This is a genomic window from Actinomadura sp. NPDC023710 (assembly GCF_040639875.1).
Taxonomy (GTDB): Bacteria; Actinomycetota; Actinomycetes; order Streptosporangiales; family Streptosporangiaceae; genus Spirillospora; species Spirillospora citrea.
This window is the reverse complement of sequence record NZ_JBFAGB010000057.1, coordinates 1-43897: the sequence shown is the minus strand read 5'-3', so window position 1 is coordinate 43897 and position 43897 is coordinate 1. Positions and strand designations below refer to the sequence as shown.

The 43897-nt window shown below is 67.3% G+C and carries 32 protein-coding genes, 1 tRNA gene and 3 pseudogenes; 26 read left to right on the top strand and 10 right to left on the bottom strand.

Translation table 11 applies throughout. The annotated features are described in order from the left end of the window. Positions 1–382: 382 nt before the first annotated feature. The 7 genes and pseudogenes from AB0H37_RS40785 to AB0H37_RS40755 all read left to right on the top strand — a co-directional run bounded on the left by AB0H37_RS40785 (position 383) and on the right by AB0H37_RS40755 (position 5469). Positions 383–598, top strand: coding sequence for a hypothetical protein (locus AB0H37_RS40785; RefSeq protein ID WP_360618004.1), 216 nt, complete (start codon positions 383–385; stop codon positions 596–598). Between the two features lie 395 nt (positions 599–993). Then, positions 994–1407, top strand: a complete 414-nt coding sequence (locus tag AB0H37_RS40780) for a hypothetical protein (RefSeq protein WP_360618002.1) — start codon at positions 994–996, stop codon at positions 1405–1407. Next, a pseudogene (locus AB0H37_RS40775) lies at positions 1400–2446 on the top strand (carboxylesterase family protein); the annotation flags it as partial. The gene AB0H37_RS40780 and the pseudogene AB0H37_RS40775, both read left to right, overlap by 8 nt. A gap of 80 nt (positions 2447–2526) precedes the next feature. Continuing rightward, the gene (locus AB0H37_RS40770) at positions 2527–3015 is read left to right on the top strand and encodes a carboxylesterase family protein (protein WP_360618001.1); all 489 of its coding nucleotides are present in this window, start codon (positions 2527–2529) and stop codon (positions 3013–3015) included. A gap of 92 nt (positions 3016–3107) precedes the next feature. Further along, a complete protein-coding gene (locus AB0H37_RS40765; protein ID WP_360618000.1) occupies positions 3108–4220 on the top strand; it encodes a histidine kinase in 1113 nt (370 codons plus the stop codon). Further along, complete coding sequence (locus tag AB0H37_RS40760) at positions 4220–4870, top strand: response regulator transcription factor (protein WP_360617998.1); 651 nt, start codon at positions 4220–4222, stop codon at positions 4868–4870. Before AB0H37_RS40765 ends, AB0H37_RS40760 begins: the two co-directional genes overlap by 1 nt. Before the next feature lie 173 nt (positions 4871–5043). After that, the gene (locus AB0H37_RS40755) at positions 5044–5469 is read left to right on the top strand and encodes a TIGR03086 family metal-binding protein (RefSeq protein ID WP_360617997.1); all 426 of its coding nucleotides are present in this window, start codon (positions 5044–5046) and stop codon (positions 5467–5469) included. 143 nt (positions 5470–5612) lie between these two features. On the opposite strand, the gene AB0H37_RS40750 is transcribed toward AB0H37_RS40755, so the two are convergent. After that, positions 5613–5918 (bottom strand): putative quinol monooxygenase, encoded by a 306-nt coding sequence (locus AB0H37_RS40750; RefSeq protein ID WP_360617996.1) that lies wholly within the window; start codon positions 5916–5918, stop codon positions 5613–5615. A gap of 12 nt (positions 5919–5930) precedes the next feature. Continuing rightward, positions 5931–6971 carry an aldo/keto reductase gene (locus tag AB0H37_RS40745; protein ID WP_360617995.1) on the bottom strand — a complete coding sequence of 347 codons (1041 nt, stop codon included), beginning with the start codon at positions 6969–6971 and terminating at the stop codon, positions 5931–5933. Positions 6972–7115: 144 nt separating this feature from the next. Here AB0H37_RS40745 and AB0H37_RS40740 point away from each other — a divergent pair, with 144 nt between their 5' ends. The 4 genes from AB0H37_RS40740 to AB0H37_RS40725 all read left to right on the top strand — a co-directional run bounded on the left by AB0H37_RS40740 (position 7116) and on the right by AB0H37_RS40725 (position 10062). Further along, the gene (locus tag AB0H37_RS40740) at positions 7116–7943 is read left to right on the top strand and encodes a helix-turn-helix transcriptional regulator (protein WP_360617993.1); all 828 of its coding nucleotides are present in this window, start codon (positions 7116–7118) and stop codon (positions 7941–7943) included. 392 nt (positions 7944–8335) lie between these two features. Then, positions 8336–8602: a helix-turn-helix domain-containing protein gene (locus AB0H37_RS40735; protein WP_360617991.1), complete on the top strand. Its 267-nt coding sequence runs from the start codon at positions 8336–8338 to the stop codon at positions 8600–8602. 72 nt (positions 8603–8674) lie between these two features. Further along, positions 8675–9055, top strand: coding sequence for a hypothetical protein (locus tag AB0H37_RS40730; RefSeq protein WP_360617990.1), 381 nt, complete (start codon positions 8675–8677; stop codon positions 9053–9055). A gap of 848 nt (positions 9056–9903) precedes the next feature. Next, positions 9904–10062, top strand: a complete 159-nt coding sequence (locus tag AB0H37_RS40725; protein ID WP_360617989.1) for a hypothetical protein — start codon at positions 9904–9906, stop codon at positions 10060–10062. A gap of 188 nt (positions 10063–10250) precedes the next feature. Here AB0H37_RS40725 and AB0H37_RS40720 read toward each other — a convergent pair. From AB0H37_RS40720 to AB0H37_RS40705, 4 genes are all read right to left on the bottom strand, one after another. Next, positions 10251–10360 (bottom strand) — tRNA-Ser (locus AB0H37_RS40720). A gap of 949 nt (positions 10361–11309) precedes the next feature. Next, entirely contained in the window at positions 11310–18467 is a 7158-nt protein-coding gene (locus AB0H37_RS40715) for a polymorphic toxin-type HINT domain-containing protein (RefSeq protein ID WP_360617988.1), read from the bottom strand. A gap of 80 nt (positions 18468–18547) precedes the next feature. Beyond that, positions 18548–19594 (bottom strand): hypothetical protein, encoded by a 1047-nt coding sequence (locus AB0H37_RS40710; protein WP_360617987.1) that lies wholly within the window; start codon positions 19592–19594, stop codon positions 18548–18550. Positions 19595–19698: 104 nt separating this feature from the next. Continuing rightward, positions 19699–23586 (bottom strand): RICIN domain-containing protein, encoded by a 3888-nt coding sequence (locus AB0H37_RS40705; protein ID WP_360617986.1) that lies wholly within the window; start codon positions 23584–23586, stop codon positions 19699–19701. 887 nt (positions 23587–24473) lie between these two features. On the opposite strand from AB0H37_RS40705, the gene AB0H37_RS40700 reads away from it, so the two are divergent. The 4 genes from AB0H37_RS40700 to AB0H37_RS40685 all read left to right on the top strand — a co-directional run bounded on the left by AB0H37_RS40700 (position 24474) and on the right by AB0H37_RS40685 (position 29046). After that, positions 24474–24665, top strand: a complete 192-nt coding sequence (locus AB0H37_RS40700; RefSeq protein WP_360617984.1) for a hypothetical protein — start codon at positions 24474–24476, stop codon at positions 24663–24665. Further along, positions 24662–25243, top strand: a complete 582-nt coding sequence (locus AB0H37_RS40695; protein ID WP_360617982.1) for a sigma-70 family RNA polymerase sigma factor — start codon at positions 24662–24664, stop codon at positions 25241–25243. The genes AB0H37_RS40700 and AB0H37_RS40695 overlap by 4 nt, the downstream gene beginning before the upstream one ends. After that, positions 25243–26394 (top strand): HD domain-containing phosphohydrolase, encoded by a 1152-nt coding sequence (locus tag AB0H37_RS40690; protein ID WP_360617981.1) that lies wholly within the window; start codon positions 25243–25245, stop codon positions 26392–26394. Before AB0H37_RS40695 ends, AB0H37_RS40690 begins: the two co-directional genes overlap by 1 nt. A gap of 1311 nt (positions 26395–27705) precedes the next feature. Next, a complete protein-coding gene (locus tag AB0H37_RS40685; protein WP_360617979.1) occupies positions 27706–29046 on the top strand; it encodes a hypothetical protein in 1341 nt (446 codons plus the stop codon). Positions 29047–29190: 144 nt separating this feature from the next. Here AB0H37_RS40685 and AB0H37_RS40680 read toward each other — a convergent pair. Then, a pseudogene (locus AB0H37_RS40680) lies at positions 29191–29394 on the bottom strand (transposase); the annotation flags it as partial. An 897-nt stretch (positions 29395–30291) separates the two neighbouring features. Between AB0H37_RS40680 and AB0H37_RS40675 the strand changes: the two are divergent. The 5 genes and pseudogenes from AB0H37_RS40675 to AB0H37_RS40655 all read left to right on the top strand — a co-directional run. Beyond that, the gene (locus AB0H37_RS40675; RefSeq protein ID WP_360617977.1) at positions 30292–30435 is read left to right on the top strand and encodes a hypothetical protein; all 144 of its coding nucleotides are present in this window, start codon (positions 30292–30294) and stop codon (positions 30433–30435) included. Between the two features lie 1177 nt (positions 30436–31612). After that, positions 31613–32116, top strand: a complete 504-nt coding sequence (locus AB0H37_RS40670) for a peptidase inhibitor family I36 protein (RefSeq protein WP_360617975.1) — start codon at positions 31613–31615, stop codon at positions 32114–32116. Between the two features lie 29 nt (positions 32117–32145). Continuing rightward, positions 32146–33468: a hypothetical protein gene (locus AB0H37_RS40665; RefSeq protein WP_360617973.1), complete on the top strand. Its 1323-nt coding sequence runs from the start codon at positions 32146–32148 to the stop codon at positions 33466–33468. A gap of 106 nt (positions 33469–33574) precedes the next feature. Continuing rightward, positions 33575–34087, top strand: coding sequence for a hypothetical protein (locus AB0H37_RS40660; RefSeq protein ID WP_360617971.1), 513 nt, complete (start codon positions 33575–33577; stop codon positions 34085–34087). Between the two features lie 417 nt (positions 34088–34504). Continuing rightward, positions 34505–34951 (top strand): annotated as a pseudogene (locus AB0H37_RS40655) (transposase); the annotation flags it as partial. Between the two features lie 623 nt (positions 34952–35574). Here AB0H37_RS40655 and AB0H37_RS40650 read toward each other — a convergent pair. Then, complete coding sequence (locus AB0H37_RS40650) at positions 35575–36024, bottom strand: DNA/RNA non-specific endonuclease (protein ID WP_360617969.1); 450 nt, start codon at positions 36022–36024, stop codon at positions 35575–35577. An 869-nt stretch (positions 36025–36893) separates the two neighbouring features. On the opposite strand from AB0H37_RS40650, the gene AB0H37_RS40645 reads away from it, so the two are divergent. Genes AB0H37_RS40645 through AB0H37_RS40625 form a run of 5 tightly spaced genes read left to right on the top strand, consistent with a single transcriptional unit; the run spans position 36894 to position 41602 of the window. Beyond that, positions 36894–37559 carry an urease subunit gamma gene (locus AB0H37_RS40645; RefSeq protein WP_360617967.1) on the top strand — a complete coding sequence of 222 codons (666 nt, stop codon included), beginning with the start codon at positions 36894–36896 and terminating at the stop codon, positions 37557–37559. Further along, positions 37552–39360 (top strand): urease subunit alpha, encoded by a 1809-nt coding sequence (locus AB0H37_RS40640; protein WP_360617965.1) that lies wholly within the window; start codon positions 37552–37554, stop codon positions 39358–39360. The genes AB0H37_RS40645 and AB0H37_RS40640 overlap by 8 nt, the downstream gene beginning before the upstream one ends. Positions 39361–39384: 24 nt before the next feature. After that, entirely contained in the window at positions 39385–40059 is a 675-nt protein-coding gene (locus tag AB0H37_RS40635; RefSeq protein ID WP_360617963.1) for an urease accessory UreF family protein, read from the top strand. A 35-nt stretch (positions 40060–40094) separates the two neighbouring features. Further along, on the top strand, positions 40095–40781 hold the full coding sequence (gene ureG, locus AB0H37_RS40630) for an urease accessory protein UreG (protein ID WP_360617961.1): 687 nt from the start codon (positions 40095–40097) through the stop codon (positions 40779–40781). Next, positions 40778–41602 carry an urease accessory protein UreD gene (locus AB0H37_RS40625; protein WP_360617959.1) on the top strand — a complete coding sequence of 275 codons (825 nt, stop codon included), beginning with the start codon at positions 40778–40780 and terminating at the stop codon, positions 41600–41602. Before ureG ends, AB0H37_RS40625 begins: the two co-directional genes overlap by 4 nt. A gap of 380 nt (positions 41603–41982) precedes the next feature. Here the strand turns inward: AB0H37_RS40625 and AB0H37_RS40620 are convergent, their stop codons facing one another. After that, complete coding sequence (locus AB0H37_RS40620) at positions 41983–43092, bottom strand: DUF4331 domain-containing protein (RefSeq protein WP_360617957.1); 1110 nt, start codon at positions 43090–43092, stop codon at positions 41983–41985. Between the two features lie 70 nt (positions 43093–43162). Continuing rightward, a complete protein-coding gene (locus tag AB0H37_RS40615; RefSeq protein ID WP_360617955.1) occupies positions 43163–43291 on the bottom strand; it encodes a hypothetical protein in 129 nt (42 codons plus the stop codon). Between the two features lie 203 nt (positions 43292–43494). Here AB0H37_RS40615 and AB0H37_RS40610 point away from each other — a divergent pair. Next, on the top strand, positions 43495–43897 hold a 403-nt coding region (locus AB0H37_RS40610; RefSeq protein WP_360617953.1), incomplete at its 3' end, for a TetR/AcrR family transcriptional regulator.

Sequence of the window (43897 nt, the reverse complement as noted above, 5' to 3'; positions counted from 1 at the left end):
GTGCTGGTGAGGCTGTTCGACCCGGTGACCGCCTTGCCTGGGAGGGACGTCCAGTGGCGGTGGCGGATGCCGAGTTCGCGTAGCCGGCGCCGGCCGCGGGCCTGGTCGCGGTCGGCGCCGACCTGCCGGTACCCGTCGAGCGCCCTCTTTCAGGCGGGGGATCGCTTGGTCCTGGTCGCATCGAGCGCCGTACAGGGCGCCGAGGTCCTCCGCCGCTGAGGCCGTGTCCCATGGACTGGAGTGTCGTGCGGTGACTTCTGCCAGGCAGCCCGGGTCGCGGTGTGCGACACCCCGGCCGTGCGCTGCCGCGACGGTCAGAGCCCGGTGATCGGGGTGGGCGTCCGCCAGACGCTGCGCGGCGTCGGCGGCAGCCCCGGCCAGCATGTGGGAGCCTGCGGCCAGTGCGGTGCGCGCCAGCCAGGTGACCAAGGTGCCAGCGCAGGTACGCGATGATTTGACGATCGTCCTCAACGCCGCGGCCAAGGCGGCGAAGAAGCTGGCGTCCGACACACCACCCGACAAAGCGGTAGCCGGGTTGATGAGCGACAAGGTTTCGGCGGCGCGTAGAACAGTCACCGACTACCGAGGGCCGTGCTGACGACTACCAGCAGCGGGGAGGCTGTCACGGCCAGCCGACACCGGGCCCGACCGATCCTCGGCCGCGAACGTGTCCAACGAGGTGTGTTGTGTCCATGTGGACGCCTCGCTGAACGCCTCTTCGACCAGCTGATCAAGTCCCGGCTCGGGAGGCTCGGCGAACGCAGGGCGGAGACCTGCGAGCATCTCGGCCGGCGTCCCCGTCCGGGGGGGTAGGGCCGTAAGGAGCTGCGTGGCGGCGATCCATCACCCGGGAGGCGTAGCCGTACAGGCTCGACGGCGACGCGGTGTACCGCCTGATCGACCAGGCGGACAGCTCCGGCCGACCAAAGTCGGTATCGCGTTGCCTTCTTTTGGAGGCTGTGGGCACCCCGGGCATGGCGGGAGCCTGGGATCATGAGCGAATCGAAGGTTCCCCTTGCGGCGGGCTCGTACGCCGGTTCCCCGGCCGAGGAGCTCGCGGGGCGCAAGAGAGGTCACCGGATCGCCGCGGGAGTGGACCAGCGGGTCCTGTTCCCGCGGACCGGACGGCTGGAGCTCCATCCCGACCGCCTTGTGATCGGCGGCTGGCATGGTGGGTCCGATCTCGTGCTGCGGCCGGAGGAGGTGAGATCGGTGGCCAATGAGTACACCGACCTGTACGGACGGTTCGTCGGCGGGCTGCTGAACTCGGGCAGGCCGCTCATCATGGAAACGGTCACGGCCGGCGAGATCTACCTGATGGTGGATCACAAGACGTTCCTGGAGACCACCGCCAACCGCAAGTGGACCCGCCTGCTGAAGAGCTGGCTGGGGTCGAGCGATGGCTGAGCCGGGCATGCGACGAAGGTGGCGGACGGCCAAGCCGGTATGGGCCGTGACGGCCCTGATGACGCTCTCCTTGAGCGTCCCGGCGGTCGGCGCAGCGGTCACGACGGGCGGGGCCGACCTGGTGGTGCGCACCGATCTGGGTCCGGTGCGCGGAGTCGCGACAGGACGCACGGAGCTTTATCAGGGCATTCCCTACGCCCAGCCGCCGACCGGGTCCAGGCGCTGGCGCCCGCCGGTCCGTCCTCGTCCCTGGACGGCGGTACGCGACGCGAGCAAGCCCGGACCGGCATGCGCGCAGCTGGACGAGACCGGTGGCGTCGCGGCGCATTCCTCCGAGGACTGTCTCTACCTCAACGTCACCGGCCCCCGCCGGAACCGTTCTGAGCGCCGGCCGGTCGTGGTGTACCTGCACGGCGGAGCGTTCAGCTCGGGTTCGGGCAGCGACTTCGACGCCCGCCGCATGGCCGCCACTGGCGACGTTGTGGTGGTCACCGTCAACTCCCGGCTCGGCGTGTTCGGATTCTTCGGCCATCCCCGGATGGCCGGGTCGGGCACCTACGCTCTGGCCGACCAGCGGGCCGCGTTGCGCTGGGTACGGGCCAACGCGCAGGCGTTCGGCGGCGATCCGGGTAACGTCACGCTGATGGGAGAGTCCTCGGGCGGGGCCAGCGTCTGCGCCCAGCTGGTCTCGCCACCGGCGGCCGGGCTCTTCCACCGCGCGATCATCCAGAGTGGTTCCTGCCTGCAGAGCTGGCCCAAGAACATGATGGCTCCCGGGCTCGACGCCATCTCCTATTGGGCGCCCCGAAGGGCCGTGCAGGCTCGGGGCGCCTCCGCGGCGGCGGGGCTGGGCTGCGCGGGACCGGACGGACCGGCATGCCTGCGCCGGACGGAAACCGGGAAGCTCCTGGCGTTGAACGGCCAGTTCGTCATGCCGGCGTTCGGGACCCAGGCACTGCCCACCGACCCGGTCAAGGCACTGCGAACCGGCGCCTTCCATCGGGTACCGGTGATGCAGGGCAACACCCGGGACGAACACCGGCTGACCTTTTCGAGGCGGAGAAGCCCATCGATGACGCCCGTTACCGGGCTCTGCTGGCGACGTCCTTCGGAGAGCGTATGGCCCGTCGCGTCTACGTTAGGTATCCGCCCCGGGCGTACTCCGGCCAGTCGGGTTCCCCGGCCGCGCTGGCGTGGGCCGCGGTCGGCACCGATGTCGGTTGGGTGTGCCCGACCCTCGCCGCCGACCGGCTTCTGGCCCGGCACGTGCCCGTCTTCAGTTTCGAGTTCGCCGAGCCGAACGTCCCGGACTTCCTCGGCATCTTCCCCAAGGATTACCCGCCCGGCGCCTTTCACGGCTCGGAGCTCCCCTTGCTCTTCGACATCGAGGGCACGTCCGTGCAGCTCGACTCCGCACAGCGGAACCTGTCCGAATCGATGATCATTTATTGGGCCGCGTTCGCCGCCCAGGGCGATCCGAACAAGGCGGGGCTGCCCCGCTGGCCGAGGTTCCCTGCCACCCAGTCGCTGGACTCCGCGCGCGGCGGGATCTCCCAGACCGATCTGGCCGCCGGTCATCAATGCCGCTTCTGGGCGTCACGGACATGAGGATTCCACGATGGTCGGCACCGGAGGCGCGTCGAACCGAGCCGGATCGTGGCCCGGCCGCCAAAACGCCGACAGGGGCGACGCCGGCCCCCATGGTCGACGCCGTCGCCATCGCCGTCGCGGTGGTGATCGGCGCGCTGAACCTCTGGCCTCGTTACGCGCGGGGAGCGGACACGCTCGCGAACGCCGACCTGGCGGCCGGGCTCGCCTGCTGCTCGGCCTTGGTGATGCGCCGCCGCCGGCCGGTCGGGCTGGCACTGGTCGTCACGGCGGTCTCGGCCGTATCCCTGGCGGCCGGCGGCGCGGCGTTCGTGGCGACGCTGACGGTCGCCGTGCGGCGGCCCTGGCCCGTGGCGACGGGGATCGGCGCGCTCGGCCTGCTGACCGGCATGATCGCCGTGGCGCTGCATCCCCCTCCCGAGCTGCCCTACGCGGCGAGCGTCGCGATCATCGCCCTGCTGACCGCCGCGACGGTCGGCTGGGGGCAGGCGATCCGCGCGCGACGCCAGCTCCTGGCCTCCCTCGCCGAGCGGACCCGCCGCGCCGAGAGCGACCGGCACCTCCGGGAGGCCGAGGCCAGGCGGCTGGAACGGGTGCGGATCGCCCGCGAGATGCACGACGTGCTCGCCCATCGGATGTCCCTGCTCAGCGTGCACGCCGGCGCGCTGGAGTTCCGCCCGGACGCTCCGCCGGAGGAGATATCGCGCGCCGCCGGGGTGATCCGCAGCGGCGTCCACCAGATGCTCGTCGACCTGCGCGAAGTGATCGGGCTGCTGCGCGAGGACCCGGTCGACGGCGTGGACGCCCCGCCGCCCTCGCTCGCCGGCGTGGCCGGGCTCGTCGAGGAGTCGCGGCGCGCGGGCGCACAGGTCAGTTTGGACATGGACGTCGGGAACGTGGAGGCGGTGCCCACCCTGGTCGGGCGCACCGCCTACCGGGTCGTCCAGGAGGGATTGACGAACGCGCGCAAGCACGCGCCGGGCATGCCGGTCACCGTCACCGTGCGGGGCGAGGCCGAGCACGGGCTGGAGGTCCAGGTCCGCCAGCCGCTGCCCGGCCCCGATCGCGGGCGTCCGGCGATCCCGGGGACCGGCACCGGCCTGACCGGGCTTTCCGAGCGTGCCACACTGGCCGGCGGGCGGCTGGAGCATGGCCCGGTGGCGGGCGCCCACCTGCTGCGCGCGTGGCTGCCATGGGAGGCGTGATGCCGGAACCGATCAGGGTGTTGCTGGTCGACGACGAATGGCTGGTGCGGGCGGGCCTGGCCACCATGCTCGGCGGCGTCGAGGGGATCGAGATCGCCGGCGAGGCCGCCGACGGTGCCGCGGTGCCCGCGGCGGTGCGCGCCACCCGTGCCGACGTCGTCCTCATGGACATCCGGATGCCGGGGACCGACGGCCTGACGGCGACCCGCCTGCTGCGCGCCGCCGAGGGCGCCCCCGAGGTCATCGTCCTGACCACCTTCGACACCGACGAGCACGTTCTGCGCGCCCTGCGCGCGGGCGCCGGAGGGTTCCTGCTCAAGGACACCCCACCGGCCGAGATCGTGACGGCGATCCGCCGCGTGGCCGACGGCGAGCCCATGCTGTCCCCGTCGGTCACCCGCAAGCTCATCACCCATGTCACCGGCCGGGACCACCAGACCCGCACCGCCGCCCGCACCAGGCTCGCCTGCCTCACCGACAGCGAGCGCCGGGTGGCAGAGGCCGTCGGCCGCGGGCTGTCCAACGCCGAAGCCGCCGCCGAGCTGTACATGAGCGTCACCACCGTCAAGTCGTACGTGTCACGCATCATGCGCAAGCTCGACCTGAACAACCGCGTCCAGATCGCCCTGCTCGTCCACGACGCCGAGTGAGCGCCGCAGGCTCACCGCGCTCGGAGCACCGCCCCACCAGAAGGCGTCGACCCGTGCCCAGACGAACCCGCCACGGCTGCCGCTGAGCGGCCGGGCCGGTGCCACGAACCCAGCACCCGGCAGGTCGGGCTGTCTGTTGATCGGACGACCCCGGCCTCATGCGCATGGGTAGCATGCGGATCTTCGTGGGCGAACACACCGACACCGACCCCGGCGCCACCCACGAGGACGACTGGCTCGGCACCGACCCCCAAGCCGCCTGCACCCTCGCGGCCGACCTCAACCGCGCGGCCTGGCACCGGCCGAACGCGCTGGACACCACCGTGCGGCTGAGGTTCGGCGCCGTCCCCGGTCCGATGGCCGCGCTCATCCACCTCACCGAGGTGCTCGTCCACGGCACCGACCTGGCCCTCGCGACCGCCCAGACACACTTCATCGACGAGGAAGCCTGCCGCGAACTGCTCACGATCATGCAGGGCATGGACTTCGACTCCTTCCGCCGGCCCGGCATGTTCGCATCCGCCGTCGCTACTTCGGACGACGCCCCCGCCCACCGGCGGCTCATGGCCTTCCTCGGCCGCGACCTCGCCCACTTCTGACGCGTTGACCCAAGTACCGGCGGGCCGTCCGTCCGTACATCCCGCGAGTGAGCGAGATCGGGCCCCGGCTGAGCCCCGGGGGCGGGTAGCGAATCCGCACGGACGAGCCGCTGTCGGTAGTCCGGACCTTCAAAAGTGACGAGCTACGGACCGGATTCCTGTGACACCTCAACCAAGGTCCTGAGGGTCAGTGGCCTGGCAAGTATCCGGTCCAGAACTCTCTGGGCGTGACGCAAGTGAGGTGTGGTGAAGTGCGCGTCGAAGGACTGCCGATTTTCCCACCGTTCCACGATCACCATATGGGCGGGGTCGTTGGGGTCGGCATAGGGCTGGTAGGCGAGGCAGCCGGGTTCGTCCATTGTCGGCTCGATCAGGGCTTCCAGCGCCGTGCGGAGCCGATCATGCTGGCCCGGCGCGGCGAGGAACTCGGCGATGACGAAGAGGGACAAGGCCGTCCTCTCTCACACGTGGCGGGCGGGGCCGCTACCCGCGCCGGAGACCATGATCGCGGTGACGATCTCTTCGATGTCGGCAGGGGTCAGCTCCAACGAGGCCGCACCGATCCAACCGTCCACCTGGGCGGCTCTGCGCGCCCCCACGATCGCGCCGCTGATGCCGGGCCAGGCGAGCACCCAGGCGATGGCGACCTCGGCCACGGTGCGCCCGTGGCGTTCGGCGATTGGCCGCAGCGCCTCGGCGAACTGGAGGTTGGCGGCCAGGCCGGTGGTGAAGTCATGGTGGGCCCTCCGCCAGTCCTCGGCGGGCAGGCCGGCCACGCGCTCGGCGGAGAAGGCCCCGGTGAGCAGGCCGGACTGCAGCGGCGAGTAGACGATCACCCCGGTGCCGTGCGCGCGCGCCCAGGCGATCTCGGCGGCGGACGACCGGTTGATCGCCGAGAACGGCGGCTGGATGACATCGACGTGCGCGATCTGCTCGGCTGCCTCCAGCAGGTCGGGCGTGTGGTTGGACAGCCCGATCGCCCGGACCTTGCCTTCGGCCTTCAGGTCGGCCATGACCTGCCAGTACTCCTCCAGCGGCGTGGCGTTAGGCGACACCTCTCCAAAGCCGCCGCCGGCGTACTCCAGCGATTCGCCGGTGTCGGGGTAGTGCACCTGGTATAGGTCGATGTGGTCGACGCCCAGCCGCCGCAGCGAGTCTTCGAGCTCGCGTCGGACGCTGGCGGGCTTCATGATCCGCCGGGGCGCGGCCGACGGGTTGTTCGGGTCCCAGACCAGGCCGACCTTGGTGAAGATGTAGGGGCGGTCGGCCTGCGGCAGGCCGGCGATGGCCTTGCCGACCAGCTCCTCCGAGTGGCCCAGGCCGTACACCGCGGCGGTGTCGATCCAGTTGACGCCCGCATCCAGCGCGTGGCGGATCGCGGCGATCGACTCGGCGTCGTCGGTGGCGCCCCAGCTGAAGGACCAGCCCGAGCCCGCCACGGCCCACGAACCGAAGCCCAACCTGGTGATCTCCATGCCGGTACGGCCAAGCTTGACACTCATGAGTGATGCGCTCCCTGTGAATCGCAATGCCGGAACCGTTCCGGCGGAACCAACTCTCGGCGTCCCGCGCCAGGCCAGCCAGGGCTCTGCGCTGCCTAGGCATGCCACGACCAGGCACCGCACTCGAATCAGAAAGTGGAAAACATGACCTTCGACCGACGAGCCGAACTGGGTGAGTTCCTCCGATCCCGTCGCGCCCGGCTGCGTCCCGAAGAGTTCGGCCTGGCCTCCTACGGACGGCTGCGCCGCGTTCCTGGGCTGCGTCGCGAGGAACTGGCGCAGCTGGCCGGAGTCAGCGTCGATCATTACGTCCGCCTGGAACAGGGCCGGAGCGTGCAGTTCTCGGCGGAGGTCCTGGACGCGGTGGCCAAGGCCCTGCTCCTGGACCCGGCCGAACGGGAGTATCTTCACCGGCTGGCGCGACCCGTCCCGTCCGTCGGGAAACCCGTCGGCAGCCCGCCGTTGCGTCCCGGTATCCACAGCCTTCTCTCCGCGATCAGCGGCGCACCCGCCTACATCGTCGACCACAGGACCCACGTGTGGGCATGGAACCGACCGGCCGCGGCGTTGATCATCGATTGGGGCGAGCTTCCCGACGAGGAGCGAAACATGGCCAGGCTGGTGTTCCTCGACGACTGCGTGCGCGACCTGTACGTCGACTGGTGGGCGCGGGCTCGCGACGTGGTGGCCTTCCTCCGGCTGGACATTGCGCGCCCATCCGTCGTTCCCACGGCCCAGCCCCTGATCGAGGAGCTGTCAGCCACCAGCCCAGAGTTCCGCCAGATCTGGGCGGAGCACCACATCAAGGCCAAGCAACACGGTAGCTACCGGTACCGGCATCCTCTAGCAGGCGAGTTCGAACTGGCCTACGAGACCCTTCGGCTGCCCGGCCACCCCGACCTCGCCCTGGTCGTCCATACCGCGAAGGAGGGATCCCCCGCCGAGGAAGCACTCCGCATCCTCATGCGGTGATCGTCGCAGGCCACGCCGTATCTAGCGGTAGCCATGACGCCTTCGGGCCCGGGCGGACGTAGCGCATGGCGGTGCGGGGTTCGCTGTCGCGACTTGCCATCATGGGTTGGAGCGGGGCTGTCGGCCTGGAAGAGCCTCGATCGGCAGGAAAATCGCCCATCGCGTCTGCTTTCATCGCGAACATCGCGTAAGCCGATGTGTTGTGGCGGGCTTGTCAGGGCGACTCTGCCGACACGCTTCCCGTTCGTAATTGCTTGACCACGATCCGTGTAAAGTTGGGTCAAGGTCGTCCATCTCTTGCGAAGGGTGCTTTTAGTCCCTGACGTGGGGCCGCGGGGAGCGGGAGCGGGCGCGTGCTCGCGTCTCCTGCGGTCCGGTGGCGAGAGCGAGGTGTGACCTTGCAGGGTGAGCCGAGCGCTCAGCGGCATGATGCCGATCCAGAACACAGGTCCAGTCCCGATGTCCGGCTGTACACGCCCGCCGAGGCGGCGGCGATGTTGCAGGTGCGTGAGTCGTGGCTGCGGAAGAAGGCCAGCGCGCGGGCCATCCCGTGCACTTTCGTCGGCAAGCACCTGAGGTTCAGCGATCAGGACATCGCCGGGATCATCGCGGCCGGTGCCAAGCAGCCGGTCGTTCGCAGCCGGCGGGCTCGACGGTAGTTCCCGTTGATCACACGGCTGCTCCACCACAAGAGGAGGAATCATGGCTAGTGCGGAGAAGCGCGGCGGGACATGGCGCGTGAGGTATCAGCGGCCGGACGGCACGCGGGCCTCGGAGGGTGGCTTCGAGACCAAGCAGGCTGCCCTCCTCTGGGCAACGACCAGGAAGCACAGATACGGCGAGATAGGTGGAACGATCCACGCGATGGGGCGGCCTTACTGGCCGACTGGATCGAGTTGTGGTGGGGCGGGCAAGACATCGAGCCGACCACCGAGCTCAAGTATCGATACCTGATCGATCACCACATCCTGCCCGCGTTCGGCTCCCGGCCGGTGAACACCTTCACCAGCCCGGAGGAGATCGTGGCCTGGGAGAAGCGAATCCGGAGTCGAGGGGTTCTCGCATCGGACGGCCGCCGACGCCCGTTCCATGCTGGGCACGATCCTGGGTGACGCCAAGGATCGTGGTCTGCTGCCGGTCAACGTCGCTGAAAAGCGCAAGGGACGTGGACGTAAGCGTGCCCGGAGGGCACACGGCGCTCGGGGCCCGGAGAAGAAGTGGGCGACGCCGCTCCAGGTGCTGCTCCTCGCGGAGCGATGCGGCCTGCTCTCGGGGCGGGAGAACGACTTCATCTTGATCGTCCTGACCGCTTACACCGGGATGCGGTGGGGTGAGGCGATGGGGCTGCAGCGCCCGTACTGTCGACTCGACCACATCCAGGTCGATGGCAGCTACGGGAGTACTCCGGCAAGCTGGAGATGGCACCGCCCAAAGACGACTCCTACCGGGCCATCGACCTGCCGCCATTCCTCGCAGGCTTCGTCTCACGGCAGGCTCAAAGGGCCGGCCGCTGCGCCTGCGCCGGAGGACGCCAGGACTGCGAGGGCGCAGGTGAGTTCCTCTTCCTCGGATCCGACGCGGGCCATCATCGGCGCAGCAACTACGCCCGGCGGGTGTTCCAACCCGCAGCACAAGGACGCTTCCCAGGGCAGCGCCAAGGGCCCGGCCAACCGGTCCTGGTGGACGCCACCTCCTGGCCGGGAACACCGCTGCCTCCGTGGCCGGCGGCCCGAACAGGTCAACCGTTCCTTCCACCCCGAGGGCGCGGAATCAAGCCGATCCCACCCGAGACTCCGGTCGCGTCCTGGCTAACCACTGCTGGAAGGGCTCAGCCGCACGGTCTGCGGCATGGCCACAAGACCTGGATGGCTGAGGACGGCGTTCCGAAGTCCTGCAGGCCGATCGGCTGGGCCACATCGTTCCGGGGATCCGAGGCGTCTACACGCACGTCTCCGACACCATGCGCGACGACCTGAAGGCCAAGCTCCAACGGCGCTGGGAAACCGCCCTCGATGATCGAAAGGAGCTGGCACCAAGCTCGTCGCTGCCCATCCTGTCCGATCTTCTCGCCGCAAGGACGAAGAAGCAGGGAAGCGTGGTCTCTCTGAGAAGCGCCTGACCCCAGAGGCGCCTCATGGCGCGGTGGTCCGCCGAGCGGGCCACCGCGTCCCGCGTTACTCAGAGTGACCGACGAGGCGGTGAGTTGGTGAACACACTCGGGGGTGGGGCAAGATCGTGCCCCAGATTTGCCCCAGAGCAGCAAGAAGGCCCTGCCGCGAGTGTGCGGGAGGGCCTATGGCGTAGGGGTGGGCGATACTGGGTTCGAACCAGTGGCCTCTTCGGTGTGAAGCAAAGCAGGCAAGTCGATCTAGGTCGATCCGAGTCGAGCGGGGAGCCTCTCACCTGCATAAACGCCCTGACTACGTCGAGTTGAGTCGCGGGACGCCTGACTGCGGTGGCTCCCAAAACTGGCTCCTACGGCTCCCTGCTCACAGCCGCCGCCCAGAGTCTCAGCACGCTGCTCGCAATACAAGGCGGTCCTGAAGGGGCAGAAGTCTCCCCAGCGAAGGCACCTGGGGAGTGAGCCATCGGCCCGAGGCGCCGAAGCCACGGCCCCCGCCGGACGACTCCGCTCCGAAACCACCGCCAAGCATCGGCACGTCGTCCGCGGCTAAGGTCTCCACCGCCGCCAAGCACGGGGCGAACATCCCGGCCGCGATCCATAGCGCCCCCGCTCGGCGGCTCTGGAAGCCACCCGCCCCCGTCATCGCCTGAACGCCCGTACCTGGGTTGCGATTACGCAACGCGATCTCTCCATGTCTCAACATGCCTGAGTTGCATGCTTACCTGCCGATCGGCTTGGACGAGCCGTTGGCTAGCGGTACGGAGATCTGACCGGCGAAGCTACGCAGAATTCGGCAGCCGCCACCCTCGCCGCCACCCTCGCCGCCACCCACCTCCGCCGCCACCGACAGCGGCTCACTCGCCTGCGATCAGGAGTCGCCTATCGAGGGCGTCGATGCCACATGCGACTCAAGCCGACTGGCCCAATCATTTATTTTAACATCAAATTGAGCGACCGGAGGCCGTTCACCCGCCCACCATGATGCTAGATGCTCGAGTTCTTCCAGTAGATCTTCATAGCCTTCACACCATTCGGCGAGAGGTTCCAATGCGACATCGATTTTCCCTACATCGATCATCCATATATTAGCCCTCGAACTGGCGGCTATACCTCTGCCGGCGGCCTCCATCGCATGTAGAGAGAGACCCGTCCCCTCGAGGAGCCGAACAAGAATTTGTATCATTCCCATGCGTGCACTCAATTTTGTTCTTCCCCTCATCGATGCAGCTAAAGTAACTAGACTAGCCATCTTCGCGATATGCCGAATTGAGCCCATTTCTGGCCCAACGAAATAGGCCGTTGGTGGGTATATCATCGACCCCACCTTCCCGGAGAACGTCGCAGACGTGAGTCAGACAACTGTTTCTTGCCAAATCATACGGCCCCTGTTCCGTCCCTATCAAACTACGCTGAAACGCAATAGCCGCATCTCCGTTCGGAAGTCGGAACGTTAGCTGGACTGGGCTACTGCCGCCTGTCCAGTGACTGATGGGCGTCTGCATCTTATCGAAGCTCGGCATCAAGTTCGAATGAATGACGCTGCCCTCGGGACCCATAGTCTCAATCGTAAAGTGGAGCGGGTTACCCGGGAGGCTATGAACATGAACGACGGCTACTCCTTCGCAGTTATGGACGAGGAGAGGGGTTGTACCGGCTTCCACATAGTACGTGTGGTAGGTGTCGACGGTGAGGTTGCGGACACGCTGGTATTGGGTCCAGGCCTTGGTTGCGGTGAGTTGGACGTGGGTGCCAGCGCTGGTGCGGAGCCACATACCGGGCTTGAGTTTGCCTGCGTCGATCCATTTGCCGGCTGCGGGGACCCAGAAGGGGTGGTTGTCGGTCGCGATCAATGCGCCGGTTTTGCCGCCGTGGTTGCCGTCGGTGTCGACGGTGAGTTGGACAAGGTGCTTGGCTCCGCTGCGGGTAATGGTGCTGAGCACAGGCTGTGGGGCGGTCTTCCCGGTGCTCGGGTCGGTGGCGAGTACCATGTCGCCGACCTTGATTTTGTCGATCGGTTTGCTTGACCCGTCGCCCATGAGGACGTGGGCGGTCGGCACGAAGCTGTTACATGGAACTTTTGCTCCGCCTGCGACAGGGGCGTCGGCTGCTGCTTTTCCGGCTTTCTTGGCGGCGGCGGGTGCTGTCTTGGCCGCGCTGCCGCCGCGGCCTGGGGCGCCGCCCTTCGCCCTACCGGCGACCTTCTGGACGATCTTGGGGGCGACTCTTCTGAGGACGGGCGCCGCGGCTTTGGCCGCTAGCAGCCCACTTACCGCGAGGCCTGCGTCTATCGCTGCGCCGGTGAGGCCGGCTTTGAAGCCGCCCACGAGGGTTTGTTGGTCGGATGGTGTGTTCTGGTGGTAGGAGACCACGCCGTAGACCCATCCGCCGATTGCAGCGCAGCCGACGACGGCGGTGCCGCCGGTGGCGGCGGCGCAGAGGCCGCCTGCTGCGATGCCGGCGATGGTGGCCTGGTGTTTCTTCAGGAAGCCGCCGACCTTGCCGACCTTGCAGCTCCAGCCGCAGGGCTTCTTGACCGGTACCGGATTCGCACTCACGGTGCCGTTGCAGCCGACCCAGCAACCGCCGCCACTCGGTGCGCGCGGTGGCGCCAGGTAGACGCCGCCCCCTCCTCCTCTTCTGAAGGAGTTGCGGTGCTGGTTGGCATTGTCCCAGCGTTCGCGCGGTCCATCGTTGCCGTAGGCGCTGCCGGGTACTCGGAAGCCGCCGTCGCGGTACTGGCCAGTGGGGTCTGCGTGGTCGACGGGGTTGTTGCCGGCGTAGGAGTAGCCGTTGGCTGTGAGGGGGTCGCCGCCGCCGGTGACGGGGTCGGCGCTGAGGAAGCGGCCGGTGACCGGGTCGTACTCCCGTGCGCCCAGGTGGGTGAGGCCGGTGGTGGTGTCCTTGGTGCCGCCGACGTAGCCCTTGTCCATCAGGGTGGGCCACAGACCGATCGGGCTGCTGCGCTCGTTGCCGAAGGGCGCGAATCGGCGGACGCTCCAGTTGTCCTGGTCGACGGCATTGACTGTGGTGTCGGCACTGCCCTGGTAGTCGGGTACGACGAACTGGACGGTGGAGCTGGAGGTGCCCGTGCGGTAGGCGACGTTCTGGCCGGCGTGGCTGTAGTAGCGGACCGCGGTGATGGTTCCGCTTGGGGAGACCTTCACTTCCTGGCTGGGAAGGTAGAGGGTCTTGCCGTTGGTGTCCTTGCGGATCAGGCGGTTGCCTGCGGCGTCATAGATGTAACTGGCCAGCTCCTTGCCAGCGTCATCGGTGACCTTGGACAGGTTGCCTTCGGCGTCCCAGACCAGTTTCTGGCCGGGGCGTGTGATGGTGTTGCCGACCTGGTCGTAGGTGTACAGGTCAGTGGTTTCGGTGGTGCCGTCGGTTTCGCTGAGGGACTTCAGCGCGTGTGGGCTGTTGAGGCCGCTGTCGCCAAGGGGCGCGGGGTAGGTGGATGTGCGGGTCTTGTCGGCGGTGGGTCCGCCGGTGAAGGCGTGCTGGACTTCATTGGTGCGGTTGCCGACCTTGTCGCCGTAGTTGCCGGTGGCGTCGTACTGGTAGCTGGTCCAGTAAGGGGCGGGGCCGCCGATTGTGGTGGCGGTCGGCGCGACATTGCAGTCGGAGTTGGTGGTCGACCACGCCTCGGAGAGGCGCTGGGCGTAGTCGTAGGTGAAGCATTGGCGGTCAGGCGACTTGCCGGCGGCGTTGGTCAGGATCGACCTGATCGAGCCTGCATCGGTGTAGTCGTACTTGGTTTCCAGGTCGAAGGTGGCGGTCGAAGACTGGCGTTTGACGGTGGAGCGGGTCAGGCGGTTGGTGGCCGGATCTCGGTCGAAGGTCTGCCAGAGGAACTTGTCCGACACCGATGCCATGGCCAGCTGGGTGATGTCGCCGTGCCCGTCGTAGACGGTGTCGGCGACGTAGGTGGCCAAGCCGTGCGTCCATTCAGGCAGGCCGTCGTCGTTGTACTCGGTGGTGACGTCTTCGGCGGGCAGACCTGTGCTGCCTCCGACCGCAGGGTAGGAGGTGGTGAGCGGGGAGCCGTTGAAGTTGTAGGACTGCGTGGTGGTGTAGGTCCCGGCGAGCGCGCCTTCGGACGCCGGAATCGTGACGGTCGTCCCCTTGGCGTTGTAGAGCCCGTCGTAGCCGGTGATGGCGGTGACGTACTTGTCGTCCCCGATGTGGCGGGTGGAGGTAGCGGGCAGGCCCTTGGCGTAGGGGACGGTGTCGTAGGTCATGGAGGTCAGCGGCGTCGTGCCGTTCTTGACCTCCAGTGGACGGCCGAGGTTGTCGTAGCGGTAGCCGAGCGTGGTGCCGCGGCCGTCTTTGGCGGTGCTGACCTGGTCGAAGAAGTCGTAGGTGACGGTAGAGGCGCCCTTGTCGGGGCTGCTGCTGGTGACCGGGCGGCCCTGGACGTCGTAGGTGCTCTTCCAGAGGTTGCCTGCGGCGTCGCGGGACTCGGCCGGTCGTCCCGCACCGTCGTAGGCGACGGTGGTCGCCAGGTAGGTGCCGGTCAGGTTGGCGGTCTTGTACTGGCGCGTCTCCACCGTCCGGCTCAGAGCGTCAGTGAGTGTGGCCGAGGGCATCGCCCCTGAAGGCGGGATGACCGTGGTGCGCTCACCGTCGTACTGGTTGGTGGTGGCCCACTTCTTGGTGGAGAAGCTGTAGAGCGTGGTGGTGAGGACCCGTTCGGCGCCGTCGTAGGTGCTGAGCGTCTGGCTCGGGACCTGGTTGTCGTCGGCGGTGGTCAGGACGCCTGACGGGTTGCCGGTCAGTACGTAGGCGGCGTTGGTCTTGTAGACCAGGCCGCGGCTGTCGTACTTGGTGTCGGTGATCGTCCGTCCGCCGCCGGCCGCCTCGTTCTGTGACTGGCGGGGGCGCAACATGCCGTCGAGCAGGTCGACGGAGGTCTCATAGGTGACGGGGTTGGTCTTGGTGAGCGTCTTGGTGGTGACCGAGACCGGGTTGCCGTCGGCGGGGAAGGCGTAGGCGTAGGTGGTCGAGGGCCGGTCGGGATTGCTGTTGCGGGTGTTGTTGGGGAGCCAGGCCCGGACGAGGCGTCCCAACCCGTCGTACTGGCCCTCCCCGACCCGCCCGTTGGGGTCAGTGATCTTGGTGGGCATGCCGCGGGCGGGGTTGTACTCGATGGTCGTGGTGAATCCCGCAGGCGCCGCGCCGCCTACGCTGACGGGCGGCGTGGTGAGGGTGCTGGATTTCAGCCAGCCCTCGGCGGCGTCGGTGTAGGTCGATTTGGTGGTGCGGTCGTCGCCGGTGGTGGCGGGGTCTCCGACCTGGGTGGTCTGCAGGACGCGGCCGTAGCCGTCGTAGGTGGTGGTGCCGGCGGTCGTCATGGTGGAGCGGCCGCCCGAGACTCCGGTGACCTTCTCTGCGCTGGTGGCGTTGCCGACCGTTGGATAGGCGCCGTAACCCTTGCCGTCATAAATGATCTTCGCGTCGGAGATCATGTCGGCGGGGACCAGGTTGGGCTCGTGGCTGGCGTCGTTGTCGCAGTCGACCGCCACGGAAAGGGTGCGGACCGGCAGGGTCTGGATCGCGCCGGCGGGAGCGGTGCCGCTGGGGAAGACGGTGCGCGAGCACGTGTCGTCGGCGGAGGTGGTGATGTCGCCTTCGTTGTCGACGGCGACAGTGCGGCCGAGGCTGTCGTAGTCGTAGGTCGTCTGGGTGTTGAAGTCGGTGCCGTCGGCCTTGCGGGAGCGGCCCCGGGTCCACTGCGGCTGGACGCGTCCACCGTCGACGGTGATGTCGTCGTCGGAGTTGGTGTCGTGGAACGTGCGGCTGATGGTCTTGGTCCACTTGGGACGCGACACGCTCGCCTCGGTCTCGGCGGCGTCGGTGAAGGCGCCGTTGAAGGTACGCGTCTCCAGGACGGCCCCGGCCAGGGGGTCGAGATCGCTGATCCCGCCGAGCAGGTTCTTGGAGTCGGAGACCGTCACACTTTCGCGGGCATTGCCCTTGCCCTGGTAGTTGCCGTCCATCCCGCGGGCGTAGGTGGTCTCGGTGCGGGACTGCTGTTCACCGTTCTGGCCGTCGCCGGTGACGGTGCGGACCTTGGTGTAGCCGCGCCAATGCGACCAGGTGCGCCATTTGTCCTTGGTCATGCCGTCGTCCTCGGCGTACCGCCACGCGGCGTCGCCGAGATAGCCGTAGCTGGTGATCTGGGACCTGGACTGTCCGGTGTTGTCGGCCTCGATGATGTAGCCGACGACGTACTTGTGGTACCAGTCGTTGATCAGCTTGCCGTCGGGTTGTTCCCACTTCACCGGGAAGCATCGTTTGGTGTTGTGCTTGGGGTCGGGCATGTTGCCGGCCGAATAGACGCAGTCCCCGGCCGGAGTCGGGTCGGCATAGGGGTCGGAATAACCGACGCTCGTTGTGGCGCCGGTGCCGTTGTCGATGCCGACCAGGCGGGGCCGGTCGTATCCGGGAAGGGCGTCGACTCCGGTGCCGGATCGACCGGTGACCACGCGGTTGGTCATGAGTTGGCCGAACAGGGTGATGCGCGGAGCCTTGGTCTCGCCGCCGTCGTGGCCGGTCTGGTCAATGGTGTGCAGCCAGAGCGCGCCGTTCTGGTACGTCTGCCCCAGGTCCCAGATGTCGACCGTGGCATAGCCGGGGTCCTCGGTGCTGACCACCTGGTTGTTGCGAAGCTTCGTGGTGATCTTCGTCAGGCGTTTGCGGTTGAAGAAGGTCGGCGAGGTCTTGGCGTATCCGCAGGTGTCCCCGTCGTCGCAGATGCGGTCGTCGGGCAGGTCCGTCCGGTCGGACAGGGTGAAGCGGACGCGGCCGGTGGCCGGGGTGGCGTAACTGGAGCCCTTGCGCTGGCCATAGTCGATACGGCTCAGGTAGCCGCCGGAGTCGTATCTGGTGCCCCCGCTCGTCTGCTGGTAGCGGGTGTAATTGTTGGTCTCTTTACCGTAGTAGTAGGTGATGGTGTTGTTGTGCGGGTCGACAACGTGGTCGAGATTCCATCGCCAAGCCTGCTGGCACCAGGCGTCCTTGAAATTGCTGTCATAGCAGGGTTCGCTGGAGCCGTCGCCGAAGACCGGCACGGTCCACGCCGAGTCGGTCTCCTTTTCACCGCTCTTCCAGTCGTCAGGACGGTTGACTCCGAAGTAGTACTCCACCCCGTCCAGATCGGTCAGCTTCCAGTACTCGCCGTCGTTGTCACCGTTGGTTGCGCCCGTCAGCCGCTCGATGGTGGAGCCATCGTCGTTGCGGGGGCGCCACGTTTGGGCGGTGCTGTCGTACAGCAGTTCTGTGGACCGGCCGTTCAGGGAGAGGACGGCGTTCTGACGTCCCCAGCAGAGGTCGCCGGAGGCGTGGCCGGCATCGATGCAAGGCTTGTACTTGCGTTCGATGTATCCCGGCCAGTAGTCGAAACCGTCGCCGATCCAGGACGCCTGGGAGTTGTCGGCGGCGGTTTTGCCGTCTACCGCCCCGGAGTTGTAGCCGATGGTGACCTCGGGCATCAGCTCGCCGGGCACCGGCGGCAGCCGCATCGGATAGCTCCAGGAGAACTCGCCGGTATTACTGCCCGCGGTCCAGTTGGACGCCGGGGACAGGCTGGTGGCGCCCCAGTCGCCGGACGGTCCGGAAGGGCCGGCCTCCACGGCCAACACCGTCGCGGTCCCCGCGGTGCCCGTGGCGTTTTGCGCGGGCTCGGCAGCCACGGACACGTCTGCCGACAGTGTCGCCGTCTTGGTGTCGTTGACTGTGGGCAGCACGGTGCGCTGCTGGCACCGCGTCTGCTCCGGGGTGTTCAGTGCACACGCCGGCAGCTTCACCAAGCGCAGACGGGAGGCCCAGTCGCCTCCGTGGGCGTTCTTGAACTCCGTATAGCTCAGCCCGACTCTGACGTTGCCGGCCTGCGGCGCCGACAAGGACATGACCGCTTCGGCGCGGGTGGCCTTTGCGGTCTTGCGGTCGGCCATCTTCACCTGCACGCGCTCGGGAACCCCTGGAGCGGCAGATCGCTCCCCCCTGCGAGTCGGGGGCGCTCCCGCCCACACCGGCAACTTGCCCGCACGCACCCATACTCCGGCGGCTCTCCCGTCCTGGCCGCTCGCGCCCGGGCGCAGCTTGGACAGGACCGCGATGCCCTGGCCCGGCTTCGGCCACACCGGCGAGGGGGGCTTGCCCGAGATCGGTGTTCCGGCAGTGCCGGGCGGCTTGCCCGGCCGGACCTTGAGCCTCTTGCCCTTGATGCGAGGCGTCTTCTGGGCGCCCGGACGACGGTCGGCGCCGTCCTCGGACAGGCTGGGACGTCCCGCAGCCGCCGCCTCACCTGCCACCCCGGCCAGCAATGCCAGCGCCAGCGCGACCGCCACCGCGGTGATCAGCCCATGCGCTCGGCTCAGCGCACGCAACACACCCTTCACTGACGCCTCATTTCTCTGGAAGGCACCACGGTTGCCACGGCACGGTCACTGGCCGGGCAGTCACTCTGGGGTTCGGTCGGTTAGCGGACGTCCACGTAGTCGGTGGCCTGCGCGGGAAGGTCGGTCTTGCCCGTGCCGGGTGCGGCGTAGGGGCTGAGGTAGTAGGCCATCCAGGTGGCGTCCGCCGGGGTCTTGCACCGCATCTGGAACCAGCCGGCCGAGTCGGTCGCGTCCCCACCGTTGGTGCAAGACGGCGTCCGCAAGGTCGTCTGTCCCTTGAGGCGGTACTTCGCGCTCACCCACTTGCCCTTGACCGGTTGCCAGCCAGCCGAGGAGGACCACCGCATCAACCGGCCCTTGAGCGTCAGGTACTGGCCCTTGCGCGCCGGTTCCGGGGAGGCGTTGAAGCCGGCGAAACCGGTCTTGTAGTACACCGAAAACGGGTAGCCCGACTCGACCTTGGCGTAGGCGGCGTCACCGGCGAAACTCGTGCGCAGCCACCCGGTCGTCCACGCGGTCGCCCTGATCTTCACCCTGCCCTTGGCATCGGTCTGGCCCGAGCCGACCTGCTTCCAGCCGGTCTTCGGGTAGCCGGAGGTGCCCTTGGGCGCCCACCACAAGGTCACCTTGCGCGACGGAAGCGCCTCGCCGCGCACCGCTTTCAACGTCCGTCGGACCTCGAAGGCCTTGCCGCGGATCGGATAGACCGGGTTGGTCTCCCGGTCGCCCAGCGCGGTGTCGATGTACAGCCGGCTGATCCAGCCGAGCACCCGTGCCGATGTCTCGCTCACCTGCCCGTAGCCGGCCACCCGCGCGATGATGTTGCCCGGTCCGGGGAAGAGGGTCGCTCGAAAACGGCCGCCGGCCTGGACCGTCGCCGTTACCTGGAGTTCGCCGTCCGGGCTGTCGAAATGCACCACCAGCCCCGCCGGCGCCGCCACCCACCCGGCCCCCCGGTTCTGCTGCACCTGCCCGGTCACCGTGACATCGGCGTCCCAGTTCTGCGTCGCCACCGGATCGACCACAATGCGCTGCGGAATCTCCGACTCTGCCGCCTGCGCCGGGAAGGCAACCAGTGTTGCCAGCAGCATCCCGCCGCCCATCACTACCGGCACTGCGTTCTTCATGTTCGAGCTCAATCCCGTCAATTCCATGCGCGGTTGCCACTGTGGCGAACCGTCGAAGACACTCACTGCCCGGGCCCTGCGGGGCAGCATGACCGCTAGCCCTATTACTGGTATTCCAGCTTCCAGATCTGGTGTGGTGGGATCGGTTCCACTGGTTCTGCCTGGAGCACCCGTGCTGCTTCAGGGGCTCCCTCGTCGTGGGCGTCGGCGACGAGGGAGCTGTGCTTGGCGATCAATCGGTAGCCGAGGTCGCCGTCGTCGGCGACACCGACGACCTTCCATAGCTGCTGCTCAGCGCCTGGTTCGCAGGTGGCCTGCTGGACGGCGGCACCGGGCTGCGTCTGCGCATCGGCCACCTCGAGACACCTGGCCGCTGACGGGTCGCCTTTGAGAGTGTTGACGTTGGCGAGCATGTAGTAGCCGTCCCCGTAATCGGAGAACTTCCACTTCTGCCAATCCCCGCCGTTGCATTCCCAAGGCATCACAACGACCTTGTCCGCCGTGGAAGCGCCTGCGACGTCCATGCACTTCTGAGTGCTCGCAGCACGCAGCCGGTGCGTTATCCCGTCGAGATGATGGCGTTTCAGTGTGGTGATGTTCCACAACTGCTCTTCGGTGACCGGTTCAGTGCACGACCACTGCAGGACGTTCGCGGCGGGGGCCGCCGAGGCCGAGTCCACGGCGAGGCATTTGTCGCTCCGACGTGACTTGAGTTGGTACCCGCCGGCTTTCTTCTCCGGCTTCCACTGCTGGCCCGTGCTGCCGTTGCATTCGTACTGCCACACGTTGCGCCCGTCAGCGGTGCCGGAGCCATCGGTTCCGTCAACGTCCAGGCACTTTCCGCTGTTGGCGCTGATCAGCTTGTAGTAACCGTCGCCCGCCTCGATGAACTGCCAGTCCTGCGCGGGGTGAGTGTTGCAGTTCCACTGCTGCACGTTGGTGCCGTTCTCCGTTCCGGCTCCCGCGACGTCCAGGCAGTGGCCGGAGTTGACGTTCACCAGGCGCAGCGTCTTTCCTGCGAACTCGTGGTCCTGGACGGACTCGGTGTAGATCACGTTCAGAACCGACTCATCGGGGTGGGCCAGCGGCCACAGTTGGGAATCGTCGATCCAGCCGTTCCAGAACGACGTCTTGGTAGAGCCGTTCGGCGTCGCGCCTGCCAGCAGGGGGCCGGAGCCGGCCGCCGGCGTCCACGTCGTGGCGGCCGTCTTCACCTCGGGCGCCATGATCCGGGTGGTGGAGCAGTTCCATGGCTCGTCAGGAACACAGACCTCGCGGCTTCCCTCAGCTTGGGTACGGAGCCAGAGTTCCTGCTTGAGCGGGTCGTAGCCGCCCATCAGGGACGCCCAGTGAGCGGTCCACGGCTGCCCGTCTCCCGCCTGCGCCATATCCCGCGTGACAGCTGTCAGTACGGTGCCGTCGGCTTTTCGGTGCCTGAACGCCCATTTCCCGCCGAGCCAGCCGAGTTCGAAGACGGTGCCGTCAGCGGCAGCCTGGCTGATCGCCACCTGGTCGCCCTGGACGGAGGCGAGCTTCAGCCATGTCGAGAACATAAAGCGCTGGCCGGTGTCCACCAGCGTGACCGGGTTGCCGCCGGGGTCCGTCCAGGGCTTCACTTCGCCGAACTGTGTCGAACCGTTGAGGAGCACTGCACGGTCGGTCGGAGAGCCAGCACCGAGATTGCCCGCTTGCCCGAACACCGCGCCTCCGTTGAACACGAGGTTGGCGTTCGGGTTCGCGGCACCGCTGGGTCCGACCGCGCCGGCCACGTTGCCGGTGGGCTCGTCCATCGACCACGCGGCGTCACGCGGGGGCTGCTCCACACCGAACTCGTACTTCTTGGCCGCGCTCGGGTTGCCTGCCCGGTCGTAGGCGGTTACTTCTACCCACTGGGGTCCGAAGCGGGTCGGCGTCCACGCGACCGTGGAGGATGCCCCGGGCGTGACCGTTTTCGTCCCTTCGGCCCCGTCGGCGAATCTGTAGTGGAACTTCACCACATCGGCTGAACTGGCGGGCGCGAAGGTGAAGGTGCCCGGCACGTACTTGCGTGCGGCCGGGTCGTATCCCGATGTCGCTCCGGCAGGATACTCAGGGGAGGAGACTACCGGCGTGTTCGGCCTGCGAGCGTCCACCGTGTACTCGCACCACTCCGACCACGGCCCGTACAGGTTCGTGTCGTCCATCCCCCGCACTCGCCACATCCAGCTCGTTCCGCCATCGGCGGTGGCCGGAAAATCATCACCCTTGACGACCGTCAACGAGGCATGCAAGTAGCCGTCGGAAGCGGCATGCTGAAACTTGTCCCCCGGAGGGACGTAGCGCTTCCAACTCTCTTCGGGCTTGCCGAGAGGAGCGAGTTCGTACTCCGCGGCCAGCAGCTGCCCATCGAAGCCGCCTGAGTTGTCGCCGTCGTAGTCGGTGATCAGCGCGTTGGCCGTCCGGTCCTTGGAAACGCCCATCCAGGGGCGACCGCTGCCCCGCACACATCCGTACTTGGTCGTCCCTCCGTTCCTCATGTGGACGTCCTTGGTCGGCATGGGATACCGGGAGAACTTCACGACCATGCGCGGGTCGATATCCATGACCTTCCAGGTGTGGGTGTCGTTGTAATCTTCATCTGGGAACAGGCCCATGGTGAAGAAATCCCACTTGTGGTCAGTGGCCCACTGCACCACTCTGGTCAGGTTTCCACCGGCGAAGTGAACATCATTGGAGGTTCCGTTATCGCCGCATTCAGGACGACCTACATTGACCGGTGCACTGGCCAAGAAGTTGTTGCTCCAGCCGGAGCCGTCAGGGATGTAGGCACCTGACCGGGTATTCCATGAAGTAGTCGAGTAGATGTGCTCGACATTGAGCAAGCGCACGTCTCGTGTAGTGCACGACCAGGCATGCATGGCGTCGAAGGTGATGTCAACAGAATTGATTTTCACCTTTACGCTTCCGGACCATGTGTGGATGGGGGTCGTGTCCATCCGGATGTAGGAGCGTTTGTCGGTGTAGTCTTCGACTTCGCGACCGGTGGGCAGCCGGTCGGGCTTCCAGTACTTGGAGTCGGGCCACGTCCGATCGACATAAGCCCAGCCAGCCCCCTTGGTTCCCTGAGCATCGTCGGACTCTCGCCCGCCGTTCCACGTCTGCCAGGACGGGTCGAGCACGATCGGAAACTTGGCGTCGGGTGCGGTGAGCAGTTCCTGATGCGGTACCAGCGCCAGTGACCCCGAGGTGACCTCGATTCCCAACGGCCGGGAGGACGCCTCAGGCGAGGGCCCAGCGGCAACGGCCTCGGGAGACGTCCGTGTGACGGCGCCGTTCTCGGTCCCCTCCCACATCAACGGCTCTGGCGCGGTGAACACCTCATTTCCGGCTTCGTCCACCGCCGCGAGCCGACCGCCGGAGAGCTCCTTCAACTGCACTCCGGAGGCCCTCACCCCGAACTCGATCTTCTCCAATTCGGGATCGCGCGCCGCCTCCGGTGTCTTCACCACCACGTAGTGGGACCAGCCGGTGGGCGTCGACCTGACCACCAGGTCCACCCCCACGCCCCCGCCGTCCACGTAGGTGGCGCTCTCAGCCTCCAGGACCGGAGCCGGAAGCCTGGCTCCGGGCCATGTAAGCGTGAGACTCTTCCCGTCTTTGGTCATCGTCGCCAGCACGTCGTCGCCTCCGGCGCCGAAAGTGACTCCGTTGACCGACATCCGCGAGGCGTATCCGCCCTCGGCGGTCCGCTCCAGGGTCAGATCAGCGTCGTGAAAGACCCCATCGCGTTTCACACGAACCGGCACCGGCGACGTCTCGAACGAGAACTGGCCATCAGGCAGCGCGGAAAGCTTTCTGCTTTCCGACGTCTGACCAGCGATTTCTACCGGATCGCCGGTCTCCTTGGCCTTTGCCAGCGCGGCGTCGATAGGCGTCGGCGTCGGGCCGGCCTCGTCCGCATGCACCAGGGCAGGTGGCACGGATAGCAGCGAGGCCACCAGGACAGACGCCATCAATCCGGAGAGAACCCTGGAGCGCCGACACAGTGCGTCAATGACCCATGACGGAAACGGCGAACCATTACCAACACGGACGCGCAAAACGACCTCGCAAGATTAAATCCACCTAAAGTCGCCCTAAACATAAACCGACGTTCCCCGAACCGGAAGAGTGATCATCTTCGGTCTTTTGTGATCTAGATCACCGTCGACTTCCGCCAACCATGGTGGGGGCATCCGCGTCTTTCGGTCGGCACTGCCATGGAAGGATCCCTTGCGTAACAGGTCGCACGGAAATCGCTACTCTTCGTTCCCCTGTATCCGCAGACTTCAGGATCTGTGGCCGGGAAGGGTCTTTCAAACGAGCCAGCGGGCTGCTAATCAGACCGCAAGCACGGAGCCCTTTCCACCTTGGCCACAAGGTCACGGGTGATGGTGAGGAGCAGAGGTGGCCGGTGACGCGGCGAGGCTCCAGGGAAGAGCGCTGCCGACCGAAACAACCGCCTCGCCGGGCGACTCTGATGCGCTCCACCGTGCTGCGCTGGATCCGCCACTCGCTACCCGCACCTCGAGGCCGAGTTGGTCGTCGACCCCGCGGTCGTATCGGATCGCGCCGCCGCGCACTACTGCCCGGCTCGTCCCGTACCTACCGGACAGACTCAGGGACTGCAGGTCGGCCTGTAAACCCTGTGCCTGATCGGGAACCGGCTGGGCCAGCTGCCAAGCACCCAACTCGCCGATCGTATGAGGAGTCCGCCGCGACGGCCGGAAGCGGTGGGAACGGCCTGCGGGCGTAGGAGCTGAGATTCGGCTGAGTGCGCCCGTCGTGGGCACGTCCAACTTTTGAAGGCGCCAGCGCCTTTAAGGGACGACGTGTACCACCACAAGAAGGAGGCGGCTGGATGTCGCTGATGGTGGAAGCTTCGCGCGCTGCGGCTGCAACGCTGGCCTGCGTGGCGGCGAGCATGGACTTGACCCGGGTGCTCCTGCAGCGGCGCGCGCACCGGCCGATCGAACATCGTCACAGCACCGCCCAGGGCGACCGGAACGATACCGGCCCGGGCGTAGCCAGTGAGGCGGAGCTCGAGTCATGACCGGCAACGCGCGCGGCGCGATCGGCGGAGTCTTAGTCCACGAAGGCACTGAAGGACAAACAGGTGAGCTGGCGGCCTTCTTTATGGAGCATCGTTGGCTGCTGCGCCGCTTCCTGGTGGCGCAGGGCTGCCCGGACTGCGACAGCGACGACATCGTCCAGGACGCGTTCTTGATCGCCTGGACCCGGTGGCAGACCATCGCCTACTACGACAATCCCAAGGCTTATCTGTACAAGGTGGCCATCCGCCTCTGGCACCGAGCCGCAGCGCACCGCGGTCAGACCGGCAGCCACGACGAGCAGCAAGACGTCTTAGAGACGACGCCCGACCAAATCGACGTGGGCGGGTACGTCGAACTCTCCGACACTCTCACCAGGTGGTTTGGACAGCTGCCCGCTCAGCAACGCAAGGTCGCCGGGTTGCGCCTGATCGCCGATCTGTCGGAGGTCGCGACCGCTGACATCCTCGGCATCAGCCTCGGAACGGTGAAATCTCAACTGAATGCGGCCAGAAGGAAACTTGCCGAACTACGCGACCAAGACGAGCGCGACGAGCACCGAGATGGAGGCAAGCGGTGATGAGCATCGACGACCTGATCCGCCAGGCAGCCAACGCCGGCAGGTACAACGACCAGACGGCGCTGCGCTCCTTCCTCACCGCCGCCGACCAGGCCCACCAAGATCCCCGTCAAGCCCGGCGCATCCGCGCCCTGGCCGAACTGGTCGACATCGACATCGCCGCCTACGACCAAGGGCTGACCGCCCTCGACCACGGCGACACCCACGCCGCAGAGACGCTCCTGCTGCACGCCGCCAAGGCCGGGATCAATGACCCCGCCGACATCCTGGCCGAACTCCTGGCCCAAGACGTCGATGCTGACCCCCCTCTGGCACTCGCACGGCGAGCCGCGGAGATCCGCGCCCACCGCGCGATCCTCAAAGCAGCCTGTCTTCGACAAACCGACCCGACCCCGGGCCGGACCGCACCGGGCCACAGGCAGGCTTCCGCAGCGACCGAAAGCGGCGTGACGAAGGATGCACTAGCCGAGGTGCTGATGGCGGCCATGGACGTCAAGGACCCCCACACCCGCAGGCACAGCCAGCGAGTCTCACGTCTCACCAGCTTGCTCGGCACGGAACTGGGCATGCCAGTCGCGCATATCGAGGCGGCCCGTCTGGCCGGGCTGCTACACGACATCGGCAAACTCGCCGTCCCCAACGCCGTGCTACTCAAGCCCGGCGCGCTGACCGAAGCGGAATACCGCATCATCCAGCTGCACGTTCACCACGGCACCGCGATTGTGCAGGAACTCCCGGAGTTCTTCACCCAGACCATCCCCGGCCTCGGCGCCGATCCGCTCATGCGCGACACGGTCGCCGGGATCTTGCACCACCACGAGCAATTCGATGGCAGCGGCTACCCCCACGGCCTGGTCGGCACCGACATCCCCCAGGTCGCTCGGACGGTGGCCGTGGTCGACTGCTTCGACGCCATCATCACCACCCGCAGCACCGCCCTGGCACGGCCCATCCCCCAAGCCACCGACGTGCTACGCCAGTGCGCGGGCACTTCACTCGACCCCGAGATCGTCCACGCCTTCCTGACCGTCCTGAGCACCCACCGCGACGAGATCGAGCACCTCAGCAGACAAGACCGCCCAGCCACCCCCGCAGAACCCAACCCAGCGGCCTCCCCACGGGAGGAACTCAACGCATGCGACCGATCCTGAGCAGGCGAACCCCGATCATCACCGAACTAGAGCCTGGTACCGAAGCCGTCCGCCGTCCGGCCGAGCAACGTGGGCCGGCACCAACGCTGGGGCCAGTACCAGATCGGCGCTCCGCGAAATTCACCGCTTGGCATCGGTTCACACAACACGAGCAACCCCACTGCCAGCGTTCCCTCGACTCCAGGTCAGCCGTCTTCCCGGTACAGCGAGCGCCGGAATGTCTCCACATCAGCCAGGTAGGCCAGTCGAGCGACTCGGACCGTTGTTGTGGTCATCGCTAAAGCCGTGGGCGCTACTCGATCAAGCGCAGACAGCGGATGCGAGGCGGGCCGAGAACGCGGACGACTCCGAGTGAGCAACCGGGTTCTCAAAGCAGTCAGCGGGGCTATCGTCACCGACCTCGACCGGCCGCCGGACGACGCACTCAAATTGATCGGCCACCCGTGTGAGCGCTTCGGAAATCTGCGAAGCGTACGGTGGCTCCCCCAGCTGGCTCCCGAGACTACGAAGCGGCCATCGGGACAGGCGAGAACGCGCGGTGGACAACGCTCTGACCTGCGGGAACTTGGGGTGGGCGATACTGGGTTCGAACCAGTGGCCTCTTCGGTGTGAACACGATCAATCAAGCCCAGAGGAAGCCGCCTCTCAACAACGCCGCAGGTCAGACAGCATCCTTTGCTCCTCCACAGCGCACCTCAGGGAATATCAGGTCCGTTGCGATCTCCCACGATTAACACTTAATGCCAACGACCGCGCTAACCCAAAGTAGCCGGAACGCCGCGCGGGTTCGATCAGTGCACCGGTCGGCTTGTTCGCCCAGCGCGGCGTCCTCCTCGGTGCGCGTGCGGTGGCTAACTCACGGCTCCTCACGCTCATCTGTCATCGATTGGTACTCCGCTCCACCCACATTCCGTTCAGAGGCAGACACGGGAACCGCAGCGAAACACCGCGCCCGTGAGCCCCTGCCGATCGACCTGCACGGCTACGCCCCCGGATCCGCCCGGCGCGGCCGTATGGTCGGCGTGCTCCTTACTGCAGTACGTGGGGCGCTTGCCGCCGTGGCGGCCCTCACCGTCCAGCGTTGCGGCGGCTCGAAGTTCATCAACCGGTCGGCTAATACCGTGAAATTACTGCCAATGAATCCGGGTTAACGCCGAAATGTCGACCCCGGAACGCTAAGTCCCGCGAAGGGTGGATGCGATTCCGAGATCTCAGGCTAATCTGAACGCACATATAGTCGATACTGACTCACCATGATCGCATTAGGGGCCGATGCCTGAGTCGGCGTTCGGCTTCGACGGGGGAGTTCCGATGCGAGACGGGAACGTCGGGCTGAGTACCACAGGCAGTCGAGGCGGGCTGATCAACTTACTTCCCACCGTACTTCGTAATGATCGCCTATTCAACGACACGTTCGGGTTCTCCCGCGGCGCGCTGATACCGATCATCGCGTTGGGCCTCACATATCTCATGGCGAGCAACCCCAAGCTGTTCAAGGTGCTGGCCGGGGTCGACATGGGCTGGCGGTGGGCAGGCCGATCCCTGGACGAGATCAACAGGGAGGCCATCCGCTTTGACGATCTCGTGAACAGTCCGTCGTTCGCCGATTACAACAGGTTCATCACCCAGTTCGCACTGATCGCCATCCCACTTCTCCTACTGGCCGCGCTGGTGCGGTCGATCGTCATATTGCACTGGCAACCATTGGCCATCACCCTGGCGGGCGCCGTGGCAGGCGCTCTCGCGATCCCAGTGTTCAGCTGGATCGGCGAAGTGGCGGTCGTACTCGTCAGGCTGAGCTCGTTCATCGTGCATGCGATATCGAGTTTCATATCCTGGATCAGCCCGGTACTGGCCGTGCTCGTCTTCATCGTGCTGGGCTGCGCGGCGATCATCGGGCTGGTTCTTCTGGTCCGCTACCTGCACAGGGAGCGACACTGGCCTGCCGCTCTCCTCGCGCTTCTCGGTGCAGCGGCCGTTTACGGCGTGATCCACTTCGGCATGATCGATGGATTCCTGGCCTGGATCGACGACGCAATCGAGAGCCTGGCTACATGGATCTCCCGCTATATTGGGCCCGTCATCGGCGTCATCGTCGTGGCTTCCCTCGCCGTCATATTCACCCTTGTCGTGATTGGTGCCACGATCGCCGTTCTGGGGCAGGTCGGCCGCACGATCTTCCTGTCCCTCACTTCCGCCGGCAGGGCGGGGCGCGATCAGGGAAAGTGCGCCGACCTCGCCGCCGGGGCCGGAATCCTCATGTCAATGCTGCTGTGCGCGGCGGTGACGGACACCAAGTTCCACACGTTCTTCCTGGACGCCTGGAACAGCACGCCCTACCTGGCGGACATGCCCTCGCCTTTCACTGGAAGCAACCTCGTCGCCGTATACGACTTCCTCCTTCCGGACGCGGCCGAAGACCTCCTAGAAATTGGTTTTGAGGACTACACTCCGACCGTCGACGCCTCCATTCTCGTGCTGGTCTTCGTCATCGGTTCACTCAGCTTGATCTTCCAAGAGCGGAAATGGGAGAACACTCACGGAACGCGTATCGCGCAGCCGGTGATGATCGCTCTAGGGCTGGCGGTCGCCATGGCCATACCGTTGCTGCTACTGCTCATCTGGGCCAAGTACATATCCCAGGACGAATGAAATACCTGGTCAGACTGACACTCCGGAGCAATCGATCGGTCGCCGCGAGTGCGCGACGAAGCCTCTGCCTCGTCCTGCTGCACGCGGACGGCTCTTCAGAATAACCGCTGAGATCGTGCCGCATCGTTTTACTTGGACGTCATATCATTGGGCGAGTCGGCGGTGACAAATCAGGGCGGCGGCGAGGCCGACGAAGGCCAGGAAGTGCTCGGGCTTGCGTTCGTAGCGGCGGTGCAGGCGGCGGTATCCGCTCAGCCACGACACCGTCCGTTCCACCACCCAGCGGTAGCGCCCGGGCCGGTTGGAGGACTCGATGCCGCGGCGCGCGATGCGAGGGGTGATGCCGCGCCCGAGCCGCCGCCCTCAACCTCCGCCGACTCATCAACCTCGGACTCACCCGAACCAACCACACCTGGCACATCTCCCCAGCCTCCGCTCGCTCGCCCAGGCCGCACAGGATCGCCGCGATGCGGCGGGCGAGTTCGGGGTCAGTGCCACGGCGGCGTCTTCATTGTCGAGGAGGGCCAGTTCGGCTTGGGTTGAGCCGGGAGTCGCTGTTCGCGGTGTCCGAGGTGTTGCGCGGCGCGTTCTTGCCAGCGACAGCGACGAAGTGTTGTCAGTGGCGGGCGACAAGCTCGTGTGGGTGGCCCGAGGCACACGTCTCCCCTCGGGCCACCGGCAGGTCTTGAGCTGCGACAGGGGATGAATACGACCGACGGTCAACCGGACTGGTCCGTCATGTCCACGGCGATTTCACCCACCCGGAGAAGTTCCGGCAACGGTTGGAAGCGGGGGCTGACCCCCTGGGGGACTGTGGACCTTCGACACGCCGCTGCACGTGGCCGCGCAGAAGGGCTCGCCCGACGTGAGCCAGATCCGGTTCCCCATCGCTTTCATCCTGGTGCAGGACCTCTCCGCCCTCAGTAACCGCCTCACTGCCGGACTGGTGACGTCTTCGTCCACTACGCATTGCCTTCAACCTGGAAGCCCGCCGTGGCCGGGCGAGGTGCTGCGGACCCTGGAGGCCCCCGCCCTGTGACGCGCGGACGGGCCGCCCCCACGGGAGTCCGTGGCGGGGGCGGCCCGTCGCTGAAGGGGAGCCTCCTGAGGGGTCGTTTTAGAAGATCGGGCGGTACAGCCGAAGGATAAGGTAATGGCCGGACGAGGCCGCAGGCGATGAAATTCGCCCAAGGCACAGCAGCTCACGCGGGCTCGTATGCCCGCCGTTGGTCGGTCGGTTCGGGGGTGAGCTCAACGACGGCCGAAGCGGGAACAAACAGGCTCGCGGTGCGGCTCACCCAGATCCTCGTGATGCTGCACAGTGACGGCATCGCGCACAGCGGTTTCCGCGGCCGGAACCTCGCCGTGGCCACGGACGGCGGCATCTAGCTAATCGATTATGCGCGGGCAGTGCTGCGGCAACATCGCGTCAGCTGTTTCGCCAGCGCCGCAGCGCGGATCTGCGGCAGTTCGCCGAACTGCTCGCACGAGCCCAGACCGGGTGGGCGCCATTCGGTGAGGACTCGTTACTGGCGAACGAGCGGCTCATGGAAGGCCTCGCGAGCCTGGGGCCGCTGAGCGGCCGGCCGCTCACGGTGGTGCTAGCTGCCACCGCCGAACCGGGCGTGTTGACGCGGCGACATGTCGGCTCGGCGTGCGCATCGCATTTTTGGTACGGGGCCGCCGGGCACCGTGGCGGTATTGGTCCGGGCTGCCCTGGTCGGTCGCACGAAAGGGGGGACGCCCTCCAGCATGCAGGCTCGGAGGGCGCCTCTTCTGGTGCCGTCGCGCGCCTCTGGTCAATCACGGGTGCTGCTGCCAAAGCGTAGACCGGCACGCCGCGCCGGGCCGTCACAGCACGTCGACAGGGCCTCGACAACCGTGGCGCATCAATGCGGCGCCCGCGCAGCCACCACCTTCGGAGCCGAGAAGACCAAGGCTGGCACACTCACGTGCGTCGAGGACCTCCCACGCCAGCGCCTCTGCCGCTCCTACCGGTGGCCGGGCTGCACCCTCTTGGCAGAGAACGCGCAGCAGGAGGGCGTGTCCCATGCCCACCCGTAACGACATACCGATGGCCAGGCCGTGCCTGTCTCGCATCGTATGGTCCTGGTCCTAGACCCGGCACACCCCTCCTCTCAGCTCGAGCGTGCGGGCTTACCGCGGACGACGAACACGACGTGGACAGCTTCCACGATCAGCGCACACTTGGCCGCCTCGATCACTTCGGGTCTCCGCTTGGCCCGCCACGTGACCTCATCAAGATGCTCCGTCGGGAAGGGGCGACGGCCGCCTCATCCGCGCCTGCCAGTTCGTGGCATCCAGGTTGGACGCTCAACGAAGATCTTTTCGCTCTCGCAGGTTTTCGGCCCAGCGGGTGCCCGAAAGGCGGTCGCGCCACCCCTGACTGGCCATCCGACAGGTTGACATGAATCTGTTAAAAGATCCTTTACTGGAGGCAATCTTGATCATGAAAACGGCGTCCCCGTAGCGTCCTTCCTGCCACCCGGGTTCGTCACTGTGTTCGATGGCGGACACGATGCTCACTCTCACGGCAAGGAGACACATGGTCCTCCCCTGGACGCCTACCCGTACCTTCATCATCGCCCTCACGGTCGGCACCGCCGTCACCTGCGCCGCCGGCCCCGCCTCTGCGGACGGTTCCACCGCTCAGGAGCAGATCAACACCCAGCTGCGCCAGTACCCGGACGGCGTTCAGACCGGCCCGAACGAGATCTCCTACAAGGGCGGAAGGGTGACTCTGACCATCCCGACCGGGGCCACCGCCGACCCGTGCGCGACCGGTGCCTACTGCTTCTACGACGGACCGGACTTCACCGGACGCAAGCTCACCTTCCGCGACTGCGGAGGCTGGCAGTACCTCACCGACTACGGGTTCGGCAACAAGACCTCGTCCTGGACCAACGCCACGTCGAACACCGTCAAGGTCTACGACGAGGACGTAGCCCCCCGCGCCCTGCTGTGGACCGAGAACCCCAGCACCGCGTCCGCCAACGTCGGTTCAGCCCCCTACAACAAGGCCGACTCGTTCCTCACCTACTGCCCATGACCCGCCGGCCAGCATCCCCCAGGAGAGGCATGACATCCCTCCGCTCCCGGCTGCTGCACGGAGTGCTCGCCGGCGCCACCGTGCTGGGCCTTGTGAACACGGCGGCCACGGCCGCATCGGCGGCGCCCGAGCCGCCCATTCCCACCAGCCCCTCCGGCGCGTACAACCCGGAGGCGACCTCGGCGCAGCGCCTGGGCGGCGTTCAGACCAGGTGGCGCGACCGGTCCCCGGCAGAGGACAGCTGCGCGACGGTCAAGCAGCGCGCGATCGCCGCTTCGAAGCAGCGGCACGCGTCCCAGGGCCTGGTTTCCTGTACCCGGTTCAACGCGCCCCGGACCCGGGCGACCGTCGGCCTTGGCTTCGATCCCGGCAATGATCCGATGCCCAACAACTGCAACGAGATCGGCTCCAAGATCGTCGGACGGTTCGCCGACTGCCAGGTCGGGCTGATCGAGCTTGAGCTGTGGACCATCCCGACCAAGCCCGGCGAGGTGCCCAAGCTCGTCGGGGTGGGCTTCATCGGCGTCGGCAGCATGACCCGGACCGGATGGATCGCCCCCGGCATCAGCCGCATCGTCAAGCTCCAACTGCAGGAAGGGTCGTGGGGCCGAGCCTTGACGGGCATCAAGGTCAGCGCCGACATCAAATGTCTCGGCAACGCCAGCAAGTGCGCGCTTGATGACGTCTCCAAGACCTACGTGCAGGAACTGACGCTCGGCAAGGGCCTGTACGGCTATGCCAACTTCCACTCCGCACCGACGGCCAGCGACGATCCGAACACGGCACTGTGGCACTACATGCGGACCACCGTCACCGTGACGCACAGCGCCACCGACCTCTCGACCAAGGGGGACTCCTTCTACCACGACTCCGAGAGCATCCGCTGCGACAAGCGGCTGCCGGGCAGCGACCCCAGTAAGTCCGACCAGGGCGGTTGCGTGTTCGCCGACCTGACCCCGTTCTACAGCCTGTCCAAGACCACAGGCACCGCACAGGCAGTGGCTCAGCACATCGAACGGGCACAGACCAGTACCACGAATCACTGGGGCAGATACACCGGAAGTCCGGCCGTCGACAAGCCCCTGACGAGGCTGATGGACACCACTCTGATCAACAAGAACCGTTACGAGGCTTGCAAGACTGCCCCGAGCCCTCGTCCCGCCGGTAAGGAATGCGACGAGTACCCCTTCGCTGCGACCCATCAGGGTGCGGCTTTGCAGGGCAAGGGAGACTTCAGTTGGGAGCTGGTCAAAGACACCGACAACAGCGCCGAAGGCGGATACCGCTCATGGTGGTTCGACAACTTCCGGATCATTGAGGCGGACCCCTTCTGGGTGGACATCGTCCCGTAATCTGATCATCAGCCGGGCAGGGGTTCCTGCGTCACGCAGGGACCCCTGCCCGTCCCACGGAAGAAGGGACTGTGTGATGGCCGTCGGCTCCAGGTATCCGATTTCGATGACCGTCGCCCAGTGGGGAGTCGTGGACGGTTCGACCGACAACGAGATCGACGGCGCAGTTGTGGCCGGGGACCCCACAGGCATCGTGGAACTGGCCACCAGCATCCGCGAAGACGCCTGGGACCAGGTGCTCCATAGCAAGGGCCGCCAGGACTGGCCGCCGCAAGACCAGGAGATCGTCGTTTCGTTGACGCTCCCCCAGTGGTCGTTGGCCCACGCGATCGTCGATCGCTGGGCGCAGGTCGCCGAAGAAGCCGGAGACGCCAAGAACGCGGACACTGAACGGCGAGTACGCGACCGCATCCAAGACGCCATGGCCCAGGTGCCCGGGTGGACGCAGACCCGGGACAGCTTCCTCGATACCGATGCCGTGCACAACTACCGCGACCCCGGACCCGACCCGTCTACCATGCCGACAGTCGACACCCACGAGATCATGCTCGATCCGCAAGGACGGGTACCGTCAACGGCGACCGACGCCGCCACCTCCAAGAAGCAGGGGCGCTCCTAATAAGAGATCCTAAAAGGATCAGCGGACGAGGGTCGCCAGCAGATGATGGCTACGGCGAGGGTCATGACCGCCTGGTGGATGTCATCGGCGGTCTCTAGCAGATGCGTCAGTGGCGGAACCAGTGCAGCAGGGTGATGGTGCGCTCGGCGACGTAGCGGTGGACGCCCAGCCCGGACCCGTGCGGGGCGCCTCGCCAGGCGATGACCGATTCAATGCCCTTGGCTCAGACCAGGCGACGGTGTGTGTCGTAGTCGCAGTCGGCCAGCAGCCGCTCGGGTCTTTGGGAGTGTGCGCCCCCGGCCTCGGATGGGCGGCACCTTGTTCGGCCGGGGCATCAGTTGGGTGACGTCCTTGCGGTTACCGCCGGACAGCGCGAGAGGGCGAGTGGAGCGCCGTGGCCGTCGGTCAGCACATGGCGGTTCGAGCCCGGTCGGCCGCGGCCGGCCGGGCGCCAAGCACCACCTGCTGGCCGACGGCCACGGCACCCCGCTCGCCCTGTCGCTGACCGGCGGAAACCGCAACGACGTCACACAGTTGATGCCGCTGCTGGACAAGGTGCCGCCCGTCCGGGGCCGGGTCGGCCGTCCCCGCCGAAGACCCGGGCGGCTGCTGGCCGACCGCGGCTACGACCACGACAAGTACCGCCGCCTGGTCTGGAGCAAGGGCATCAAACCGGTCATCGCCCGCCGCGGCGCCCCGCACGGGTCCGGGCTGGGCGTCCACCGCTACGTCGCCGAGCACACCATCACCCTGCTGCACTGGTTCCGCCGCTGACGCATCCGCTGGGAGATCCGCAACGACATCCACGAGGCATTCATGACCCTGGCCGCCGCCATCATCTGCTGGCGCCGCCTCGTCCGCTGATTCTGTTACGACCTCTTAGCGAGGCAGCGGACGGCTCGTTCGAGCATGGTGACCGGCGCATCGGCGCCCAGCAGGACGTCCCGGCATGCGCGGATGACCGCGAGGCCGGAGCCGGTGAATGCCGTGCCGTACCAGCGGGCCTTCCGGGGAATCCAGGTGACCTGCTACCTGCACCCGGACACAAGCAGGACGCGGGCTCCCTGCGCGCCGGCCTGTCGGGCATGCCGCGAGGCAGACTCCAGCCCACCCCGGCTCGTGGTTCCTGAGCGGACATGCGGCGAGCACTCAGCCCGACTGCGACCGCGCAGAGTGACTGGTAGCACGGTCTTCTTGTGGCCTCGTTCGCGGTGGGAGAAGGATGATCTCCCAAAATCCTCCCACCGGGCCACCCGTGGCCGACCCCGGAGTCCAAGAAGCCCCCCGCGGGAGCGAAGTCGCGCGCTGCCGGCTCGGAACCCGTGACCTCTTCGGAGCTGCGACAACGCCAAAGAGGCCTGCTCTTCGTTCGAGCAAGCCTCTGAGCTGGGGAAATGTGGGCGATACTGGGTTCGAACCAGTGGCCTCTTCGGTGTGAACACGATCGATCAAGGTCAGGACAGACCGCTTCTCGACATCGCCGCAGGTCAGAAAGCATCCTTCGCTCCACCACAGCGCACCACAGGGAAGATCAAGTCCGTTGCGATCTCCCACAATTGGCAGCTGCTCCTTAGTGACAGTGCGTAACCTCCGACTCCTGGTCGAGAGTGCAGGATCGCGCCGCCGGGCTCTTTCAGGCAGGACTTGGCGCCCGACTCCATGCGCAGGTAGATGCCGCGGTTGACCGAGTACCACTGCGGCACCAGGTCGTAGCGCTCGTCGACGCCGTGCAGCGTCGCGGCGATCATGTGGCCGCCGTCGTAGCGGGGTGCGTCGGCCATGTGCCCGACCTCGGTCTGGCAGCCGCCGCGGTCGGCGACCGAGGCGGTCAGGTTCTCGGCCTCAGCGGTCTCCGGGCGGCCCAGGGCGTCGGTGCGGTAGGTCGCGCCGTTGGCGTGATAGGTCGCCTGCGGCGCCAGGAGCCGATCGCACGGCACGTCGACGACCGCCCGCCCGGCCCCGCCCGGCGGACGGTGAGCGGATTCCGCGCCGAGGGCGACGCCGCCGAGGACGCCGTGGGCGCGGTCTGGGCGGCGGCCGCGGCGGTGCCCGCGGCCGGGGCAAGGGTCAAGGTGAGGGCGGGGCGACGCAACTTCACGGGGGGCCTTCCGCTGGGAGGGGAGCCCGCCAGATCAACACATTTAGCAGCGTTGCACTACTCTCTGTGATGGTCAGGTGTTTGTTGTGGGCGGTGAGGCTATTGAGCAGGTAACGGCACACCGGGGCGGCCAGGGCACCCGAGCCGATCACCCGGCGCCCCCTGTCGTAGGCACATTCGAGCTGCGCCGACCCTAAGTTTCCGAACAGCGTGCCCGAGGGCACGCGGGGGGAAGCCCCGGTGGAACAGCGCCAATCTCCACCCGGTGGGCGTGGAGGCGGACAGAACCGCGGGCGAAAGCGAACCGGGAGTTGGCCGGGTGGCGAAGGTCGCGCGAGCCAGGGCTGTGGTGGTACGGCGTGCCCGGCGAGATGCCGAGCAGCCGGTCGATTGAGGCGATGGAATGGAGCGGGTCGGAGAGCACGTCGCGGACGGGCACGCAGCAACTCGTCGGTGACGGCGGCCGGTCGGCCGCCGTCGCGGCCCGACAGACGACAAGAGGTGGCCAGTGTTGACTGCCGGGAGAGAAAGGCAGCAGTGACCGTTTTCCGATTCCCTTGAGCCTTCACTCTCTGTGAGAGTCGATGAACGAAGAGTCGCAGTTCGGGTGATGAGGCGCGAAAAGGCCTAAGGGACGCCGGGTGTGCTCGTGCCGTGCGGAGGCCGCCGGCGAGGTCGCGCGGGATCCCCGGGTGGGAGGAGGACGGTGTGCATCTGACCCATTACGAGCAGGAACGTTTGATGATCCATGTGGCCGCCGATGTGGCCGCCAAGCGGCGAACTCGGGGGCTCCGGCTGAACTATCCCGAGGCGATGGCGCTGCTGACCGCGCACGTGCTGGAAGGGGCAAGGGACGGCAGGACCGTCCGCGAACTGATGTCCTCCGGTCGCGGCGTGCTCACCCGCCAGGAAGTGATGCGGGGCGTCCCGGAGATGATCGAGATGATCCAGGTGGAGGCGACGTTCCCGGACGGCACCAAGCTGGTGACCATCACAGACCCTATCCCCACCAGGGCCGATGTCTCGGGCCCCGGTCAGGTCGAGCATTCGGACGAGGCCGAGCCCGTGCAGGTCAACGAGGGGCTGCCGGTGACGCGCGTCGAGGTCCGCAACACCGGGGACCGCGCGGTGCAAGTCGGCTCTCACTACCACTTCTACGAGGTGAACCCGGCGCTGGAGATTCGGCCGGTCCCGGTGGCGGCAGGCGCGGAACCCGATCGCGGGTCCGCCTACGGCAAGCGCCTGAACATCCCCGCTGGCAAGTCGCGGCGCTTCGAGACGGGCTGCCGCGTCGAGGTCGATCTGGTTCCGCTGCAGGGTGAGCGGGTCGTCGCGGGGCTGCGCGGGATGGTCGGGGGTGTGCTGGATGGCTGAGCCGGAGGTGTGCCGCCCCCGGCTGGAGCGTGCCGAGTACGCCGACCTGTACGGGCCGACCGTCGGCGACCGGGTCCGGCTCGCCGACACCGACCTGCGGATCGAGATCACCGAGGACTGGGCGGGCGGCCCGGGACACAGCGGCGACGAGATGGTGTTCGGCGGCGGCAAGGTGATCCGCGAGTCGATGGGCCAGTCCTGCGTCTCGCGCGCCGGCGGCGCCCCGGACACGGTGATCACCGGAGTCGTGATCCTTGACCACTGGGGCGTCGTCAAGGCGGACGTCGCGCTGCGGGACGGCCATATCGCGGCCATGGGCAAGGCGTACAACCCCGAGACGATGAACCGGCGCCACGACGATCATCCGGTCGCCGCCGACATCGTGATCGGCCCGGAGACCGAGATCATCTCTGGGAACGGCAAGATCCTCACCGCAGGCGGAGTGGACACCCATGTCCACTTCATCTGCCCCGAGCAGCTCGACGTGACGCTCGGTTCGGGCGTCACCACGCTCATCGGGGGCGGCACGGGACCCGCCGAGGGAAGCAAGGCCACAACCGTCACCTCGGGTTCCTGGCACATCGCCTCGCTGCTGGAGGCGCTGGACGGGTTCCCGGTCAACATCGGGCTGCTCGGTCAGGGCGCCACGATGTCCAAGGACTCCATGCGCGACCAGCTCCGCGCGGGTGTCGTCGGATTCAAGGTGCATGAGGACTGGGGCGCCACCCCGGCCGTCGTCAACGCCTGCCTGGAGGTGTGCGAGGAGTCCGGCGCACAGCTGGCGATCCACGCCGACACCTTGAACGAGGCCGGCTTCCTGCAGAGCACCCTGGAGGCCATCGGCGATCGCTGCATCCACGCCTTCCATGTGGAGGGGGCCGGCGGCGGTCACGCCCCGGACATGATCGAGATGGCGTCCCACCCGAGGGTGCTGCCCGCCTCCACCAACCCCACCCGTCCGCTGACGGTCAACACCGTGACCGAGCACATCGACATGGTGATGGTCTGCCATCACCTCAACCCGAAGGTCAAGGAGGACCTGGCCTTCGCCGACTCGCGGATCCGGCCGTCCACGATGGCGGCCGAGGACATCCTGCACGACATGGGGGCTATCTCGATCATGTCGTCCGACGCCCAGGCGATGGGGCGCATCGGCGAGATGATCCTGCGGACCTGGCAGACCGCGCACGTCATGAAGCGGCTGCGCGGCCCGCTGGACGGCGACGGAGCCGCGGACAACATGCGGGCCCGCCGCTACGTCGCCAAGTACACCGTCAACCCGGCCATCGCCCACGGCATCGCCCACAAGGTCGGCTCGGTGGAGACCGGCAAGCTCGCCGATCTGGTCCTGTGGGAGCCGGCGTTCTTCGGCATCAAGCCCTACCTGGTGATCAAGGGCGGGCAGATCGCCTACGCGCAGGTCGGTGACGCCAACGCCTCCATCCCCACCCCGCAGCCGATCCTTCCCCGCCGCATGTTCGGCGCGGTCGGACACGCCCCGGGTGGGAACTCGTTCAACTTCGTCTCCGAACAGTTCGACGGCGAGATGCCCGGGCTGCGGAAGGCATTCGAAACAATCACCACCACGCGCGGGCTGGGCAAGGCCGACATGCGCGAGAACGACGCCCGCCCGCGCATCGACGTCGACTCCGACAGCTTCACCGTCACCATCGAGGGCAGCGGAGGGGCCAGCGAGCAGGACGACCGGACCGGAGACGTCAACGTGGAGGTCGGCGAAGACACCGTCGCACCGGACTACCGCGACGAACTTCCCATGGCCCAGCGGTACTTCCTGTTCTGACCGGCCCCCGCCCCTGGAGCGACGATGAGCTCGGTGTCATTGCTGATCCTCTGTGACGGACGCTTCCCCGCCGGAGGCCACGCGCACTCCGGAGGGGCCGAGGCCGCCATCGCGGCCGGACGCGTCCGCGACACCGCGTCCCTAGAGGAGTTCTGCAGGGGACGCCTTACCACCACCGGCCTTGTCGCGGCAGCCCTGGCCGCCGCCGCAGCGACCGGCTACGACCCACTGCAGCTGGACGACGCCGCCGACGCACGCACCCCCTCCCCCGCGCTGCGCCAGGTCGCACGAAAGCTCGGGCGGCAACTGATGCGCGCCGTCCGCGCCGTCTGGCCCAGCCCCGAACTGGATCAGCTGGCAGCGGCACGCCCGGCAGGTGCGCACCACCCCATCGTTTTTGGCCTCGCCGCCCGCACCGCCGGACTGTCCCCGCGAGACACCGCCCAGGCCGCCGTCTACGACAGCGTCAGCGCCCCGGTGACCGCCGCGATACGCCTGCTCGGCCTCGACCCCTTCCAAGCCACCGCCGTCACCGCCCGCCTCACCGGCGCCATGGAGGACATCGCCGCCGAGGCCGCCCGCCATGCCGCACGGCTACCGATGGAAGGCGTCGACGCACTACCCGCCGCGTCCGCTCCCCTACTGGACATCACCGCCGAACAGCACGCGACCTGGCCGGTACGCCTGTTCGCCAGCTGACCACCGTCCCCCGCCCGCCACACCTGGAAGGCGCCATGCACCTGCACCACACCGACCCGCTACTCGCGGACCTCATTCCCCCGGCCGCAGCCCACTGCGGTGGCCGTCCCCGCCCGCTGCGCATCGGCCTGGGCGGACCGGTGGGCTCCGGCAAGACCGCTACCGTCGCCGCCCTGTGCAGGCGCCTGCGCGACACCATCTCCATCGCAGTGGTGACCAACGACATCTACACCCGCGAGGACGCCGAGGCCCTGCTCCGCCAGGCGGTGCTGCCCCCCGAAAGGATCACCGCCGTGGAGACCGGTGCCTGCCCGCACACCGCCATCCGCGATGACATCTCCGCCAACCTCGAAGCCGTCGAAGACCTCCAGGAACGGATCGATCCCCTCGACCTCATCCTGATCGAATCCGGCGGCGACAACCTCACCGCCACCTTCTCCAAGGGCCTCATCGACCACCAGATCTTCATCATCGACACCGCCGGCGGCGACGACATCCCCCGTAAAGGAGGGCCCGGCGTCACCACCGCTGACCTCCTGGTCATCAACAAGACCGACCTCGCGCCACACGTCGGAGCCGACCTGGACGTCATGGAACGCGACGCCATGGCCGCACGGGGCCTGCTACCCGTCGTCCTCACCAGCATGAAACTCGACCACGGCATCGAACCTGTCGCCGACTGGATCAGCGCCCGCCTCGCCGACCAGACGAACCGCGCATGACCCAGGCGCCGCCCGTCCGCCGTCCGCCGGGCGCCGCCATGGTCGCGCACGGCCCCCATGCCCTGAACGCCACCGTCCGCATCGCGGCCGAGTCGGCAGACGGAGTGACCGACCTTCCGATCCTGCACGGCGACGGCCCGTTCTCGCTCCGCCGCCTGCGTCCGCGCGGCTCCCAGGCGCGCGTCTGCATCATGAACACCATGAGCGCCCCGCACAACGGCGACCGCCTGCACACCGAGGTCGTCGTCGCGCCGAATGCGGAGTTGCACGTCATAACCGCCGCCGCCACTGTCGCGCTGCCCGGCCCCTTCCCCGGGCACGCCACCCACGACGTGACACTGCGCGTGGGAGACCACGCGAGCCTGCACTGGCTGCCCGAACCCCTCATCTCCGCCATAGGAAGCGACCTCCGCCAGCACATTCGCATCGTCCTCGCCTCAACGGCCCGGCTCGTGCTGAGCGAGCAGCAGGTCCTGGGCCGCGCTCATGAAGCCACAGGTCGGCTGACCAGCCGAATCACCGTCCGCCATGACGGCCGGACACTACTGGACCAACACAGCGCCTACGGCCCGGGCACTCCCGGCTGGGACGGACCCGCCGTCCTGGCCGACAACCGCGCCGCCGGCCAAGTCCTCGTCATCGACCCCACCTATCATCTTCACCCACCCGCCACCCACCTTCTCGACGGCCTCCCAGCCCAAGGTGTCATCACCTCACTCGCCGGACCTGGCGCCCTCCTCACCGCCGTCGCTCCGGACGCCGCCGACCTCCACCATTGCCTCGACGCCGCCCTACGCCACCTCGGCCACCACAACGAATGAGGGACGGTCCCGGAGAACGGGGCGGACAGCTCGCCCGCAACCCCTGATGGGGCTGTTGGCACGTTCGATGACGCAGTCAAGGGAGGATTCGGATGTGCCAGTTAACCCGGCTGGTCGTCAGTTCGCCGCGGTCGCCCGCCCTGGGCCACCCGTTGGAGGCCGAACTCGAACCGTCACGAGGCGGTAGACCTGCCCGCGGCGTCCCCGCCGCGCTGCGGCCCTACCCCGGCCCGAGCGCGTGGCAGTCGGGGAAGCTGCTCAACTTCGCCCCGCTCTCCACCTCCAGGGTCACCGACGCCACCGGCATCGCCCGACGCGCCGTCGGTTCACCCGCTGGTATCAGCCGGTTCGGGCGACACGAGCAACTCCCGGCCCCGGCCTCACGACCGTCGAACCGGCCGTGCCGCCAAACCCCAAGGCGGAAGAAGAAGCGGCCGGGAGCCGCGATGGGCCCGGTGTGGGCTGCTTCGTGTAGCGGATCCCGGCGGCGGGAACAGAACCCGGACCGGGTGGAGGAGACCCACGGTCTCTGCTGGGTACGAGGAGCCTTGTGGTGCCACGAAAACAGTCGATGCCGTACGCCTTGGCCAACGGCCGCTCTGCCGAAGAATCGCCGGGAGGGCAGGACGGGGACGAACTTCGGGGGCAGCCGGAGCAGTTTCGGCGCGCTGCGGGTGGTGAGCAGTACCAGCGGCTGATGCGCGACTCGGGTCTAGGCCGAGCAGGCCAGTGTGTTGCAGGCCGGAGGTGGATCCGCCTCCGGTGCCGGCTCCGCCATTGGGCATGGCCTTGCCCGACCCGCTGTTGTGGGGAAGGGCGAGGTAGGGGAAGGATCGGCCGAACTGCTTGTCGTTGCGGTCGACGCGGTCGCCCTTGGCCAGGGCGGGGACGAGCTTGCCGGTCTGCGTGGCGCCTTCAAGTGCCTGGAGTTCGATGTCGACGACGTCGTCGGTGAGCCGGCGCCCGTTGGGGAAGCCCTGCAGGTCACCGGCGAGGACTCCGAGCCGGTTGGGTTTGGCGGTCTGAGGGACGGCCATGTTCAGCCGCAGTTCCTCGGCTGGGGTGAACCGCTTGGGGTCGATGTCCTTGTTCGGCAGTTCCGAGTTGAGGTCGGCCTTGATCGGACCGCCGGAGTTCTTGGAGATCCCGGTCAGGAAGATCTCCGACAGGTCCTTGCGCGGGGTGGCCGGTGCTTTGATCTTGTAGATCTTCTCGATCAGTTGCGGTACCTCAGGGTTGAGGACCCGGTTCACCAGCGGTTGGACTGTGTGGTCCCGGGAGGGGTCGAGCCGGTTGAAGGCGTCCTTCAGCCCGGCTGGGGAGATCACCTCGTTGATCAGCGGGTTCCCCAGTCGTGAGACCTGCCGGTAGGTGCCCGCCGGGGCCTTGTCGATGCAGACGGCCGGTCCCTTGCGGTCGGTGGTGGACCAAACGCCGACCACGGCGTTGCTGCAGTACAACGCCGCCAGCAGCGGCCGCTCATGAAGCAACGGTGGAGGGCGCCCGCGTCCGGGCCGCCCTCCACCTGCCCTCCCCCGACCGCGCCGCCAGCCGCTCGGCCTAGCATCTGAACCCTGCGGCGAGGGCTGCCAGCAGGCCCCGCGGGGGCGGGGTTTCGTCCAGGAACTCGCTGGCCAGGGTGGTGGTCAGGTCGCCGACCTCGCGGGCCGCCTCGTCGATCGCCGCCATCTACGCTGCCGTGTCGGCGGCGCCTAGTAGGCGGGCCGGTCGATCCGCGCGGCGGGTCGGCGTCTTGCGCCGAGGCGATACTGCCCGGCACTCGGCCGAGCAGGGCCACCAGGCGGGCGCACCTCCAGCTCACCTGACACCCGACTGTTAATGCGAAGGATTTCGCGTTATTCTGTGACGTGACCCACAGGGAGGGGCGCCGCATGGACGTGCAGCCGCGCGCGACGGGGGCCGTGCGGCCCGGCGGCCGAACGGCGCGCACCCGTGCGGCGGTGTTGGCCGCGGCCCAGGACGAACTGGAGGAGGCCGGGTACGCCGGACTCACCCTGGAGAAAGTGGCCGAGCGTTCGGGCGTGCATCTGGCCACGCTGTACCGGCGATGGCGGACGGTCGAGGGACTCGTCGTCGACCTGCTGGGCGAACTGGGCAAGAACGAGATCCCGATCCCGGACACCGGCTCGTTGAAGGACGACCTCCGGGCGCTCGCACTGGAGATCGCCGCCCTGTACCGGCAGCCCAGGGCCCGGGCGCTCGTCGAGGGCGTCGTGGCCGCCGCCGTCCGGTCCCCCGAGGCGTCCACCGCCTGGGCGACGGTGATCGCCGAGC

Bases quoted from the DNA above. Each gene is read 5' to 3' on its own strand.
- AB0H37_RS40685 (WP_360617979.1), top strand. From the start codon at position 27,706: ATGCGAGACGGGAACGTCGGGCTGAGTACCACAGGCAGTCGAGGCGGG.
- AB0H37_RS40740 (WP_360617993.1), top strand. From the start codon at position 7,116: ATGACCTTCGACCGACGAGCCGAACTGGGTGAGTTCCTCCGATCCCGT.
- AB0H37_RS40765 (WP_360618000.1), top strand. From the start codon at position 3,108: ATGGTCGACGCCGTCGCCATCGCCGTCGCGGTGGTGATCGGCGCGCTG.
- AB0H37_RS40665 (WP_360617973.1), top strand. From the start codon at position 32,146: ATGACATCCCTCCGCTCCCGGCTGCTGCACGGAGTGCTCGCCGGCGCC.
- AB0H37_RS40625 (WP_360617959.1), top strand. From the start codon at position 40,778: ATGACCCAGGCGCCGCCCGTCCGCCGTCCGCCGGGCGCCGCCATGGTC.
- AB0H37_RS40615 (WP_360617955.1), bottom strand. From the start codon at position 43,291: ATGGCGGCGATCGACGAGGCGGCCCGCGAGGTCGGCGACCTGACCACC.
- ureG (WP_360617961.1), top strand. From the start codon at position 40,095: ATGCACCTGCACCACACCGACCCGCTACTCGCGGACCTCATTCCCCCG.
- AB0H37_RS40760 (WP_360617998.1), top strand. From the start codon at position 4,220: ATGCCGGAACCGATCAGGGTGTTGCTGGTCGACGACGAATGGCTGGTG.
- AB0H37_RS40660 (WP_360617971.1), top strand. From the start codon at position 33,575: ATGACCGTCGCCCAGTGGGGAGTCGTGGACGGTTCGACCGACAACGAG.
- AB0H37_RS40700 (WP_360617984.1), top strand. From the start codon at position 24,474: ATGTCGCTGATGGTGGAAGCTTCGCGCGCTGCGGCTGCAACGCTGGCC.
- AB0H37_RS40695 (WP_360617982.1), top strand. From the start codon at position 24,662: ATGACCGGCAACGCGCGCGGCGCGATCGGCGGAGTCTTAGTCCACGAA.
- AB0H37_RS40745 (WP_360617995.1), bottom strand. From the start codon at position 6,971: ATGAGTGTCAAGCTTGGCCGTACCGGCATGGAGATCACCAGGTTGGGC.
- AB0H37_RS40770 (WP_360618001.1), top strand. From the start codon at position 2,527: ATGGCCCGTCGCGTCTACGTTAGGTATCCGCCCCGGGCGTACTCCGGC.
- AB0H37_RS40710 (WP_360617987.1), bottom strand. From the start codon at position 19,594: ATGAAGAACGCAGTGCCGGTAGTGATGGGCGGCGGGATGCTGCTGGCA.
- AB0H37_RS40640 (WP_360617965.1), top strand. From the start codon at position 37,552: ATGGCTGAGCCGGAGGTGTGCCGCCCCCGGCTGGAGCGTGCCGAGTAC.
- AB0H37_RS40690 (WP_360617981.1), top strand. From the start codon at position 25,243: ATGAGCATCGACGACCTGATCCGCCAGGCAGCCAACGCCGGCAGGTAC.
- AB0H37_RS40780 (WP_360618002.1), top strand. From the start codon at position 994: ATGAGCGAATCGAAGGTTCCCCTTGCGGCGGGCTCGTACGCCGGTTCC.
- AB0H37_RS40725 (WP_360617989.1), top strand. From the start codon at position 9,904: ATGCGCGACGACCTGAAGGCCAAGCTCCAACGGCGCTGGGAAACCGCC.
- AB0H37_RS40705 (WP_360617986.1), bottom strand. From the start codon at position 23,586: ATGGCGTCTGTCCTGGTGGCCTCGCTGCTATCCGTGCCACCTGCCCTG.
- AB0H37_RS40635 (WP_360617963.1), top strand. From the start codon at position 39,385: ATGAGCTCGGTGTCATTGCTGATCCTCTGTGACGGACGCTTCCCCGCC.
- AB0H37_RS40755 (WP_360617997.1), top strand. From the start codon at position 5,044: ATGCGGATCTTCGTGGGCGAACACACCGACACCGACCCCGGCGCCACC.
- AB0H37_RS40785 (WP_360618004.1), top strand. From the start codon at position 383: ATGTGGGAGCCTGCGGCCAGTGCGGTGCGCGCCAGCCAGGTGACCAAG.
- AB0H37_RS40670 (WP_360617975.1), top strand. From the start codon at position 31,613: ATGGTCCTCCCCTGGACGCCTACCCGTACCTTCATCATCGCCCTCACG.
- AB0H37_RS40730 (WP_360617990.1), top strand. From the start codon at position 8,675: ATGGCGCGTGAGGTATCAGCGGCCGGACGGCACGCGGGCCTCGGAGGG.